44 protein-coding genes, 6 pseudogenes and 1 riboswitch are annotated in these 57,051 nt (G+C 43.8%); of the genes and pseudogenes, 13 read left to right on the forward strand and 37 right to left on the reverse strand.

Annotated features, from left to right (window positions below; all coding sequences use genetic code 11):
* The 4 genes and pseudogenes from ACE3PQ_RS05430 to ACE3PQ_RS05445 form a co-directional block, all read right to left on the reverse strand.
* Positions 1-338 (reverse strand): annotated as a pseudogene (locus tag ACE3PQ_RS05430) (alpha/beta hydrolase); the annotation flags it as partial.
* A gap of 126 nt (positions 339-464) precedes the next feature.
* On the reverse strand, positions 465-1,349 hold the full coding sequence (ubiA, locus tag ACE3PQ_RS05435) for a 4-hydroxybenzoate octaprenyltransferase (RefSeq protein WP_374295912.1): 885 nt from the start codon (positions 1,347-1,349) through the stop codon (positions 465-467).
* A 15-nt stretch (positions 1,350-1,364) separates the two neighbouring features.
* Positions 1,365-1,853 (reverse strand): chorismate lyase, encoded by a 489-nt coding sequence (locus tag ACE3PQ_RS05440; RefSeq protein WP_374295914.1) that lies wholly within the window; start codon positions 1,851-1,853, stop codon positions 1,365-1,367.
* A 151-nt stretch (positions 1,854-2,004) separates the two neighbouring features.
* Complete coding sequence (locus ACE3PQ_RS05445; protein ID WP_374295917.1) at positions 2,005-3,243, reverse strand: alkane 1-monooxygenase; 1,239 nt, start codon at positions 3,241-3,243, stop codon at positions 2,005-2,007.
* A gap of 161 nt (positions 3,244-3,404) precedes the next feature.
* Here ACE3PQ_RS05445 and ACE3PQ_RS05450 point away from each other — a divergent pair, with 161 nt between their 5' ends.
* The 3 genes and pseudogenes from ACE3PQ_RS05450 (at position 3,405) to ACE3PQ_RS05460 (ending at position 4,436) form a co-directional block, all read left to right on the forward strand.
* Complete coding sequence (locus tag ACE3PQ_RS05450; RefSeq protein WP_374295919.1) at positions 3,405-3,641, forward strand: hypothetical protein; 237 nt, start codon at positions 3,405-3,407, stop codon at positions 3,639-3,641.
* Positions 3,642-3,656: 15 nt separating this feature from the next.
* A pseudogene (locus ACE3PQ_RS05455) lies at positions 3,657-3,965 on the forward strand (AraC family transcriptional regulator ligand-binding domain-containing protein); the annotation flags it as partial.
* Between the two features lie 177 nt (positions 3,966-4,142).
* Complete coding sequence (locus ACE3PQ_RS05460) at positions 4,143-4,436, forward strand: helix-turn-helix domain-containing protein (RefSeq protein WP_374295991.1); 294 nt, start codon at positions 4,143-4,145, stop codon at positions 4,434-4,436.
* A 51-nt stretch (positions 4,437-4,487) separates the two neighbouring features.
* On the opposite strand, the gene ACE3PQ_RS05465 is transcribed toward ACE3PQ_RS05460, so the two are convergent.
* The 17 genes from ACE3PQ_RS05465 to ACE3PQ_RS05545 form a co-directional block, all read right to left on the reverse strand.
* Positions 4,488-4,916 (reverse strand): organic hydroperoxide resistance protein, encoded by a 429-nt coding sequence (locus ACE3PQ_RS05465; protein WP_374295921.1) that lies wholly within the window; start codon positions 4,914-4,916, stop codon positions 4,488-4,490.
* Positions 4,917-5,051: 135 nt separating this feature from the next.
* On the reverse strand, positions 5,052-5,483 hold the full coding sequence (locus tag ACE3PQ_RS05470; protein WP_374295923.1) for a MarR family winged helix-turn-helix transcriptional regulator: 432 nt from the start codon (positions 5,481-5,483) through the stop codon (positions 5,052-5,054).
* Positions 5,484-5,647: 164 nt separating this feature from the next.
* Positions 5,648-7,063 carry a type I glutamate--ammonia ligase gene (glnA, locus tag ACE3PQ_RS05475; protein ID WP_374295994.1) on the reverse strand — a complete coding sequence of 472 codons (1,416 nt, stop codon included), beginning with the start codon at positions 7,061-7,063 and terminating at the stop codon, positions 5,648-5,650.
* A 312-nt stretch (positions 7,064-7,375) separates the two neighbouring features.
* Positions 7,376-8,629: a D-amino acid dehydrogenase gene (locus ACE3PQ_RS05480; protein ID WP_374295925.1), complete on the reverse strand. Its 1,254-nt coding sequence runs from the start codon at positions 8,627-8,629 to the stop codon at positions 7,376-7,378.
* A 216-nt stretch (positions 8,630-8,845) separates the two neighbouring features.
* Positions 8,846-8,991: riboswitch (glycine riboswitch) on the reverse strand.
* Positions 8,992-9,147: 156 nt separating this feature from the next.
* Positions 9,148-9,696, reverse strand: a complete 549-nt coding sequence (folE, locus tag ACE3PQ_RS05485; protein WP_374295996.1) for a GTP cyclohydrolase I FolE — start codon at positions 9,694-9,696, stop codon at positions 9,148-9,150.
* A gap of 171 nt (positions 9,697-9,867) precedes the next feature.
* Entirely contained in the window at positions 9,868-10,581 is a 714-nt protein-coding gene (locus ACE3PQ_RS05490) for a Smr/MutS family protein (RefSeq protein ID WP_374295927.1), read from the reverse strand.
* Between the two features lie 44 nt (positions 10,582-10,625).
* On the reverse strand, positions 10,626-10,934 hold the full coding sequence (locus ACE3PQ_RS05495; protein ID WP_374295929.1) for a type II toxin-antitoxin system RelE/ParE family toxin: 309 nt from the start codon (positions 10,932-10,934) through the stop codon (positions 10,626-10,628).
* A 6-nt stretch (positions 10,935-10,940) separates the two neighbouring features.
* Positions 10,941-11,255 (reverse strand): type II toxin-antitoxin system Phd/YefM family antitoxin, encoded by a 315-nt coding sequence (locus ACE3PQ_RS05500; protein WP_374295931.1) that lies wholly within the window; start codon positions 11,253-11,255, stop codon positions 10,941-10,943.
* Positions 11,256-11,482: 227 nt separating this feature from the next.
* Positions 11,483-12,385, reverse strand: coding sequence for a hypothetical protein (locus ACE3PQ_RS05505; protein ID WP_374295932.1), 903 nt, complete (start codon positions 12,383-12,385; stop codon positions 11,483-11,485).
* 52 nt (positions 12,386-12,437) lie between these two features.
* On the reverse strand, positions 12,438-13,247 hold the full coding sequence (gene trpC, locus ACE3PQ_RS05510; RefSeq protein WP_374295934.1) for an indole-3-glycerol phosphate synthase TrpC: 810 nt from the start codon (positions 13,245-13,247) through the stop codon (positions 12,438-12,440).
* Positions 13,248-13,256: 9 nt separating this feature from the next.
* Entirely contained in the window at positions 13,257-14,330 is a 1,074-nt protein-coding gene (gene trpD, locus ACE3PQ_RS05515; RefSeq protein WP_374295936.1) for an anthranilate phosphoribosyltransferase, read from the reverse strand.
* Positions 14,331-14,915 carry an aminodeoxychorismate/anthranilate synthase component II gene (locus ACE3PQ_RS05520; RefSeq protein ID WP_374295938.1) on the reverse strand — a complete coding sequence of 195 codons (585 nt, stop codon included), beginning with the start codon at positions 14,913-14,915 and terminating at the stop codon, positions 14,331-14,333.
* A 232-nt stretch (positions 14,916-15,147) separates the two neighbouring features.
* Positions 15,148-15,786: a Fe-S biogenesis protein NfuA gene (gene nfuA, locus ACE3PQ_RS05525; protein ID WP_241570632.1), complete on the reverse strand. Its 639-nt coding sequence runs from the start codon at positions 15,784-15,786 to the stop codon at positions 15,148-15,150.
* Between the two features lie 210 nt (positions 15,787-15,996).
* Positions 15,997-17,154, reverse strand: coding sequence for a cell division protein ZipA C-terminal FtsZ-binding domain-containing protein (locus ACE3PQ_RS05530; RefSeq protein WP_374295940.1), 1,158 nt, complete (start codon positions 17,152-17,154; stop codon positions 15,997-15,999).
* 3 nt (positions 17,155-17,157) lie between these two features.
* On the reverse strand, positions 17,158-20,625 hold the full coding sequence (gene smc / locus ACE3PQ_RS05535; protein ID WP_374295943.1) for a chromosome segregation protein SMC: 3,468 nt from the start codon (positions 20,623-20,625) through the stop codon (positions 17,158-17,160).
* A 381-nt stretch (positions 20,626-21,006) separates the two neighbouring features.
* Positions 21,007-21,705, reverse strand: coding sequence for a GntR family transcriptional regulator (locus ACE3PQ_RS05540; protein WP_374295945.1), 699 nt, complete (start codon positions 21,703-21,705; stop codon positions 21,007-21,009).
* A 557-nt stretch (positions 21,706-22,262) separates the two neighbouring features.
* Positions 22,263-23,060 carry a sulfite exporter TauE/SafE family protein gene (locus ACE3PQ_RS05545; protein WP_374295947.1) on the reverse strand — a complete coding sequence of 266 codons (798 nt, stop codon included), beginning with the start codon at positions 23,058-23,060 and terminating at the stop codon, positions 22,263-22,265.
* On the opposite strand from ACE3PQ_RS05545, the gene ACE3PQ_RS05550 reads away from it, so the two are divergent.
* Positions 23,059-23,847 carry a biotin--[acetyl-CoA-carboxylase] ligase gene (locus tag ACE3PQ_RS05550; RefSeq protein WP_374295950.1) on the forward strand — a complete coding sequence of 263 codons (789 nt, stop codon included), beginning with the start codon at positions 23,059-23,061 and terminating at the stop codon, positions 23,845-23,847. The genes ACE3PQ_RS05545 and ACE3PQ_RS05550 overlap by 2 nt on opposite strands.
* A 16-nt stretch (positions 23,848-23,863) precedes the next feature.
* Positions 23,864-24,610, forward strand: a complete 747-nt coding sequence (locus tag ACE3PQ_RS05555) for a type III pantothenate kinase (RefSeq protein ID WP_374295952.1) — start codon at positions 23,864-23,866, stop codon at positions 24,608-24,610.
* 64 nt (positions 24,611-24,674) lie between these two features.
* Here the strand turns inward: ACE3PQ_RS05555 and ACE3PQ_RS05560 are convergent, their stop codons facing one another.
* Positions 24,675-25,016 (reverse strand): MmcQ/YjbR family DNA-binding protein, encoded by a 342-nt coding sequence (locus tag ACE3PQ_RS05560; RefSeq protein ID WP_374295954.1) that lies wholly within the window; start codon positions 25,014-25,016, stop codon positions 24,675-24,677.
* Between the two features lie 517 nt (positions 25,017-25,533).
* A complete protein-coding gene (gene ffh / locus ACE3PQ_RS05565) occupies positions 25,534-26,961 on the reverse strand; it encodes a signal recognition particle protein (protein ID WP_374295956.1) in 1,428 nt (475 codons plus the stop codon).
* A 229-nt stretch (positions 26,962-27,190) separates the two neighbouring features.
* On the opposite strand from ffh, the gene ACE3PQ_RS05570 reads away from it, so the two are divergent.
* Positions 27,191-28,003 (forward strand): inner membrane protein YpjD, encoded by an 813-nt coding sequence (locus ACE3PQ_RS05570; RefSeq protein ID WP_374295958.1) that lies wholly within the window; start codon positions 27,191-27,193, stop codon positions 28,001-28,003.
* Between the two features lie 24 nt (positions 28,004-28,027).
* Here ACE3PQ_RS05570 and ACE3PQ_RS05575 read toward each other — a convergent pair whose 3' ends face one another.
* Positions 28,028-29,089, reverse strand: a complete 1,062-nt coding sequence (locus ACE3PQ_RS05575; RefSeq protein WP_374295960.1) for an AraC family transcriptional regulator — start codon at positions 29,087-29,089, stop codon at positions 28,028-28,030.
* A gap of 176 nt (positions 29,090-29,265) precedes the next feature.
* Between ACE3PQ_RS05575 and ACE3PQ_RS05580 the strand changes: the two genes are divergently transcribed.
* The 7 genes and pseudogenes from ACE3PQ_RS05580 (at position 29,266) to ACE3PQ_RS05610 (ending at position 38,291) form a co-directional block, all read left to right on the forward strand.
* On the forward strand, positions 29,266-30,231 hold the full coding sequence (locus ACE3PQ_RS05580) for an NAD(P)H-dependent flavin oxidoreductase (protein WP_374295962.1): 966 nt from the start codon (positions 29,266-29,268) through the stop codon (positions 30,229-30,231).
* A gap of 355 nt (positions 30,232-30,586) precedes the next feature.
* The gene (locus ACE3PQ_RS05585) at positions 30,587-31,318 is read left to right on the forward strand and encodes a Fic family protein (RefSeq protein ID WP_374295964.1); all 732 of its coding nucleotides are present in this window, start codon (positions 30,587-30,589) and stop codon (positions 31,316-31,318) included.
* A 230-nt stretch (positions 31,319-31,548) separates the two neighbouring features.
* Positions 31,549-32,683, forward strand: a protein-coding gene (locus tag ACE3PQ_RS05590) for an IS3 family transposase (RefSeq protein WP_374295998.1) whose coding sequence is annotated in 2 segments (ribosomal slippage) — positions 31,549-31,758 and positions 31,760-32,683 — 1,134 coding nt in all. Because the reading frame shifts where the segments join, the coding sequence is not laid out codon by codon here.
* 376 nt (positions 32,684-33,059) lie between these two features.
* Positions 33,060-34,181: an ABC transporter ATP-binding protein gene (locus ACE3PQ_RS05595; protein WP_374295966.1), complete on the forward strand. Its 1,122-nt coding sequence runs from the start codon at positions 33,060-33,062 to the stop codon at positions 34,179-34,181.
* A gap of 25 nt (positions 34,182-34,206) precedes the next feature.
* Positions 34,207-35,223 carry an extracellular solute-binding protein gene (locus ACE3PQ_RS05600; RefSeq protein WP_374295968.1) on the forward strand — a complete coding sequence of 339 codons (1,017 nt, stop codon included), beginning with the start codon at positions 34,207-34,209 and terminating at the stop codon, positions 35,221-35,223.
* An 83-nt stretch (positions 35,224-35,306) separates the two neighbouring features.
* A complete protein-coding gene (locus ACE3PQ_RS05605) occupies positions 35,307-36,935 on the forward strand; it encodes an iron ABC transporter permease (RefSeq protein ID WP_035268400.1) in 1,629 nt (542 codons plus the stop codon).
* A 405-nt stretch (positions 36,936-37,340) separates the two neighbouring features.
* Positions 37,341-38,291, forward strand: a pseudogene (locus ACE3PQ_RS05610) (IS30 family transposase).
* A 141-nt stretch (positions 38,292-38,432) separates the two neighbouring features.
* On the opposite strand, the gene brxL reads toward ACE3PQ_RS05610, so the two are convergent.
* From brxL to ACE3PQ_RS05675, 13 genes and pseudogenes are all read right to left on the reverse strand, one after another.
* Positions 38,433-40,517, reverse strand: a complete 2,085-nt coding sequence (gene brxL, locus ACE3PQ_RS05615; protein ID WP_374295970.1) for a BREX system Lon protease-like protein BrxL — start codon at positions 40,515-40,517, stop codon at positions 38,433-38,435.
* A gap of 21 nt (positions 40,518-40,538) precedes the next feature.
* Positions 40,539-43,061: a PglZ domain-containing protein gene (locus tag ACE3PQ_RS05620; RefSeq protein ID WP_374295972.1), complete on the reverse strand. Its 2,523-nt coding sequence runs from the start codon at positions 43,059-43,061 to the stop codon at positions 40,539-40,541.
* A complete protein-coding gene (locus ACE3PQ_RS05625; RefSeq protein ID WP_374295974.1) occupies positions 43,058-44,920 on the reverse strand; it encodes a DUF262 domain-containing protein in 1,863 nt (620 codons plus the stop codon). The genes ACE3PQ_RS05620 and ACE3PQ_RS05625 overlap by 4 nt, the downstream gene beginning before the upstream one ends.
* Positions 44,917-46,854: a type II restriction endonuclease subunit M gene (locus ACE3PQ_RS05630; RefSeq protein ID WP_374295976.1), complete on the reverse strand. Its 1,938-nt coding sequence runs from the start codon at positions 46,852-46,854 to the stop codon at positions 44,917-44,919. The genes ACE3PQ_RS05625 and ACE3PQ_RS05630 overlap by 4 nt, the downstream gene beginning before the upstream one ends.
* A complete protein-coding gene (locus ACE3PQ_RS05635) occupies positions 46,851-48,749 on the reverse strand; it encodes an Eco57I restriction-modification methylase domain-containing protein (RefSeq protein ID WP_374295978.1) in 1,899 nt (632 codons plus the stop codon). The genes ACE3PQ_RS05630 and ACE3PQ_RS05635 overlap by 4 nt, the downstream gene beginning before the upstream one ends.
* A complete protein-coding gene (gene brxC / locus ACE3PQ_RS05640; RefSeq protein WP_374295980.1) occupies positions 48,750-52,397 on the reverse strand; it encodes a BREX system P-loop protein BrxC in 3,648 nt (1,215 codons plus the stop codon).
* Between the two features lie 15 nt (positions 52,398-52,412).
* On the reverse strand, positions 52,413-52,985 hold the full coding sequence (locus tag ACE3PQ_RS05645) for a BREX protein BrxB domain-containing protein (RefSeq protein ID WP_374295982.1): 573 nt from the start codon (positions 52,983-52,985) through the stop codon (positions 52,413-52,415).
* Positions 52,966-53,751 (reverse strand): BrxA family protein, encoded by a 786-nt coding sequence (locus tag ACE3PQ_RS05650; protein WP_374295984.1) that lies wholly within the window; start codon positions 53,749-53,751, stop codon positions 52,966-52,968. The genes ACE3PQ_RS05645 and ACE3PQ_RS05650 overlap by 20 nt, the downstream gene beginning before the upstream one ends.
* Entirely contained in the window at positions 53,748-54,251 is a 504-nt protein-coding gene (locus ACE3PQ_RS05655) for a BrxE family protein (RefSeq protein WP_374295986.1), read from the reverse strand. The genes ACE3PQ_RS05650 and ACE3PQ_RS05655 overlap by 4 nt, the downstream gene beginning before the upstream one ends.
* Before the next feature lie 317 nt (positions 54,252-54,568).
* A pseudogene (locus ACE3PQ_RS05660) lies at positions 54,569-55,741 on the reverse strand (IS3 family transposase).
* 39 nt (positions 55,742-55,780) lie between these two features.
* Positions 55,781-56,158: pseudogene (locus tag ACE3PQ_RS05665) on the reverse strand (class I SAM-dependent methyltransferase); the annotation flags it as partial.
* Between the two features lie 72 nt (positions 56,159-56,230).
* Positions 56,231-56,461 carry a helix-turn-helix transcriptional regulator gene (locus tag ACE3PQ_RS05670; protein WP_374295988.1) on the reverse strand — a complete coding sequence of 77 codons (231 nt, stop codon included), beginning with the start codon at positions 56,459-56,461 and terminating at the stop codon, positions 56,231-56,233.
* A gap of 91 nt (positions 56,462-56,552) precedes the next feature.
* Positions 56,553-57,051: pseudogene (locus tag ACE3PQ_RS05675) on the reverse strand (hydrolase or metal-binding protein); the annotation flags it as partial.

A 57,051-nucleotide genomic window follows, 5' to 3' on the forward strand; every position in this document is an offset into this window, starting at 1 on the left:
GCACAACCATCGCCTACGCCTGTCGTACCATGTGTCCATACCACAACTCGCCAACCATCACTTGGTTTTTCAGTTTTTGGATAAATCACCATCGCTGTCGCTTCGTGGGTTTCCCCATTGCTATATGGCATATTATAAGTCATGACATCGACTTTACTGGCATTGGTTGGAATTGTGCCTGCGCTATAACTGGTTTCAGAAACATAACCACTCTCTTCTTGACTTGGCCCACCACTACTTTTGTTGTCATCATCATTACATGCTGTCATTGATATGGCAGTAGCAAGCATGGTCATTCCTGCAAATGCTTTAAGACCGTGTTTTTTAGATATTTTCATTGACGTACTCCTTACATCATTTGGCTGTTTTCCATTTCATTTGAACATAAAAAAAGTAGCGTGTCTACGATACTTTCTGCCATTTTTCATGATGTTGTCATATTGATAATTATCAAAACCCACTCTTTAATTTGAAATAGATAATGCCAAAACGATACCTAGCCATATAATCAAACCAACCCAGCGATTATGCCGAAATGCCCAAAAACACATCGCAGGATCGCGATCTTTAGTTTTCATGCCTTGGTAGATAAAATCAAAGGCAACGATAAGAAGTGCCAAACCTGCCCACGGTAATAATTGCTCACGCCAAAATGCCAATCCAATCAATAACAGGCTCAAGACTTGTAGCAACCCAATGATCTGTAAATCATATTTGCCAAATAAAATCGCTGTAGATTTCACGCCAATTTTTAGATCATATTCACGATCGGTAATCGCATATTGGGTGTCGTATGCTACCGTCCATGCGAGATTGCCAAAATATAATAGCCAACAGGACAAATCAGGCGTTTGCCCGACTGCGCTATATGCCATTGGAATCGACCATGAAAACGCCGCGCCTAAAAACACCTGTGGCAAATGCGTATAACGCTTCATAAATGGATATATAAAAGCGAGAATTAATGCGCCAAATGACCAATAAAACGTTTCAATCGGTAAGAAAAATAATAAACACGCACTCGCCAAAACAAGGACTAGAAACACCCAAATCGCTTCGATCGGCTGAATAATACCTGAAGCCAATGGGCGAGTTTTGGTGCGCTCAACATGACCATCAACTTTACGATCAGCAAAATCATTGATTGCACAGCCTGCTGCACGCATAAAGATCACCCCCAAAATCATCGGTATCAGAATACCGAGTGATGGCATACCTTTCGCTGCAATCCAAAGTGCCCACATGGTCGGCCAAAAGACCAGCTCTGTACCAATCGGCTTATCAAAACGACACAGGTAATAATAGGCTTGGAAACGCTCTTGCCAAGTCGTGGCAACTTGAGTTTGCATAGGCACTGTCCGAATTTATTTTTGGATAAATTGCTCAAAAGTTTTTAAGAAAGTTTCTTGTACAATAAATTGACAACCATGCCAAGTATAGCAACTTTGCCGTGTCCAACCTTCGTCTAATTTTAGAATCCGACGCTGGCATAATGGCGTAGTACGTTTAAACAATAAATGTCCAATTGGCTGACGTCCGATATGTTTAAAAATTCGAGCTTGTTTATTTAGGCTTAAAATCGGAAAAATACTTTTTGCTTTGACCCACGGTGTGACATCACTGCCATATAAATCACTTTCTCGCACCCACGCAATGTGCTGTGCAGGCATATTGAGCCACATTGCATCAATCTGTGAAAGCCGTTGGTAATGTTCATTCATTGGAATGACGTGGAATTGACCATTGGACAACTTAATCAATTGTTGTGTAAGTGAGCCGTCTGCGACTAACCATTGCTGGAGCCCTGTGGGTAATTGCAATTGATGTATTTCTCGCAGTTGGTAAAAACGCATGAATCCGCACCCTAAAAATCAGCGTTTAGTGTAAACTATAATCGTTGATTGCATAGCGTGCGAATCGATGATTTTATTCAATTTTGCGATATAAAAATGTAAGCTCCATAAAAATGTAAGCTCACCAAATCAATCGGTGAGCTTACATTGTTTAGACGACTTCTACTTTTCCAAAATCTTGCGAACTTTCTGCATGATCTTTCTTTTTCCAAAGATGTGCATACTTTTTCAATAATGATTTTTTCGCTTTTTGATAGACGTTCACTTTGTCAATATCGCCACCATAATTCGCAATCACACGCTCATCCATCAGATTAAACCATAATTTTGGAATCATCACAGGTAAGAACAAACTCGCATAACCCATTGGCAACTGTGGTACATCTTCATAATGACGTAGCGATTGGAAACTGCGGGTTGGATAGGCATGATGATCTGAATGGCGTTGCAGCTGATACAGTAAGACATTGCTGAACTTACTATTATTATTCCAACTGTGCTCAGGCATGGTGCGTGCATAACGACCGTTGCCCAAATCTTCACGCTTCAAACCATAATGTTCCATATAATTCACCGCTTCGAACAGCGTAATACCCTGCAAAGCTTGCGCAATCTGCGTTGGCAAAATACGTGTACCAAACATTTTTAAGGTCAACGCATGATAAGCAACACTCATCCCCCAACCTTGTAATAGCTCATTTTCCAATGACCAGAATTTTTTGCCTTTACGTTCTAAACGACGAGTTTCAATCTCAATCGCAGATTTAAAGCTACCAACGACAGTGCGAGGCCAAAATTGCCAAAAAGTTTCTCCCATTTGCGATGACGCAGGATCTTCAGGTGTCGCTACACGGCGATGATGCCCATAAGGATGTTCAATACGGAAATGGTTATAACCTGTCGGCGCAAGTGCAAGATGCGACAGATAATGCTCAAGCTTACCAGGTTTATGGCTCAGCTCATGTGCCGTGTTAATTGCGACGCCATTGACCACACCGAGCATATGACCAATGCCAATTTGATCAGCGAGTGGGGTAGATTTTTTACTCGCAAGGTACAAGCCATAAAAATTCGCAACATACTGAAATGGTATAAATAGTTTCACCACTCGTGCATAGTACGGATCGTCTTCTAAATCTGCGATCGCTTGCTCAGGCGGATTGTCAGGATCGACACCCATCATTTTATCAATACTTGGAATGATCACATGCAAGACGAGAGGACCTGCAAAAGCAAATAATTTTTTCGTCGATTTCGGTCCAAACTGATAACCGAGCAATACGGTATTGGCAATATTGGGTACAACGATACCAAGCATCCAAAGACGACGCTTTTTGTCCACATACGGCTTGACTTGCGATAAAACTTCAAGATCAACTGACTGATTCATTATTGTTACTCCTTCACCGTCACGGTGTAATTCATGACTTTATTATGCAGAGCTGATCATTTTTTAAGTATTCATATTAAGACAGTGGATAATCATAATAAGACAAACGATTTAAATGTATGCTAAAAAGAGCAAATACAAAGGAGTTTGAGAAATAACGTATGGATCGAAATATCCCAATTTTTCCTGCACGCTATTATTTAAAAGTCATTGAACTGCTACAACAGCGTGGCATTGCTGTGGCGGAAATCCTTGTAGAATCAGGCTTGCCAATTCAGAAAATTCTACAGGATGAAGATGCCAAACTGTCTATTTCTCAAATTGAACGCTTTGTCGAACTGTGTTTAAAGTATTCACAAAATGCCGATTTGGCTTTTGAACTTGGTTCAACCCTATAACTTAGCTCACACAGCCTCGTCGGTTATGTGGCAATGACCAGTGAAACTGCACGTCAAGCAATCGAGCTGATCGCACAATATTTCAAACTCATCATTCCAAACTTTCAACTCAAGATCAGAGAAAGCGAAACACAAGTTTTTTTAAGCTTCGAACCTTCCATGCCGATGAGTACTCTCAATGTAAATTTTCATCTTGAAGCGATTGCGATTGCCTTTTATCACAATCTGATTGAGTTACTTGGGCGTAATCATCCACCTTATCACGTGTATCTTTCCATCGCACAACCACGCCATCTGCAAAAATATCAACAACTCGATCGTGTGACTTTTCATTTTCAACATCTGATTCAGACTGGGATTCAGTTTGTCTTACCCATTACCACTTTAGATATTCGCTTGCCGATGGCAGATATTTATAGTTTAAAAATCGTTGAGCAACGCTGCCAAGAGCTTATGAAACAACTCTCTGATAGTGATGAAATGGAAGCTTGGATTCGGATGATGTTGCAAGAAGCCTATCACATTCCAACCCTTGCAGAATGTGCAAAACTACTGAATCTATCGACCAAAACCGTACAGCGCTATCTGAAAAAACACGGACAAGATTTTCATAGCATGCGCATGCAGATCATCATAGAACGTGCTAAAACCGCTTTAATTGATACAGATAAAAGTATCACTGAAATCGCCGATGAACTGGGCTATTCCACCTCAGCAAACTTTATCCGAGCCTTTAAAACAGAAATGCAAATGACACCAACACAATATCGAGAACAGAACACTTTGCATCACTAATAAAAAAAGCTTCCTTATAGGAAGCTATTCATATGAAGTTTAAATAGTTAGTTACACAATCACATTTAAAGTCACGTCAATATTGCCACGTGTTGCATTTGAGTATGGACATACGATATGTGCGGCATCAACCAATTTTTGTGCTTCTGCTTGATCCATACCTTCAAGATGAATATTCAATGTCGCTTCAATCCCAAAACCATTTGGAATAGGACCAATACCGACCTCACCTTCGATATACGCATCTTTTGGAAGTGCAATCTTGTCACGCCCTGCGACGAACTTCATCGCACCCAAGAAACACGCCGAATAACCCGCCGCAAAAAGTTGCTCAGGATTGGTCACCACACCGCCAGCACCGCCCATCTCTTTTGGCACCCCTAGCTGTGCATCCAACGCACCATCGTCAGAACGTATACGACCATCACGACCACCTGTTGCTTTTGCTTTTGCTGTATATACGACTTTTTCTAATGACATGAGAATAACTCCTTAATAACATCGCTCAAAAATATATCGTACACGATATATTTAACATTTCAAGCTTTAAATTTCACTTGAGTGTTAAACAATGTAACGCCTTATGAATTACTAAACTGTTGTTTATTGTTTCGCTTATTTTTGATTGAGCTGATCTCTTAAATCATTCAAAGATTGTTTAAGCTCAATCAATTGCTCCAAATCACACTCAGTTGCGCACATCACCGCTTCGGGAATCTTTTCAGCTTGCTTTTGTAGAGCTTTGCCCTGCTCTGTGAGATGAATCAACACTTGGCGTTCATCTACATTTGATCGACGACGCTGTAAAAGATTTTGTGCTTCAAGTCGCTTGAGTAAAGGCGTCAATGTGGAGGATTCTAAAAAAAGCTTTTTGCCAATATCGGAAACCGTGAGCTGATCTTTTTCCCATAACACTAACATCACAAGATATTGGGGGTAAGTAATATTCAGCGGTGCGAGCAGTTCTCTGTAGCGTTGATTCAGTGCGAGATTTGCCGAATATAAAGCAAAGCACAATTGATTATCGAGTTTAAGTAATTCATTCACAAAAAATACCATACCATGTTCATTGATAAGCACATCATTACATCGCCTATTATAAAGCGTTTACACAAATAAATCGCACACAATTTAATCTTACCTATGGATAGATTTGTCTTGGCATAAAAAAAGCCCGCACATGGCGAGCTTCTTTTATTACAGATAATGTATTACAAGCTGTAGTACATATCAAACTCAACTGGGTGAGTTGTCGTGTTCAAACGACGAACATCTTCAGTTTTCAATTCGATATACGCATCAAGCATTTCTTTAGTGAATACGCCGCCTTTCAACAAGTATTCGTGATCTGCTTGAAGTGCTTCAATAGCCATATCTAGGCTATGCGCAACTGTAGGGATTTTCGCTTCTTCTTCAGGAGGAAGATCATACAAGTTTTTATCAGCAGCTTCACCTGGATGGATTTTGTTTTGAATACCGTCAAGACCAGCCATCAACAATGCCGCAAAACCTAAGTATGGGTTCATCATTGGATCTGGGAAACGTGCTTCAATACGCTTGCCTTTCGGGCTAGAAACGTAAGGAATACGGATTGATGCAGAACGGTTACGTGCTGAGTAAGCCAACATAATCGGTGCTTCGTAGTGTGGTACCAAACGCTTATACGAATTCGTTGATGGATTCGTGATTGCATTCAATGAACGAGCGTGCTTGATCACACCACCGATGAAGTAAAGCGCAAGTTCAGAAAGACCTGCGTATTCATCACCTGCAAACAAGTTCTTGCCATCTTTAGAGATCGACATGTGAACGTGCATACCTGAACCGTTGTCACCTACAAGTGGCTTCGGCATGAAAGTCGCAGTTTTTGCAAACTGGTGCGCTACGTTATGTACAGCATATTTGAACTGTTGTACTTCGTCCGCTTTACGAACCATCGTGTTAAAGCTTACACCGATTTCCATTTGGCATGATGCAACTTCGTGGTGATGTACTTCTACACGACCTGGTCCCATGATGTCTTCGATTTTCGCACACATTTCTGCACGCATATCTTGACCTGAATCCACTGGTGGTACTGGGAAGTAACCGCCTTTCACACGTGGACGGTGTCCTGAGTTACCTGCATCGTATTCTTTACCAGTAGACCAAGCTGCTTCTTCAGCAGAGATCGTGTGACGTGCGCCAGACATGTCGATGTCCCATTTCACGTCATCAAATACGAAGAATTCTGGTTCTGGACCAAAGAATGCTGTATCACCGATACCTGTAGATTTCAAATATTCTTCTGCACGACGTGCGATAGAACGTGGATCACGCTCATAACCTTGACCAGTCGATGGCTCGATCACGTCACAAGTCACAACAACTGTTGCTTCTGCGAAGAATGGATCGAGGAATGCAGTTTCTGCATCAGGACGTAAAATCATGTCAGACGCTTCGATACCTTTCCAACCTGCGATTGAAGAACCATCGAACATTTTACCGTCTTCGAAAGAGTCTTCGTCGATTGTATCAGCAGGGTAAGTAACGTGTTGTTCTTTACCTTTGGTATCTGTGAAACGGAAGTCTACCCACTTCGCGCCACTTTCTTTGATTAGATCAAGTACTTTATTTGACATGTGCATTACGCTCCAGTTGAATTTGTCCGCACCTGTTCGGTGCTTTTCCAGTTGGCAGTTCATTTACTTGGATCTAGTATAGCAAAACCCGTACCAACTTTTATTCCTTTATCTAAAACATTGATATTGTTAGCACTAACACTATTTTAGATGTTTGAACTTGCCCATATTATACTGAGCAAATTTTAAAATGCACTATTTAGAAACATCTAATTAAACAATTCACTTTTGACTCAAAAAGATGCACCACTTTAATGCTAATGTATTTTTTAAAACACAAATTGCATCAAAATGGCGCACCAATTTGTGCCTAAATTTTTATCCAGCAAGTTGTTGATGAATACTTTGGCTAATGATCTCAGCGGTCGCCATTGAAAGTGTCCAACCCAAATGACCATGCCCTGTATTGTAGAAAACTCGTGGATGTTTACCCTGTTCAACACGTGGCATTAGATTCGGTGTCATTGGACGTAATCCACTCCACGGCACACTATTACAGGCATTGAGGTGGAAGTTTGTGCGCACCCATTGCAGTAGTGGGAAAATACGATCCGCACGAATATCACGGTTGTAACCATTAAACTCTGCTGTACCTGCAACACGGAAGCGATTTTCACCCAAGCGACTGGTCACAATTTTGGCACTTTCATCGAGCAAGCTCACCCACGGTGCATTTTCTTTATTCGGTTCTGCTTCAAGATTGACCGTGATCGAATAGCCTTTTACAGGATAAATATTCACTCGATCGCCAAGCTTCTCAGCCAGTTGATAACTATTCACACCACCACAGATCAGCACGGCATCGGCTTCAATCGTGTGTGCTTCAAACTGCTCCAATGATTCTTCACTCGGTTGAATCATTAATGTCACGCCACCGTCTTTGAGATTGGTGCCTTTGAGCTTGACATCGGTCACGTCTGTACCGACTTTAAACGTCACACCTAACTTCTCAGCAGCTTTGGCTAAGCCATTGGTAAATTTATGAATATCACCCGTTGCATCATCTGGTGTGTAAAAACCACCGACATATTCGCCTTTCAATGCAGGTTCGATTTGTTTAATTTCTTCAGGACTCACTGCATAACGATCCAAGCCACCTTTACGCAGTAGCTCATTGACTTTCTTAGCGGTTTGAAAATCTGCATCATTATGGAAAAAATGCAAAATCCCTTTCTTTTCCAAATCAAAATCAATGTCCTCTTGCTCTGCGACATCGAATAGACGATAGCGTGCATCGAGTGCTAGCTTTACCGTTTGAATGGTATTGGCTTCATAGTCTTTGATATGCGATACGAATTGATACAGCCAACTGTATTTGTGCATAGAAAATGATGGATTGAGCAACAATGGTGCGTCAGGCTTGCCCATCCATTTCATGCCTTTACGAATGGTTGCGACTTGGTTCCACACTTCGGCATTACATGCGGAAAGCTGTCCACCATTGGCAAACGAGGTTTCCATTGCAGGTTTGAGATGACGTTCGATGACGGTCACTTGATGACCAAGTTTGGCGAGTGCATACGCAGAGGTGACCCCTGTAATGCCCGCACCGATGATACAAATTTTTGACATGGCTCCCCCATACCTATTTGGTAGGTTATGCGTTCGCCTCATCTGTCATTGGTACCTGAGAGTTTCGATTCGCTTTATTTTCCTAACACACTCAAAAACATAAGAAAAATAAAACCAACCATCCCCTTCGGTGAGTATTTTTAAACACATTGATCAATATATGAAAAAACAAATACTTTGAAAAATATGTTTAAGCTACTTCTCTCCAGATTGTGAGTAATCATCACGGTCCTTTTGCCTGAGAGTTTCCGAGGCTGTTGCTCCTTCGGCGTGCACTGATATACAACTTAAATATAGTTTAGAAATTTCTAAAATACTTCCTAAAATATCCATGTTGCATTGCACTCTCCCGCAATGATCATTTCAGCTTACTTTAACTGATTTTCATTATAAACGGTGCATAAAATATGCCACGACTTTAGTTTTAGAACTTAACTACCTAAATTTTAATCATAAAAAAAACAGAACCTTTAATTCCGCTTTTTTATCCACACCAAATCCAATTTTTAAAAATTGAATCAGAATACCTCAGGCACAGCACTTAAAAATTCCTGACGTGCTTGTTGACTGTTTTTCATCTCGCCCAAATACGATACAGTCCGTGTGGTGGAATGCTGTTTGCCCACGCCACGCATCACCATACACATATGTGCAGAGTCGATCATCACCGCAACTCCACGCGCACCAGTTGCTTCTTGAATCGCTTCGGCAATTTGCTTGGTGAGATTTTCTTGAATCTGTAAACGTCGAGCAAACATCTCGGTAATTCGGGCAAATTTCGATAATCCCAAAACCTGACCTTCAGGCAAATAGGCAATATGCACACGCCCATAAAATGGCAATAAATGATGCTCACACAGTGAATAAAATTCGATATTTTTTACCAAGACCATCTCACGGTTATCCGAAGGGAACACCGCTTTATTGATGACATCTTCGATTTTTTGTTGATAACCTGAGGTCAAAAATGAGAATGCTTTTGCCGCACGCATCGGCGTATCTTGCAGTCCTGGACGTGCCAAATCTTCACCAATTTCCGTTAAAATTTTTGCGTAATATTGTTGCATACTCATGGGCTTACACTAGGTTCGACAAACAAGGAGCGCATTGTAGCAGAAAGCCATGCAGAATTCAGGTCAATGGATTGATTCATGCGCAATTTCCTATGTGCAAACCATGATAATTATTTGGAAAAACTGATTCATTAAAACAATGAATGTTCATAAATAAATAAGCAGCTATTTCTGTGCATCGTATTTAGGATTTTTCTCAGCACGTTTTAATAGCACCAACACAGCACCTGTTCCGCCTTGATTCTCAGGTGCACTGACAAATGCTAACACTTCTCGATGTTGACGAAGCCAGCCATTGACACAGGTTTTGAGTACGCCATCTTTGCCTTTGCCATGCACGATTTTCACCACATTTTGATTATTTTCTTTGGCAATGTGCAGTAGCTCAAGCACAGCGCTACGAGCTTGCTCAATGCTACAACCATGCAAATCGACCGCTTCAAACCAACGCATCTTCCCTGCTTTTAAATCTTCAAAAATACGATGTTGCAAGGTGGCGATGCGATAGCTGAGAAAGGCTTGATTCGCTACAGGATTGAGCAAGGCCTGCATATCAGAAAGTGCCTCACCCTTTGCGATTTCACTGCCCTCTGCAGCCATACGTTTCGCTAAAGTTTGCGCATCGACTTTCTTTTGTTTAGTGGTCTTTTCAGTCTGAGCAATATTATGATCTTTAAACTTTTCCACGCCTTGCATTGCTTTGGAGAATAGTAGTGATTCGTCCTCTATAGTCTGAGTATTTGCGACATTATTTTTTTGTGCTTTGCTTTTTGTTTGGGCGTGATTGTCCCTGCGATCACCGTCGTTGTGAATTTGCTTTTTAAATTGTTTGAGTAGGTCGAGTTGCGATTTTGAAAGTGAAGTATCGTGTTTGCTCATAGTTTGAAATGGCTGATCAAGTAAGGTTTCAAATTATACCGCAATCAGTCTTTAAAAATCCGCTCTGTTCTTAATATGCGTAGGATGATGACTTGTTGCTTCTTTTGGTCAATGATAAATGGCGCACGATATGGCGTGTCAAGTAACATAAAATCTCGAACTTTTCTACCGTTGCTGAGTTGCTTTTCGCAAACACGATGCGGTTGTGTTTTTAAAGTTTCGATCTTGGACTGCATATCTAGGTAAAAAGACTCTGCTTGTACTTCACCCCATGTCTGTATGCCGTAAACCAATATTTCAACTAAATCTTGTTCTGCCTCGATAGAATATACAACTTGATAGGTGTCATTCATGTCAGATCATTTGCGCTTAGCTAAAATTTCTCGTGCTTTTTGCATTGCACGGGCATGGACAACTTCAGCAGGCGTCACACTATTTGGCTGAGCTTCAACAAAATCAAGTGCTTCTTGAATTTTTTCATCTTCCCAACTTTCAAATACGTCTTGCGGATTTTGATCAAAAAGATGTTCAAGATGTGTACCTTTGACATCATTTAGTGATACGAATACGCCGACTGGTCGGTTATTCTTGGTCACAAGAACAGGCTCTCGTTGCATGGTATCGAGTAATTCACCAAAACGTAGTTTGGCATCTTTTGCTGTAATGACTTGCATGGGTTACACTCAAAAAAAGTAGCTACTTTAGCCATTATAACCTTTATAAAAATTCAATCAATGTTTCTATTTTATGTATTCTTTGCTGACAAACTGATCATCGTTTTAAATTAATGCTAGCAGGATTCCAAGTACAAAATAGAGCAACAAATTTAAATCCCCTCCGCTCCACTAATTATTTTGAGATATTATTTAGTCTAAGTGAATGACGCATTCGACTTTCAACACTAGTTTGAACATAAGTAGCATTGGGTTTTCCCAAAATTGCTACTATAAAGGCGACAAACCATATTTTGCATTTGTAAAATGATATTTGCACTATCTCTAGCTGACTGATTTCCACCATAAATTGAAAAGCCTAAAGGTTCATCAAAGAATAGTGCTTCATGAATTGTATCATTTCGCACAAGTGAAATATCAGACGTCCCCTCTACAGTAATAGCCCAACTAGGTACAGGCATATCAAAGTTCTTACACATCCATTGCACCCTTTCGGCATGATTTAATCTTTTGCGAGGATTTGACTTAGTCGCAATAAGTTTAAAACAAGTGTCTAAAGCCATATAAATATATTGAAATCTCTCAAATGGGAGGCTTTGAGGGAATTGAGATAAAAACAGTGCATGTATCGCAGCAATCACTCGCTTAGTGGCACGAAAATTATTATGTTCTGTTTTTAAGTAATCAAGTGCTAAATTAATGACTTCTTCAAGTGCGCAACAACTAAATATAAAATCTACAAGTTTTCCTTGCTTTATCGGCGTTGCATCAAGGTAATCTGCCTCTGTTATCGTTAATCTCATTCCTGTAAAAAATGATATACACCACACTACAAAATCGAGATCAGCCTTGTTTTGACTCTCGTGGAGTGTTAATACATGTGTTTTGGGTAAGCTAAAAATACGAGTTGTGAAGGGTAAAGTGCGTACTTGTCCTGATCCGATTTCGTGTTGCAATGCAACATTCGGATATATCCAATCATTATGAATATTAGGGTCATTTTCGATTATATTCACATCTCTATTCAGACTAGATAATGTGTAAACAGAAAAGCGCTCAGTAGTTATGTTACAAACTGCAGGATAATAGCCGAACTTTGCGGAAACCCCATTGGCAACCTGCGTTTCCATAATATTAACTACCTCACATAGTACGAATTAATGATTTAAAATTAACTCCTACTCAATTGAGCTGAATCGGCTTCCCAAACAACGCCTCCAACGCCTGCCCCGCATGCGCCTGCTTCATAAAGCCCTCACCCACCAAGAAGCGATCCACCGCATGATCACGCATATACTGCACATGCTCAGGTGTGCTGATACCGCTTTCGGTGATGATCACACGATCATTTGCCATATCTTTTAAACGTACTGTGGTCGCCAAATCCACCTCAAAGGTCTTGAGATTGCGGTTATTGACGCCGAGTAGACATTGCTCAGGGAGCTTGAGCGCACGTTCCATTTCCGCTTCGTCATGCACTTCGACCAATACATCCATGCCCTGTTCAAAAGCCAAACTCGACAATTCATCGAGCTGTGTATCGCTCAAACATGCCACGATCAACAAGATACAATCCGCATGCAGTGCACGACTTTCCACGATGTGATACGGCTCTACCATGAAATCTTTACGCAGAGCAGGCAAAGCACAGGCTTCCCGAGCGATACGCAAATAATCATGATGCCCTTGGAAAAAATCCACATCAGTCAACACAGACAGACACGCCGCCCCCGCTTGCTCATATTCTTTGGCGATTTGCGCAGGCTGAAAGTCCGCACGAATCACGCCTTTTGACGGCGAGGCTTTTTTCACCTCAGCGATGATCGCAGGTGATTTGCGGTTTAGTGCATTGGCAAAGCCACGAGTAAGCGTGGCTTGCTGTGCTAATTCTTCCAGATCAGCAAAGCTATATTGCTTTTTCTTTTCAGCAATTTCTTCAAACTTGCGTGCAACGATTTTGCCCAAGATGGTATTTTGAATATCTGCGTGCATGACCTGACCTTAATTTGCGTTTGGCGATTGTTGAGTAACTTGAGCCTGTTGTTTCAGATTCTGGGTAAATTCAGCAACGATGCTCATTTTCTCTAAGGCTTGACCGCCATAGATAATATCTTGCGCCAAAGCAACTGCTTGCTTCATATCTTTGCATAGACCTGATACATACAGCCCTGCTGCCGCATTTAACGTAATCATGTCTGCGGCTTTCTCACCAATATCTGATTTATTTTTACCCAAGGCATCTTTGATCAGTTTTAGACTTTCTGCCGAATCTGCGACGGACAAACCTGTGAGCGTTTGTGAAGTGATGCCAAAGTCTTCAGGCTTGATCGTCCACTCGGTGATTTCACCATTTTTCAGCTCGGCAACGGCGGTTTCGGCAGCCAGGCTGATTTCATCCAAACCATCTTTGGAATGCACCACCATCACATGCACTGCGCCAAGTTGTTTTAGTACTTCAGCCATCGGCACACACAGCTCATCAGAAAACACACCGATGACGAAACGCTTTACACCCGCAGGATTGGTCAGTGGTCCAAGTAGATTGAAAAAGCTCCGAATGCCCAATTCACGACGAGGGGCTGCGGCATATTTCATGGCTTGGTGATGATTCGGTGCAAACAGGAATCCGACGCCCATCTCACGAATGACACGTTCAGTCTGCGCCATATCGAGGTCAAGGCGAATACCTGCTTGCTCTAGTAAATCCGATGAACCCGATTTACTCGATACCCCACGACCGCCATGTTTGGCTATGGTCGCTCCTGCTGCCGAAATGACAAAGCTTGATGCGGTAGAGACATTAAATAGGTTTTGCCCATCGCCACCTGTACCCACGATATCGACTAAATACTCAATATCGCTGACGTCGATTTTAATGGCGAACTCACGCATGATCCGAGCCGCAGCGGTGATTTCATCAATGCTTTCACCTTTGAGGCGCAAGCCCATCATCAACGCACCGATCTGCGCATCGGTCGCCTCACCTTGCATAATACTGCGCATCACATCTTCCATCTGCGCTTGAGTCAGATGGATATTTTTAGTAATGTGATTGAGTGCTTGTTGGATATTCATTTATTTATAAATCTCTAAAAAATTCTGAAACACTTGATGCCCATGTTGGCTCAAAATCGACTCAGGGTGGAACTGCACCCCTTCGATCGGCAAAGTTTTATGTTTTACGCCCATGATTTCTTCAATCGAACCATCAGCTTCTTGCGTCCAGCAGGTCACATCAAAACAATCGGGAATGGTCGCCTGCTCAATCACCAAAGAGTGATAACGTGTCGCAGAAAATGGCGACGGCAGATTGCTAAAAATCCCTTGATCAGAATGATACATATCCGACAGACGCCCGTGCATCACTGTTTTGGCACGGATAATGTTGCCACCAAAAGCCTGACCAATTGCCTGATGACCAAGACATACGCCAAGTAGCGGAATTTTCCCTGCAAAATGCTGAATCGCAGGCACAGAAATCCCCGCCTCAGTCGGTGAACAAGGTCCCGGTCCGATCACAAGATATTTCGGTTGCCAACGCTCGATGTCTTCTAAAGTCACTTGATCATGGCGAACGACTTTTACCTCTTGTGCCAACTCACCAAAGTATTGCACGATGTTATAAGTAAAAGAGTCATAATTATCAATCATAAGAAGCATAGCGTACGCACCTGTAAGCAAAGAGATTGAATGCAAATTACATTAAAAAATTTATGGTTTAACTGCTTTTTCAACAGCATGTTATCTTTGAAAAAGCGTAGGCTACTTTAGCAGAATTTTTAAGGCTTGTGCGGATTGCATCATTGGAAATTAAAATGTGAAATTTCATCTTTCAAAGGTACAAATAAAAAAGACCACCGTAGTGATCTTTCATTTTCAAAAAACAACCCGCTTATTTCATATAAGCGCCATCATTTTGCGTATGGTCGGTTTTATCAATCACACGAGCAAGCTCTGGAATGTGCGATTGTAATGTGGTTTCTACGCCTTGCTTAAGTGTAAGGTCGATCGCTGAACAACCCTGACAACCACCACCAAACTGCAATACCGCTGTTAAGCCGTGCTCTTTATCCTCGAAAACTTCGAGCAGACTACAGTTACCACCATGACTTGCAAGCCCTGGATTGATTTCCGCCTGCAAAACATAGGCAATACGCTCCTCAATTGACGCATCAGGACCAACACGTGGCACTTTTGAGTTTGGTGCTTTAAATGTTAATTGACCACCAAAGCGATCTTTGTTGTAGTCGATCACTGCATCTTTTAAATACGGAATAGATGGCGTGTCGATAAATGCAGGAAAATCAGGATAATCCTGTTTGTAATCTGTTGGCACCACATCTTCTGGCGCACTATATGCCATACAGCATTCCGCACGTGCAGTTCCTGGGCTTTCGACAAAGATACGCACGCCAATCCCAGGAGTATTTTGCTTCGCCAATAAATCTTTCAAATACTCCTGTGCCGTTGGTGTAATGATCATATTTGGAATTTGATCGGCATCAGTTGAATTTGTGGCTTGGTTAGACATACATCTTACTCCTAAAATTACTGCGTATATGATACAACATTTCGTATTTGAAGTTGAGCAAAACAGTCAGATTTAGGCATGTGAATTAAACGATGGTCGTGCTAGGGAAAGCCTGCTACTCACATTTTAGATTGTCCCAAAAGCTTTAATTTAAATTTTGAGTATAAAAAAAGCGCATCTTGATGATGCGCTTTTAAGTGTTAGGCTTATTTACTTCGATGATTTATATTCAATCACATAATGTCGCCAATGATCACGGAGTTGCGGTGTCAGCTCCAATGATTGCTCATCAAAGACTAAACCACCAATATCACGTGCCATCAAACCTGCAAGACTAACCATCATGTCATAGCCTTGCACCGCATGGCTATTTGGTAATGCTAAGAAGAAAGCTAAACCTTTGACCTCTTCACTTGGTAAAGTTTCAAGATCAAAACCTGTCGGTGCACCGTCATCATTAATTCGAAGTACACTAAACATCAGTGGACTCGCCGTTTCAGGATTTTCATAGCGATGGAAACACGACATTTCACCAAAGCGTAGACCATATTTTAATAAAGTTTTCAGCGCACGATCACCAGACAAGACACGTGTCGGATTTGGGTAAAGATACAGTGCGATGAGTTGCTCTGCTTTTGCCAAAGCACTTTCTTCATCATTGCGATATTGCTCGCTCAAGTGTGCGTCTAACACATCACTTTCGCCCTGCCACTCTTCGATTTTTACCGTTTCTAACTGATTGTCTGGTGTTGTATCTGTTTCCGCATTTTCTTCAATGAAGTCATTTTCAACATTTTCTTTTTGCTGTGATTGCTCTACTTCGTCTTGATCTAGTTGTTCTATAAAGCGTTCAATTTCATCGGCTTTATCATGTGCAACAGATGGATTTGTTGTAACGATTTCATCTGTAGTTTCTGTTTGAACTGTTTCAATTTCTACAGATTTATCCGTACTTGATTCATGTTCCACATCAACAGGATCAGCAGAGAATAAATCTTGTTGGGTATTTGCACGCAGTGAACTCTGTTCTTGAGTAGTTTCCACTTGCGATTTTTCACTGTCTAATTCAAAACCATCCGCTTCTACAGTTTGCTTTGTATCTGCATGATTATCAGTATCTTGGGCATCGAAGACTTGTTCAAGGCTTTGCTTACGTTCTGCATGGTTTAATGAATGTATATGATCCACATTCACTTGATCATTTCGAAGATGACGTGGTATCACAGGCTGTTGGCTCTGCGCCTCAATAAACACTTCTGACGGTGTGTCATCTGCTTGCACTTTGGGCTTTTTCAGGATTAAACGCAATCCGATCACCACCATCACCACAGCCACGATGATACCAACGATTTCCCAAAGTTGATCCATACTTTACTCCGTTATTCCGTATGCTTCTGCCTGCGCAAGGCTCACCGCCACAAGTTTTGAGCTTCCTGCCTCAGGCATGGTCACTCCCAAAAGATCAGTTGCCATCGTCATGGCAAGCTTATTATGTGTAATGTAAATGAATTGTACCTGTTGTGATAGTTCTTTTACCAAATTACAAAAACGATTTACATTGGCATCATCTAGTGGCGCATCGACTTCATCCAATACGCAAAATGGCGCAGGATTGAGACGAAAAATCGCAAACACCAGTGCCAAAGCCGTCAAAGCTTTTTCACCACCAGAAAGCAATGCCAATGTGCTATTTCGTTTCCCAGGCGGTCGTGCCATCAGACGTACACCTGACTGCCAATCATCCTCTAAGCTCAGACTCGCTTCACCACCTGAAAAGACTTTTGGGAATAAACCCTGTAGCTCTCGATTGATCTGATCAAAAGTCTTCATAAACAATTGTTTAGTTTCTTGATCAATGCTCTGCATGGCATCTTGCAGTTGCGCTACGGTCTGCTCCAAATCTTGGATTTGATGATCGAGCTCATCGAAACGGGCTTGTTTTTCTTGCAGTTCTTCAAAGGCAACTAGATTGACCGCACCCATTTTTTGTAATTGTTGTTCGAGCTGTTCCAATTGTGCTTTGACTTGGGAAGTTTGCACAGTTTCATACAATTGCGAGCTATCTAATTTGGAAACATCAATCGCCTGTGCGCCAAGCTCTTCCAGTTGTGACTTGGCATGGTGCTGTTCAGTTTTATGTTGTTGCCATTGCAAGCGTGTATTTTCCAATTGATCACGTAAGGCTTGATCGTCTTGCTGTTGTTGTTGACGCAGATCGCTCAATTGTTGCTGTTCAGTTTGTAAAGTTGCAATCCCTTGTTGCCATGTCTGCCATGCTTTTTCCGATTGGTCTGCATCCGCTTGAGCTGTTGCAACATTGGCTTGGTATTTTTCTAAACCTGTTTGCAGGCGTGTGATTTGCTGTCTTGCACCCAGTTGTTGTTCATCGAGCTGTGCCAAACGTTCTTGATGAAAATCTTGATCTTTATCCATCAACGCCAGTTTCGACTGCAACTGCTGAATGCTTTGCGTGTTGTCTTGCAATTGTTTTTGATCGGCAGTGGACTGTGCTTGTAAATCGTGTAATTGTTGTTGATGTGTTGTCGCAAGCTCCTGCCCTGCATCGACTTTCGGTTGCATCTCATTAATTTTTAGTTCAAGCGCCACTTTGTCATATTGAATCTGCTCAAGCTCTGCAACATCATCTTCAAGTTGTAATTGCAAGACATGCAACTGCTCTTGATATTGTGCGGTATTTTGCGCTTGATGTTCGATTTTGGCTTGTAGCTTGGTTTGCGTGGTGTGCAATTGTTGTTGTGTGTTTTGCCAAGATTTGAGTTGTTGCTGACGTTCAAATTGCCTAGTTTGAACAGTTTTTAACTCATTAATGACTTGATCGAGTTGCTGCTGAATCGGTTCGATCTGCTGTTGATTGTCCTGAAATTGCGTCTGCAAACTTTGCAAATGTTGATGATAGTGCAGTAGCCCTGCTTGATCTTGATTATCCAAATTCAGATTGATCCACCAATCTTGTGCAAGCCAATAACCATCTTCTGTGATGATACTGGCATGAGTTGATAAGCGATTTAAATTTACCTGCGCATCGGTCAAGTTTTTTGCAACATAAATCCCTTGCCACAATGGATGAATCGTTGAAGAAATCCATGTGTTAATGGATTCTAAACCGTCAATTTTTGAAAAATCTAAATCTTTACTCAAAATAAGCTGACGTTGCCCTTGATATGACCAATCTAAATCATCGACCACATTGGCTTGTAACCATTTTGCCAAGACTTTTTCGATCAGTTCACTGTGCTGTTTGCCGTGTTCAGTGAGTTGTAATTGGCTGAGTAATGGATGCTCGGCAGAATGTGCCGTATTTTGATTCAGTCCACTCAATAATTTTTCAGTTTGTCGAATATCCGCTTCGAGATTTTTATGGAGTAATTTGACATGCTGCTGCTGTTGTTCCAGTTGATTCTTTTGCTGTTGCAACTGTTCAAGCTGATCGTGTTGTTCACTGTGCTTTTGCTGTTCATCGTCAATTTTAATCTGCACACTTGCCAATTCGATCTGTACATCATCGAGTTCAAGTTGAATCTCTTGATCTTGCGCTAAGTCCAATTGACTTTGCAGGTGTTGCGCTTGCTGTTCGGCACGTTGACGATTTTTTTGCACTTGCTCATATTGATAGTGCAATTGATTACGCTGTTGTTGTAGGTGATTTAACGATTGTTTGAGTTGATTGAATTCCTCGCCATGTTGCGTCATGCGCACTTGCAATGCCGATAAATCAAAATGGCTGTCTTCGCTCAACTGCTGATATTCAGCCAATGAATCTTGCGCTTTCGCCAATTGCGTTTGCAGATTTTCACGCTCAGATTGTTGTTGATTATATTGTAGTAAGGCACTTTGCTGTTGTGATTCCGCTTTGCTGATATTGTGCTGTAATCTCTCGATATGCTGTTGATCTTGTTCAAGTTGCCAACGACTTTGTTGCAGTTTTTCTTTGGCAGATTGCCATGCTTTTTGCAGTTGTTCTGACTGTGGGAGTTGCTGTTGCAGTTTTTGTTGCAGTAAATGCGCTTCGATTTCCGTCTGTTCTAAGGCTTTGTGCTGTGTTTGATAGTTTTGATTCAGTGTCGCAAGTTGCTGTGCGAGCTTGGCAACCTGTTCACCATGTTGATGAAACTGGCTTGACCACAGTTGTACTTTCAGTTGATGTGCATCGGTTTTTAATTTTTGATACTTTTCTGCTTGTTCAGCCTGACGATTCAATGTCCTGATTTGTGATTTTAATTCTGAGGCAATATCGTGCAATCGTGACAAATTATCTTGCGTATGTTCAAGATGTTGCAAGGTTTCTTTGCGACGTGCTTGGTAGCGTGAAATTCCCGCTGCCTCTTCGATAAAGACCCGCATTTCTTCAGGTTTGGCATCGACCAGTCGATTGATCATGCCCTGCTCAATCACCGCATAAGAGCGCGGCCCAAGCCCTGTACCGAGGAAAATATCGGTAATATCTTTACGACGACAACGGGTGCCATTCAAGAAATATTCAGATTTACCTTCACGGTTGACCTGGCGTTTTACACTAAGCTCGGTGTAGGCATTATATGCACCGCCCAATTTCCCCAAGGTATTTTCAAAACGTAGTTCGACACTTGCCACGCTATTCGGCTTACGAGATGAGCTCCCTGCAAAGATCACGTCTTGCATATTGCCACCACGAAGTTGCTTGGCACTGGACTCGCCCATCACCCAGCGAATGGCATCAATGACATTGGATTTGCCACAGCCATTCGGTCCGACGATGGCGGAGCGGCTATCCTTAAAATGCAAGGTGGTGCTTTCGGAGAAAGACTTAAAACCTGCGAGTTTTAGACTACTTAAACGCATCGCTTATATAACCTCAATTCGACATAAGAGATGAGTAAAAGTGATCTGATTCCTGGAAGTGTCAGGCGCATTGTTCGAGGTCAGCACACAAATTGTAACGTACTGTTTTTCAAGATATTGAATAACTAAACAATACCTGACCGAGTTTGCGCCTGACAAATGGTTTTGCTTACTTTTCCCGAAAGAAAAGTAAGTCGAACCGAAGGTTAATCCCGACATATCAACATAAACCACAAGACCTTGAAAAAATTGCTTTTACTTTTCAGTATCATGCACCAAATATTTTATAAAAACCTATCTAAATAGATAAAATATATCACTTCAACACATTGGACTTAACCACAGCGATCTTAACTATAGCGAACTTGACCGTACTAACAGCTAACGACGTGAACGCCTTGCCCATGCCAATTCGACCTGTTTCATTCGTGCCAAAGATTCGAGCACGAGATTGCGTAAGTGTCGGCAAAAATCATCCACAAATAAAGTGGCTTGTTGTGCATTTCTGCGCAAAATCGCATCAATCACCAATTGAAACAGTGCATACGCCTCTTGAAGCTCACGCTTGGCACTATTCGAAGTCAGGTAATATGCCCGACGAATCGAGGGTAGGATACTCTGATAAATATTACTCAGATAAAAATTATCCATTTTTTGATTATATGCGGTGAGGAATTCAAAAATCGCCTCATAAAACCCTTCAAAGTCGCCACCGCGTACAAGGACTGACAATTGATCAAGGAGCTTCTGCATCTCTGCTTGTTCAGCACTTTGCCACGCATCACTAATCTGCTGTACCAAATAACCCAGCACCAATAAACTGGTTTCAAACAGATAATGGATTTGTCCGCTCGACATCTCAGACACGATCGCTCCACGACGTGGGAAAATCTCAATCAAATAGGTGCGTTGTAATAATAGCAAAGCCTCTCGCACCGAGCCTCGACTGACATCAAGCTCAGTCGCAATACGCACTTCCTGAATACGCTCACCCTCGACCAACTCGCCAAGGATGATCTGCTCAGCAATATGTTTTGCGATTTGTTCAGAAAGACCTTCCGAGGATTGACCGAGTTCCATAGCACCTCATTGATTACTTTTTTTGAATTGCGCTGTGTCATCATGACTTTGACATTACTAGACAAAGCAATATTTTTTTCGTCTAAGATTGTTCCTTAACCTTTGATGAAATTCCAATCTTCGACATTTTGCACAACATATGCTTTATATTTAACCTACTCTCGCATGACAATAGCACAACTTTTTCTAACAATCTTTAGTGATCAAGACCGTTTATCACTTTTTAAATTCCTCTCATTATGATGCCTAATTCAATTTTTGAATTTAATTTTACTTTAAATATTTAACATTACTCAGATTATTTATGAAAAACATCACATTGAGTATCGAATTTTGTTATCCGTATGATGATAAAATACAATTGTACATTTCGTTCAAATCATTAGATAATAATTGTAGTAAGGCACTGGTCAATACGATTTATTTGATCACCCCTAGAGTGTATTGATTATTTTGAAAACTTTTCGTTTTTCAACCTAGCCTCCCCAATGGCTAGGTTTTTTTTGCCTATTTTTAGAATCTAAGAAATATAAATCTAAAATTTGCTTGGCCGATAATTAGAAAAACCCTTTATACACAAAGAATATTCCAACCAATGTAAGTAAGCCTGCAAAACACTTTTTCAACATTGCAGGTGAGAGTTGATGCGCCACTTTCGCACCCAATTTTGCAGTGATAAAACTCATCACACTGATGCCGATAAAGGCATAAATATGCACATAGCCCACTGCACCTTTGATTGGTTGGGTTTGCACACCAAACCACATAAAACCGAGTGCCCCTGCGATCGCAATTGGCAAACCGCACGCCGCCGATGTTGCAACTGCATTTTGCATTACCACACCATGACGATTGAGATAGGGTACAGTTAAACTGCCACCACCGATACCAAAGATCGCTGATGCCACTCCAATGCCTGCACCTGCACCGACTTGTGCCACTTTAGAGGGTAATTTTGAATTTGGATCAATCTGTACTTGCGCTGTACGAAACATGCGCCATGCAACCCAAAGTGCAAAAAGTCCGATGATCAATTGCAAACCATGTGTCGGTAATAAATCGGCAATCCCTGCACCAAGAAATGCACCGATGACCAGACCCGGTGCTAGATTAAGAAAGACTTGCCAGAGTACCGCACCTTTTTTATGATGTGCAGACAAAGAGCTGATTGACGTGACCATAATCGTCGCTAACGATGTACCGAGTGCCATGTGCATCACGATCGACGGATCATAACCTTGTTGTAAAAAGACCAGATACAATATCGGCACAATGGTCAATCCACCGCCCACACCAAATAAGCCCGCAGTAAAGCCTGCCGCCGCACCAATCAATAAATATATGAGTAAAGTCATGGATCGAACCTTTTGCATCGAAAGTCCAGAAACGGAGCAACACTTGCTCTGCGCACTACTGGAACGACACCATGCTACGCCACAACGGATAATTTGCAAGTCTAAAACACGCTCAACCAACGATGATGTGCGAGAGCTGTATGAACAAGGTGTGCAATCGGCACTAGTAATTAGTCATCAACAAAGTCATGGTCGTGGGCAACATCAACGAGAATGGCTCTCTCCACAAGGTAATATTTTTTTGAGTGCGCTATTTACCCTTGAACGTCCTGTCGATGGACGTTTTGCTTTGGAATGTGGCTTAAATATTTTGCATACTGAAACTTTAGAAAAATTAGATAATTTACAAATTAAATGGGCAAATGATCTCTACAGCCCACAAGGCAAATGCGGAGGCATTTTGGTTGAACCCCTCAATGCACATCAGGTCATTGTTGGTATCGGTATCAATGTCGTGCCTTTTGAGCAAAGCAAAGAAATTCAGCAGGCGACTACCAGCCTTAGCGAGCTTGGCTTAACTCACTTTGATCGAATTCAGTTTTTAACAGAGATTTATTTGGCGCTGACGCAAGCCGTGCAATGGTTTAATTTCGGTAGTCAAAATCTCGCACAACGTTTCAATGCTGTTGCTGCGTTTAAAGATCAATGGGTCAATATTCAACGTCAACATCAAGCCGATCTGGTTGGTTATTTTCAAGGCATTCAAGATGATGGCGCAATGCTGATTCGCCAAGATGCAGACGCTACAAATACAGTCTGCTATGATGGGCGCTTAATGATTCCATAAATATCTGCTGAAACACATGAATCAACTTTGGCTCGACTTGGGTAATACGCGTTTAAAATATTGGCTTTGTGATGCACAAGGTCAGGTCATTGAACATGCAGCGGAATTGCACCTACAATCCCCTGCCGATTTATTACTGGGTTTAAGCGCACATTTCCAACACAAGAACATCAGCTTAATTGGCATCTCATCCGTACTCGATCAAACGACTAATCAACGGATTGAAAAAACTTTAAAACGACTCAAAGCACCGATTTATTTTGCCAAAGTACATGCCGAATATGCAGGTTTAACTACAGGTTATGATGTGCCAAATCAGCTTGGTATCGACCGTTGGCTACAAGTCTTAGCCATGACACAAGATACGGGCAATTACTGCATCATCGGATGTGGTACAGCATTGACCATTGATTTACTCGAAGCAAAAACGCATTTAGGCGGTTATATTCTGCCAAGTTTGTATCTGCAACGTGACTCACTCACACAAGGCACCAAAGGCATCAAAATCCCAGATCAAGCCTTTGAAAGTCTTGCCGTTGGACGCAATACCAGTGATGCAGTACATCACGGCATCTTACTTGGCTTACTGGGCGCAATTCATCAGAGTTTAAAAACTCATCCTGATGTTCAATTGATTTTAACAGGTGGCGATGCACCATTTTTTGCTAAACATTTGAGCCGATATCAACCCATTGTCGAGTCAGATTTATTGTTAAAAGGTTTACAGCATTATGTGTTTTATCAGCTGAATAAAAACGCTTAATGGTTGTCCTACTCAGTCGTATTACTTAAATGTTGTCTTCAACGAAATCGTAATTTGTATTAGGTCAAACCTGTTCGGACAATTCCTTATGTACTTTCTTTGGCAACTTTCCCACAACTAATTCGTATGAATGAATAATCCATTCTTGCAACAGATCTTCTGAAACTAAGCCGTGCATATTGACGCTATTCCAATTGCGTTTGTTCGTATGATAGCCCGCAGTGACTTCAGGATAAATCTCCCTAAAAATCATAGTCTCATCAGGATCACTTTTCATATTGATAAACTGATAATCCACACTATCTGTCAGGCAAAACATTTTCCCAAGTACTGTAAACACTAACCATTGGCAATCAAAAGGCTTTTTTTGTTCAACACATTTAAGCGAGTGGCAAAACTGTTTCAATTGTTCGAGGGTCGTTTTGATTTAACCTTTAATCATTCAATCTTATTTCCACTTTTGATCTGATGAATGGATTAAATCAAAAAATTCTATTTCAGGTTTACCATTCAGTCCATGCTCATCTCTTTATCTTTGGAACTCAAGAAATGATAGGATATTTAACAGCTTCTTTTGAATGACCTCATCTTGATACATCGAATGATGAACAAAAGTTAAGCCATCTTGTTTGCAAAATATATGTTATTGAAATTTTGAAGCATCTAATGCTTTAAGATCTTTGATGAAATTTGCAATGTTTGCTTTATTTTATCAACGAATCCTTGTTAAAGTTTGTAAGAAACCATCACTGAAATCATGCTAATTTACGCCTCGAAATTCACATTATTCTTGAATCTGATTTAACATAGATAGGTGTTAGCTCACATCTCACTACTTGTCTGAAATTATCTTTACGCAATTAAAAACCGCTCTAAGTTTCCCTAAAGCGGTTTTCATCATTCAAAAATGGAATCAGAAAAGATTATTTCTTATTTTGATCCGAGCCACCAAACAGTGGTCCCATACCACCACCTGAGCCACCCATATTTCCGCCCATTTTACCCTGCATGGTCTGAATGCCTCGTAGCATCTTGCCAATGCCCGATGGCGATGAGAATTTCTTCATCATTTTTGCCATCTGTGCATGTTGCTTGAGTAGACGGTTGATGTCTTGAATGTCCATACCACAGCCTGCTGCGATACGCTTTTTACGGCTTGGGTTGATAATGTCAGGGTTGCGACGCTCTTTGACCGTCATCGACTGGATGATCGCTTGCATCTTTTTGACTTGCTTTTCAGGTTGTGCTTGCTCTACAGCTTGCTGAATGCCTGAACCGCTCATACCAGGGAGCTTGTCCAAGAAGCCCATCATTCCGCCCATTTTGTGCATTTGCTCAAACTGGGTCAGCATATCTTCAAGGTTAAATGTACCGCCCTTTTGCAGTTTTTTCGCCATTTTTTCGGCTTTGTCTTTGTCGATTTTGCGTTCCACTTCTTCGACTAAAGACAGCACGTCACCCATACCTAAGATACGCTGTGCAATACGCTCAGGATGGAATGGCTCTAGGGCATCGAGCTTCTCGCCCATACCCAAGAATTTAATTGGCTTACCTGTGATTGCACGTACAGATAGCGCCGCACCACCACGTGCATCACCATCAGTTTTGGTCAGAATCACACCTGTGAGTGGCAAAGCATCATTAAAGGCTTTGGCGGTATTCGCCGCATCCTGACCTGTCATCGCATCGACCACAAATAAGGTTTCTGTCGGCTTGATCGCAGCGTGCAGTTCTTTGATCTCGTCCATCATGTCATCATCGACATGCAGACGACCTGCGGTATCGACGATTAACACATCAGCGAATTTAATTTTGGCTTGTTCAATCGCACGATTCACAATGGTAATTGGGCTTTCAGAGGCTTCTGATGCAATCCAATCCACGCCAACTTCTTGCGAAACTGTTTGAAGCTGTTTGATCGCCGCAGGACGATAGACATCGGCTGATACCGTCGCGACTTTTTTCTTCTGGCGCTCTTTGAGGAAACGTGCCAATTTCGCAGCAGTTGTCGTTTTACCCGCACCTTGCAGACCTGCAAGTAGAATCACCACAGGAGGTTTGGCTGCTAAATCCAATGATTCATTGGCATCACCCATCATGCTGACGAGTTCATCATGAACGATCTTGACGAAAGCCTGTCCCGGTGAAAGCTGTTTTAAAACTTCTTGTCCTAAAGCTTGCTCTTTGACTTTGGCAATGAAGTCACGTGTCACAGGCAATGCGACATCCGCTTCAAGCAATGCCATGCGCACTTCACGCAATGTATCTTTAATATTGTCTTCTGTCAGTTGCCCTGTACCAGCAACATTTCTTAAACTCTGTGTGAGTCGGTCGGTTAATGTATCAAACATTGAAAATTCCGCTTAAACTACCCATTGAAAAAAACCTTTCCAACAGGGATAAATATGCATAAGATGCTATAGGATACTTGAGTTTGCAAAGAATTTATATCTCAATTGATGAATATTCAAGTATGGACGCATTTTGCAACTTAGTTTAAGCAGATTGACAATGAGTTGTCACCTCACTGATTGTTAACTTCTATATTGATTTAAAAATAATTTGGATAATGCACAGCGCATGTTGAGCCTACATACCATTTTCACGCTTTTAGCATTGATTGCTTATTTAACGAGCTTTCTGTATTTGCTTCATCATTTTGTTAAGCAAAGTACAGCCAATCCGTTTTTTGTCTGGTCAACTTTGTCGATCGGACTCATTTTGCACGCTTTGACCTTAAGCTTGGATATGATGACCGCACAAGGCATCAATTATGAACTGTTTAATCTGATTTCCTTTACCTCTGGATTGATGCTCCTTTTAAGCTTGATTTTTAGTATCTATCGACCTGTACTTATTCTCAATCTCATTTCTACACCTGTTGCTATGCTCGGCTTGGTGATAGGAAGTCTGCTCAGCACCTCAGGTCATGTGATCCGTCAGCAAGGTGTGGGCATGGATATTCATATTATCCTGTCGCTATCTGCTTATGCTGTTTTATTCATGGCAACATTACATGCGATTCTAATTTGGCTTCAAAACCGTGAACTGAAACGCAAACAAAAACAACGCATTTGGGTCAATATTCTGCCGTCACTGCAAACCATGGAATCATTACTCTTTGATTTGATTTTGATTGGTTTTGTTTTACTGACGGCTGCGCTTAGTTTTGGTTTCTTTACCATCCAAGATTTCTTTGCGCAACATCTCGTACATAAAACCGTATTTAGTATCATTTCATGGCTTATTTATGGCGGCCTATTACTCGGACATTGGCGATTTGGTTGGCGTGGTCAAAAAGCCATTCGCTTTACCCTGCTTGGTTTTGTATTGTTAGCCATAGGTTTTATTGGTAGTAAATTTGTCCTTGAAATTCTATTGATGCGTAGCTAATTCAATATTTTCCACATCGTAATTTTAACTTTTCTTATGCTTTCGATAAGCACTTGGCGCAACCCCAGTCCACAACTTAAAACTTCGAGTAAATGGACTGGTTTCGGCAAAGCCAAGCTGTAGACTGATCTCTTCGATACTCATCGTGCTATTCACCAACAGCTCAATTGCTATATCTCGTTTCACTTGATTTTTAATTGCTAAAAAGCTCTGCCCTTCATCTTGCAAACGACGTTGCAAGGTATACGTTGCAAGTTGCAAAATTTCAGCAACCTCGGCAAGCGTTGCCATATGATTCACTTCTTGATTCACTTTGGCATGATCAACATAAAGACGATCTGCATTTTGCAAACACTCTGCCACCTTCGCCGACCAACTACTATTCTGAAAATTTAAAATCAATAATTGGGTAAATGGATCTTTGACTAACTGTTGCAATTGCGCCATTGATTGACTCACAGGTAATGTTAAATCTGATTTTGAGAAAGTCATCTGCGCCACATTCTGCTCAAATCGAATCGGTGCGCCATAAAACATTAAACGATAATCCAAAGCATAGGACGGTGTACGGAAAGGAAAATCAATGGACGTAATCGGCAAAATATCCCGACTGAGCCAACACAAAATCCGATGAATAAAAAAACAGCCAAAGGCATAAATAAATGCATCATCGGATTTGGTTTGAAACCCACCAACAAGCTCAGCTCGAATCAACTCGCCATCATGCTGTAATGAAATATCAAAACCCTTACCCATCATTTGATAATATTTGGTGATACGCTGTAGGGCTTGCATCATGTCTTTGGCAGAGATCAACCAATGCATCAGCACTGCCAAACTACCTAATGGTGAAATAGTTTGACTATGCCCAAGTAGCTCATCACGAGTAGCCAAAGTCAGCTCCGTAATGAGCTGTGCATATTGCCTTAAACTCACCCGAGCTTGCTGATGTTTTAACAAAGCTTGGGAAATCCGACATTGTTGTAATATCTGATCAATTTCATCTTGCGCTAAAGTCAATTTCTCCAGTGCTGTATGCACGAAATCTATACTGATTGAAATACTATGAATCGACTGGTTTTGCATGATGCTTTATCAATTTATATTGACTATTTTATGAATTATTGATCATTCCAATTTTGTTGTAAACTATCAATTTTATTGTGATCGATTGTCATTTAATTTAAAGCATATTTTTCCCATAATAACTTCATTAAATTTACCCAATGTTATTTACAGCATTACCAGCAAGGACTATTCACATGGCTCTTCCAGAATTATTGAGAAATCGTTTACGTTTGCCTGCGGTTGCAGCGCCACTTTTTATTATTTCCAATCCTGATTTGGTGATAGCTTTATGTAAAGCAGGCATCGTTGGCTCATTCCCTGCGCTGAATGCACGTGGTGAAGGTGAATTTGAAAAATGGCTAATCCGCATCACCGAAGAGTTAGACGCTTATAACCAAGCAAATCCTGATCAGCCTGCTGCACCGTTTGCAGTCAACCAAATCGTGCATAAATCGAATAATCGTTTAGAAGAAGATTTGGCACTTTGCGTAAAATATAAAGTGCCTGTGGTGATCACCTCTCTCGGCGCACGTGTCGAGGTGAATGAAGCGATTCACAGCTATGGGGGACTCGTATTGCATGACATCATCAATAATAAATTCGCCAAAAAAGCCATCGAAAAAGGCGCAGATGGTTTAATCGCCGTTGCAGCAGGTGCAGGCGGTCATGCAGGGACACAGTCGCCATTTGCCTTGATCCAGGAAATTCGTCAGTGGTTCGATGGTCCATTATTGCTTTCTGGCGCAATCAGTCGTGGCGACTCGATCCTTGCAGCGCAAGCAATGGGTGCAGATTTAGCGTATCTTGGTTCAACATTTATTGCAACAACAGAAGCAAATGCAGCGCAAGACTATAAGCAGTGTTTGGTCGATTCGAGTGCAGAAGATATTGTGTATAGCAACCTATTCACAGGTGTGCACGGCAATTATTTGAAACCATCTATTATTGCCGCAGGGCTTGATCCAAATGACTTACCTGAAAGCGATCCATCAAAAATGGATTTTGGCTCAGGTGGCAATTCAGACAAAAAAGCATGGAAAGATATTTGGGGCTGTGGTCAAGGTATTGGCGCAATTACAGCGATCGAACCAGCATCAGATGTTGTTGCACGTTTAAGCCGTGAATATAAAGCGGCGAAAGAGCGCTTACTGAATACTTAGTACAATACATGAAAATGATGGTGCGCTCAGCGCGCACCATAAACAGAACATATGATATTGATTTTTATAAATAAAAAATTAAACCAAAATAGCTGTTACCGTAAAAAATACCGTATAAATACTATTCATTTTTTCAAATTGATAATTTGAAATTTAGTAACGTAATTCGGACCTACATCAAATTCAGTCTATTGAATCAGTTGGAGATATCATTCAAATCCGCAATGAACTTTTGAAATGGTATATAGGTTCTCACGTCCTTACAATCCCATAAAAACGTCATGATATAACATCACTTTTTTGTAATCGCTTTTTTTCATGTATCATTCAAGAGTACAACTTCAGGGGGTAGGTTATGTTTGAAAATATTGATGCTTTAAAGAAAAAATTAGATGAGCATCGTCCTCTTTCTCCTGCTATTGTAAAAAACCTTCAAGAAGATCTTATTCTACGTTGGACATATCACTCAAATGCAATTGAAGGCAATACGCTTACATTGCTAGAAACAAAAGTAGTTTTGGAAGGCATAACTGTTGGTGGAAAAGCTTTACGAGAACATTTCGAAGCAATCAACCATAGAAATGCTATCTACTATGTTGAAGATATTATCCGCAAAGAAGAACCGTTTTCTGAATGGCAGATTCGCAATATCCATCAACTCATTCTAAAAAACATCGATGATGAAAATGCAGGTCGCTATCGCCAGCAAAATGTATTGATTTCAGGTGCAACGACTACTCCACCCGACTATACATTATTGAATGACAAGATGGCTCAGCTCGTGGATTGGTATAATTCGGAAGCACATACGCTACATCCTATTGAACGTGCTGCTAAAGTACATGCGGATTTTGTAGGTATTCATCCATTTATTGATGGCAATGGGCGTACATCGCGTCTTTTGATGAACCTTGAGTTACTCAAAGCTGGATATCCGCCTTGCGTTATTACAGTCGAAAATCGCCTAGCCTACTATGAAGCTCTAGATCAGTGGATGGCTTATGGAAAAACTGAGCCTTTCATTCAGTTGGTTGCTGAAGCTGTGCTAGAGGGGTTTAAACCATATCAATTAATTTTAGGAATCTAAAAATTCCCTATTATTTTTTCAGAATGATGATAGGGAAAATATTAGGTTATTAGCAACTCTGATATTTTAAACAATCACACTAGTCTATTAATTGCATTAACTCTTTGCTCAAATCCATTTTCGGTTGAAGCATTGAATAGCCACCGATTTTGTAGACACCTTTTAGTTAGATAAAATGGCTAATTAACGAGGTGCTTATGAGCAGTAAACGATACCCTGAATAATTCAAAATTGAAGCAGTAAAGCAAGTTACTGAGAAAGGTCATAGTGTAGCTGAAGTTGCTGCACGTTTAGGGACCACCACCCATAGTCTGTATACCTGGATTAAACGTTATGATCCACAGCAACCCAGGACAACAGAGTTTAATGACCCAAGTTCAGAGTTAGCAAAGTTAAAAAAAGAGCTTCAAAGGGTTACAGAAGAAAGAGACATCTTAAAGTGAAAGCACTGCTTTCACGCCGCTTCGCAAGCCAGTCCAAATGAGGTACGCCTTTATTCAGGACAACCAGCATATATGGCCTGTTCGTCGTTTATGTTCAACTTTAGATGTTCATCACAGTGGTTATTACGGATGGTTAAAGCAACCCACCAGTAAAACTGCAAGGAAACGGCAACAGCTTTCAGGACTGATTAAACAGTTCTGGCTGGAATCTGGCGGAGTCTATGGCTATCGCAAGATTCACTGTGATTTGAAAGATGTTGGTGAAAGTTGCGGGATCAATCGGGTACATCGCCTCATGAAGGCGAATGGTCTCAAATCACAGCGTGGCTATCGTAAACCTAGAACTTACGCTGGTACTCCAACTGTCATTGCCGCAAACACGTTAGACCGACAGTTTAACCCAACTCATCCTAATCAGCTGTGGGTGACTGACATGAGAAGCACTGCTTCGCAAGATATCCGTACTCATGAAGGGTGGCTATATCTAGCAGTTGTGATTGACCTATTTTCACGCCTTGTTATTGGCTGGTCTATGAAGTCGAGAATCACAACAGATCTGGTGTTAGATGCATTACTGATGGCCTTGTGGCGAAGGAATCCAAAGAACAAGGTACTGATCCATTCTCTTGCGAAGCAATGCTTCTCAGGCAGCCAATACACCAGCCATGAATGGCAGACATTTCTCAAGCATCATAATCTTGAAAGCAGTATGAGCAGACGAGGCAACTGCCATGATAATGCTGTTGCTGAAAGCTTCTTTCAGTTGTTAAAGAGAGAACGTATCAAGAAGAAGATTTATTCAAACAGATCCGAGGCTAGAACCGATATCTTTGAATATATTGAGATGTTTTATAATCGAATCAGGCGCCATTCGCATCTTGATGGGATGAGTCCAGAAGCATTCGAGGCAGCTTCAAAATGAGGCTACTTCAATGTCTAGGATACTGGGAGCAGTCCAGTAATGATCACACATCTTTGCGAGGAAAACTCTAAAAAATGTAACCACAGATTTTATTAACGCCTCTCTCTTGGAGATCTTAAATCTATTGAAATTTATACCAACGCGTGGAGATGCCATCAGTTACATATTCCAAATTAGATTTTTTCAAGTTAAAGATAGTTGCCAAAAGCGTCAAGTGCCATAACCGTAACACTTTTGAGAATAAAAATATTAGTTACATTTATTTCATTTGGTCGTAAAAATTGCGTAAATTTTTAAATGGGTTTACAAACATTCAATGATATTCAAAACAATTATCAGTTATCATTTAGATAAGAATTAATACTTCGAGCTCAGTATGAACATGTATGCAGGATCTTCTGCCAGTATTTTAACAATTAAAGGTCTAAGCAAAAAATTTGGCCAACGCTTTGCTGTCAGTCAGGCAACATGGTCTGCGGATCAAGGGCAGATCATCTGCTTACTTGGACATTCAGGTTGTGGTAAAACGACAATGCTACGTTTAATTGCTGGATTAGAAACACCGACAAATGGCTCGATTCAACTTGAACAAAATATTTTATGGAATGAAGAGCAACAGATTCCAGCAGAATCTCGAAATATTGGTCTAGTATTTCAGGATTATGCCCTGTTCCCCCATTTAAGCGTGCTCGAAAATGTGATGTTTGGGTTAAAAAAATTTCCTAAAGGCCAGCAACAAGAAATGGCAGAACAAGCTTTAAAACATGTTTCAATGCACCATCATATGCGTAGTTATCCACACACCTTATCAGGCGGTGAACAACAGCGTGTTGCATTAGCACGTGCTTTAGCTCCAAAGCCGCATGTACTTCTTATGGATGAACCATTTTCCAATTTGGATCATCGCCTACGTGATCAAATCCGACAAAATACCATCCAGCTTTTAAAAAATACCCAGACTACCACCGTGATCGTCACACATGATCCTGAAGAAGCATTACAGATTGCAGATCAAATTATCTTGATGCATCAGGGAAAAATCATTCAAATTGGATCACCTAAACAACTTTATTTGGAGCCATCTACACTATTTGCTGCACGATATTTCTCGGTATTGAATGAGACCCTAGCATATTACGAAAATCAACAAATTCAAACGCTCTTTGGGCGTCATCCTTTACCAAAACATTTAACTGGCAAAGAAAAATCATTTTCATGTTGTTTCCGTCCTAAACAGGTTCAGGTCCATCATCAACCTGTTGTAGGAGCAGTTGCTGCTCGAGTCATCTCATCTAGTTATTTAGGTCAAGCCTATCAGTTGCGCTTAGAAATCATCTCTGAATCGATGATTATTTTTGCCCATGTCGATGATCAATACGAATATTCAGCAAATGATCAGGTATATATCTCGGTAAACCTGTCTGCTTGTTATTTCTTCGAATCTGAAGATGAGTTAGATGTGAATAAAAGTTTTGTACAGCTTGAATACTCTATTTAAATTTGTATTAACTAGGAAATAAGTCATGAAATCAATTTCAAAAATTCCTCTCATTTTGACTGGCTTGACTGCGTTGTGTGGAAGCTGGGTGAATGCAGCTGAAGTCAACCTTTATACCACGCGTGAACCTGCACTGATTCAACCGCTCTTAAAAGAATTTACCCAAAAAACTGGGGTAAAGGTCAATACGGTTTTTATCAAAGATGGTTTACTTGAACGTGTTAAAGTTGAAGGTCGACGCTCCCCTGCAGATGTGATGCTTACAGTCGACTTCGGTAATCTGGTAGATTTGGTTTCAAATGGTTTAACACAACGTGTTGATTCTAAAGTCCTTAACTCCTCAATACCGGCAAATTTACGCGCAGCAAATGGACATTGGTATGCATTATCCATGCGTGCACGTGCAGTATACGTGTCTAAAGATCGTGCGCCTTTGACTGCAATCTCATATGAAGATTTAGCTCATCCTAAGTGGAACGGTAAAATCTGTATCCGCTCTGGCAACCATCCTTATAACACTGGTCTAATTGCAGCCTATATCGCGCATTATGGTGAAAAAGAGGCTGAAAAATGGCTACGTGGTATCAAAGCCAACTTAGCTCGTCCTGCAAGTGGTGGGGATCGTGATGTTGCTCGAGATATTCTTGGCAAGATTTGTGATATTGGTGTAGCAAATACCTATTATGTCGGCAATATGCGTGAAGGCGACCCAGAGCAACAACGTTGGGGTAATGCGATTAACGTTGTCCTGCCGAAATTTAAAAATAGCGGTACGCATGTGAATGTTTCAGGTGCCGTTGTTTCTAAATATGCACCTAATCGCAAAGAAGCAGTTCAACTATTAGAGTTCTTAGCCTCGGATCATGCTCAAGCCATCTATGCAAAAAGTGGATTTGAGTATCCAGTTAAACCTGGAGTTAGAGTTGACCCGATTATTGCAAGCTTTGGCAAACTACAAGTGGATTCTATACGCTTAAGTGATATTGCTCGACACCGCAAAACAGCCAATATGCTGGTGGATAAAGTCCAGTTTAATCGTTAATTTCCGATAAACTTACAGGGAGGCTTTCTCCTTCCTGTAAGTCCTAATTTCAATTTAATATTGCATCAGACCTATACACTTTAATGTCAAAAACAAAATCTGCATTTCGTTCTTTAATATCGCTCAGTGGACTATTGACGCTTCTCGCCTGTTTACCTGTTTTCGCATTAGTTTGGACAGCCTTACAGGGCAATAATGAGATTTGGGATCATCTGATTCGCTTTGTAATTCCAGCGACCTTAATCGATACGTTTATGCTTCTTTTTGGGGTAGGTTTTCTAACGATATTGATTGGCACAGGCAGTGCCTGGATTGTTACAGCCTATCAATTTCGTGGACGTTCAATTCTCGATTGGGCGTTGCTTTTACCACTTGCAGTACCGACTTATATTATCGCTTATAGCTATATCGACATTCTCCACCCTATCGGACCAGTTCAAAGTCTGTTAAGGGATGGTCTCGGCTTAGATATGCAACAATTATGGTTCCCAAACATTCGATCAGTTTGGGGAGGCATTTTTTTACTAAGCTTCGTACTTTATCCGTATGTGTATTTAAGCACTCGTGCCATGTTTTTAATGCAATCGGCTAGTCTAATCGAGGTCGCTCGAAGTCTAGGTCTTAATCCTAATAAGGTCTTATTAAAAGTTGCCATCCCCCTTGCTCGACCAGCAATTGCTGTAGGTACAAGCTTGGTATTAATGGAAACAATTAATGATATTGGTGCAACTGAATTTCTTGGTATTAACACGCTCACATTATCCATTTATTCAACATGGATAAATCAGTCTGATCTTGCTAGTGCCGCACAAATTGCTATTTTCATGCTGATGTTCATTACCTTCTTAGTTTTAATAGAAAGGTTAGGACGTCAGAAACAGCGTTATATGAACTCAGCTCAACGTAGTCGACTCATGCCTGCCCGACATATTACTGGCCGTAAAGCTCTACTATTATTTGGACTTGGAATGATTCCCGTAGTCATTGGATTCGTTATTCCATTTTGCCATTTAATTGTAGAGTCTTATAAGCGCATACAATATGCGGGCTTCTCGGATTCCCTATTAGAAGCTTCGGTAAATACACTGAGCCTAGCGAGTGTAGCAACCTTCTTTACGATCCTCATCGGCTTTTTGATCGTCAGCTCAGCACGATTTAGCCAAAATATATGGTTTAGCCGTATTGCTAGCCTCGGTTATGCAATTCCAGGAACAGTACTCGCAATTGGTCTGATGCTGTCCTTAGGCGCTATTGATCATGCAATCGCAGATTTTCTCGAATTCAAGCTTGGTATATCGACGGGTTTACTATTATTGGGCACGAGTGGCATCTTAATTTACGCCTACACGGTTCGTTTTTTGGCTATTTCAATTGGTAGTATAGAGTCTGGGTATAATCGTATTCATGGAGTACTTGATGATGCTGCTCGTAATTTAGGACAAAATAAACGAGGCATTTTGTGGCGCGTTCATTTCCCTTTATTGGCTCCGGCCATCCTCTCTGCTGCCTTATTAGTCTTCGTAGATGCGATGAAAGAGTTACCTGCAACACTTCTACTTAGACCGATTAATATGGAAACACTCGCGACTCAACTCTATGCAGAAGCATCAAGAGGAGCCTATGAAGATGGTGCAATAGCCGCTCTACTCATTGTATTAGTCGGCTTAATTCCTGTTATTTTACTTGCTCGAATGGGTAAAACGAATAGATAAATGAATCGAAATTCACATAAATAATCGAAGTGAAAAGGTGGCGTCAATCGAGCTCAAATCCTAACCCATTCATTCTAAATATATTTTATTGAATAAAAAAATTCATTGACCCAATTTTGACCTAAATTAGATTTCGTGCATTGAATACCAAAACTAATTTTATTCAAATCTTCGGCCAAGATTTGATCTTGGTTACTGATTTTAACACATGTTAATTCAATATAAAAAGAAATGTTATAACATTACTTTTTTATATTTCTTTTTTTCATGGGCTTTGTTGCACAAAGATTTCATAACTATATGATTTTAAATGTTTTGATTATTTTTTGCTCCAAAATTAAATTTATTAAAATCAGATGCTTACATATTTATGCAACAAAGCCACTCGCAATTGGACAGCACACAATGAAGCAATACATCCAACTTTCTCAAGAAGAAAGATACGAAGTTTATGCAGCTTTGAAAAGCAAAACTTCACAAGCTGAAATTTCTAGAAAATTAAACCGTTCTAAATCAACCATATCAAGAGAAATAAGACGTAATCAGGGACAGCGTGGTTATCGAGCAAAACAGGCTCATGTGTTATCACAACAGCGTTGCTATCGAAAAACCCCATCATTCACAGATTTCGCCTATTGTTATATTGCCCATCTCATCAGAAGTGGTTGGTCACCTGAGCAAGTTGCTCATGGATTGCTTGAACGTGGTTGGCTAGATGTCCCATCTCACGAATAGATTTATCAGGATAAAGCCAAAGGGGGAGATTTGTACAAGTCACTACGTCATCAAAAAACTTATAGAAAACGTGGCTATAAGAACAATGATAGACGTGGACAGCTTTCAAATAGACGCAGTATTCATGAACGTGAAGCGATAAATGAGCAAAGGCAAAGGCTTGGGGATTTTGAGGGGGATACGGTGATTGGTAAGCATCATAAGGGAGCTATTTTAACACTGGTAGAGCGTAAGAGTTTATATGTACATATTGTTCATCTTGGTACAACAAGGGTTTCATCAAATACGATTAATCACTGCATAGAGCGATTGAAACAGAGCCATGCGTATAGTGTGACATTTGACAATGGCAAAGAGCTCTCAGAACATCAACGTATTACAAATCAAGGGATTGATACATATTTTGCTGATGCGTACCATTCAAATCAACGTGCAAGGAGTGAAAATACCAATGGTCTAATTCGTCAATATCTGCCAAAATCATCATCATTCGAGCATGTCACACAAGAGCAGGTTCAAACCATTCAGGATGCTTTAAACAACCGTCCTAGAAAGAGTTTAGGATGGCGAACGCCTAGCAAAGTGATGGCGAATTTTTATACCGTTGCACTTGCTGCTTGAATCCGCCATCTTAATATTTGATTTTTATTATTTTTAACCCAATGTTACCCACCAACACAATAAGAGCAATCTAATGATGACGTCTGAATAGCCTTCTTTTAAGCAAAAGTCAGCCATTCTTTCAAATAAAAAATATTAAAATTAACCAACACGAAAAATATCTACTTTAGTTTCAAGGCATTTCCTAAGGCTTAAGTCATTTGAACCTATTTCGAACCACCCTCCTGGTTTCTGATAAAAATCTAGCCCTCGCCCTATTTTGATGATCCAGCCATTATCTAAACGAATTTCACGATCATGAATGTTAGGATTCAACTCAATCTCAAGCTCAACATCCATCTCAAGCAAACTTTGCTTCAATTCACCTAATTTCTCTGCAATATCGGCTAACTGCGTATTATCATCATACCCTGTGATTAAATTGATTTTCTTAACAGTTCCAGCCTTTAAAGCACATTCACAAAAGCGCACGAAATTTTGGATTTGATGTGGAAGACGAATGTATGGATCCTCAATAACGAGTGTCTTCACTCCTTTTAGATAAGGACTCATAATTGACTCATAGCTATGCCCAACATCTCCATACATAATTGTAAAATGCTGCTCAATTAACTTATCTTGAGTAACAACTATATCTGAAGTTGGAACTATGGATTCAACTTCTATATCAGCAGGTATCGATGTAAATTGCTCTGATCTTGTCTTTATTTCTTGATCGCGTTCAGACGCAAATTTTTCATTGAGCTGTCGTCTAAATGGCTGCTGTGTTGCCGCTGCATCCTTTGACTCAGGGCAATACACAATGATTTCTTGTCCCATAGCATTAATGAATGAAAGATTAATATTCGCAAACTCGTCATCTGGTTTGCGTTTGTTCATTTGCTCTTTCACGCGTCGACGACACTCAACAGCATAAGCTACATATTCTTCAAACTCTTCATCAGTGGGAATTCCAGTTGGATGAAGGATTTTCAAAAAGGCACATACCGTCTTTTTAATACCCTTTTCATCACGCCCCTCAACAGCCTTGCCCAGTTGGATACGTTTACTAACTTCCTCATATCGATTGGTATGTTTAAACTGATAGTGAAATGCTTCTGCTAAGTAATCCGTGATAAATCCATAGTTATTCGTGAGAAAATCACTGCTATTTTTTGGCATTTCCCAGCCAGGAATATAGGCAGCAAATCGATCCATAATAGCCAAATCGAACTCAGCCGGTAATGGTTGAAAAAGATCGTACTCTACAGAGTTAACTACCTGACTAATAGAAAGATCAAAGTTACCGACAAAGCTTAAACTAGCATCAGCAATGACTTCAGCTCCCCGTGAGAAGCGACCATTTGCCATAAAATCCTTCATAATTTGAATGGTATCTGGATCCTTGACTTTTATGCCACCCACTTCATCAAAGGCCACCGTATCCCAAAAACCAACCAAGCCAACCTTACGACGTGCGTTATTGTAAAACAGCGCAGACTTGGTTGCTTGTCCCCCTGAAATCAAAGTGGCATACGGTGAAAACTCACTAAAGAAATATGATTTTCCGGTACCGCGCGGACCAAGTTCAATGTAGTTGAAATTGGGTTCAACGAGGGCGGCTAAGCGCGCAATAAAGTGCATCTGCACGCGCTTGGACAACTTTGTCGGTTCCAAGCCAACGGTGCGCAGAATCGCCGCAATCCACTCGTCACGGGTGAATTGGGTACGACCTTCACAGTAGCGGTCAAAATCAAAGCGGCTGATCTGGATAGGGCGCAGATCTTCAATGTAAAACGCGTAGTCGTCTTCTTCGATAGCGTTGTGTGCCAGCGTCACTTCAGCCCAAATGCCGCCTTCCAATAGGCGGTCATTGTCTCGATAGAATTTCTCGCCGATAGCAATTCGCTGTGAGTTGAAGTTCTCCAACGATGCCCAGTGGCGTTTCTCCTTCTCGACATACCGAACATGGACCTTATCGATAAAACGATGCTTGCCTTTGGTTGCCACCTTTGACTGTGCGGCATTAGCCTCATCAGGTTTTACATAGTTGTCCTGCAGGCTGGCAAGCACAGCTTCCATGCCTGAATCCATTTCGGCCTGATCATCACTCGCACAAAAGCGCGCAAGTAAAAATTCCAGCACGAACGTCGGGACATTGGTTCCTTTCTTAATCCGATGAAGTAAATCTTTGCGTAATACCTTGCCTTCAAAGGTGGCTATCAGCTTTTGGTCGAGTTCATTCATCGCTTTGCATTCCATATTTTTTTAAACTGCATAGTCAGTTGCTAGGTCAAGTTGGCAGTACACCGTATAGGTCGTTGGATGCAAAGCCTTTATCTTAAATTTGCCCTCAAAATCCATCTGCATCTTAATCGTGACTTGAATTTTGTCGCCCGGCTTCAACGATAATGTTCCAGTTGCTGGATTCACTGCGCCACCGGCCTTCGCTTCGCCCACAACTTCGCCCTTACTGTCGTGTGCCTCCAGCAAAATCTCGAACTCATTTTCCGTTGAGAACATGTCTGCCGTCTCAACCGCAAGGTCAATCACCGGCATACGTGTGGTGATGAACTTAGCACCGTTCTTGTAGCTCATCACCACAGACGCTTTATGCAGTGTCGGTTGGCTGGCAGTTTTCAACTGCATAGTGATTACCGGCACCACGCACTCCTGCAATGAAACGCCGCCGTGGTAATAGAGCAAGCCACTGCGATAAGCCGCCAGCGAATGGGGTCCAGCAAACTTGGCAAAGTCACCGCGAATGCCCATCTTCTCTGCTGAGGCGACCAGGTGATTGCCATCACCAGCACCATCGCCCAGCGCGCAGCGGTCATGGATGCCAATCCAGTTGCCAGCAGGTTTACTGCAGACATCGCCCGCACCCGCGTGGGTGTTCATGAAGAAGCCATGATCAGTTGCGATCACCACCTCGTGAAAACCACGCTCTTTCAGCTTATGGATCGCGACGCGAATGCGTTTGAGTGCATTGGTAATCTCTGTAGGGGCAGTGTCGGGGTGATTTTCAAAGTGGCTATCAATCTCTACCGCGCGCAGTACCAATAGGTCTGTTTCAGGCGAGAAGTCGAAACGGCCTCGAACAAAGTCTTCCAAACGCCCCTCTTCAAAACGCTGGCCGTACTTCTTCCGAAACACTTCCATACGCTGAGCGACCGTGTTAACCACCTGGTCGCCCAATATCGGCACCAGGCTTTGCTCATCCTTCTTGATGCGAAGCTGCGTGCCTGCCCCAGGTAGCAAGCTAGCCATTCCAACTGGCGTAATGCTGGGTAGCTGCGCCATGGCAGCTTGCACCTCAACCTGCCCGTCCTCAGTAAGCTGCCGCTCCAGTGCCACACCCAATTCATAACGAAGCGCATCGATCATGAAGTACGCCACCTTATGACCGTTCTTTTGCAGCTTGGGCGCGACGATTCGGTCAAACACATCAGCATTGGATAGCTGGCCAGCCAGTGGCCAGCCACTCTGCTCAACATGGCGAGTAAAGATCAACTGCACCTTCTCGACCAACTTGCCATACTGCTTGCGGACTTGCTGCTTAACCGGCGCCATGACTCCTTGCGCGTCTTGCCAGTCGTAATCGCTAACGGCCTGTTCGAACTCGCGATGCAAGCGATCAGATTCACGCAGGCTGCTCACGTAAAAGGCCAGCAGCGCATCTAGGTTGCGTACGTTGTCTGAGAGTTGTCGCTCCATATCGTCGCAGGTTTGCAGCAGCTCTGTGGCCGATCGAATCAAATCCCACTGGGCGCGGCTTTCGCCTTTTCCTGTCCACACCGATTGCTGATGGCGATCCAAAATATGACGAACTCGATCAATGTCATCCCGCAATATGCCCTCGATAGCACGACTCAAGAACGTACGCTCTTCAAACGGGAAGGTGTCGCGGTCGCCTAAATCCTGCCAGCCACCAAACAGACTAATAAGATTCAGCTCCTTCTCTATCTCATCAGCTCGGTCGATATAGGTACTCTGGGTGCGGCGGTCATTGCGCAGGCGATCACACAAGTCCTCGATCAGCGGCTTGGTCGGTGGCTCGGATCGCGGTACATCAGCCAAGCTCGCAGGTAATGAACCTGGCAGATCAAACACAAACTCGCTGAACAAGACAAATCGCCATAGCTCATTGGCAACTGAATCCCATGTCTTACCCCTGGTCTTTAATGACAGGCTCATGCTGTTGCGGAGCAAATCACGCGCTTCTGTCACCCAGCTATCGCTGCCTTTCAAAGCTGCCTGCTGCGCATCGCTTGGCACAAGCAGAGCGAACAGAATATCCCTGGCAGATTCGACTGCCAGTAGCGCACGCAAGTTAGGCCAGCCCAAGCCGCCACCAATCGCATCCACCACCGCAAAACTTGGCGACGCATCTTGCTCGAAGATGGCTCTTATGGCTGTGGCATGATCTGGCTTTGCCTTCAGGCACAGGCTCTCAAAGCTATCGCCATCCCCTTCGGGAAAAATCGCTCCCGCTGCTGCAATCGGCGCGAACGGATCAGCCTGCCGCTCTTCATCGCTCTCGGGCGCTTGGGCGGGCACATAAACCAATATTCCGGTGAGCTGCCGATCGATCACATCACGCAAGCCCTGCATCGCAGCAACCCGACTCTCGATACTGCTCTTTGACGCATCAACAACCAGCAGCTTTTCGTCGGCCAAACCGTTGCAGACATCTTGGTAATGGCCAGCCGGGTCATACACCACGAGACTCCCTGTCTTTTGCAAACGGGGACGAAGGATCTTGTCCTGGATGAAAGCTGCAATGCTCATACCGCTACCTCAGCAAACTCTTGCTTCTTGGCGAGATGTTTAGCCCACAAAGTCTCTAGCGCAGGGCTATTTCCTTCGGTAAGGGATTCCATGGCAACAACGACCAAATTTGCCCGATCACGCAGGAACTCATTAAAGTCGGCCTCTAGTTTCTGCTTGAACTCTACGCCATCTATGCCCGAGTAGTGAGCTTTTGAAAGTAAGTCGTATGAAATCAAGTGAGATTTCAAACGCTCGCGCACGTCACTTTCATCGGCCCATTGCACACGCTCTTCGAGATATTCCAGCGGGTCCTTACGGCCAATTATGCGGTTAGTCTTCCAAGTGATGAGTGCGCAATTCAAGGCCCGGTAACTGGGTATGTCCGCCTCGGAGAGAAGCGCATCTGGGAATACATGGTGGTACTCGCGTTTCTGAATGCTGTCGTAGGTGGCAGTCTTGTGGTCGGCGAAATCGATCGCACCAAGGTATGTGGTTACAGCCAAAATTGCGCGAGCTTCGATGCCCGCCGCCTTTGGCCAGCGGGCAGCCATTAATGAATCCACATCAGCTAAAGGGAATTCTAAACGATTGAGTACAGGCACTGCAGAGAGATCTGTTTCAGAAAATCCAGGTTTTTTTAATAATTCCTTGATGGCTTTAAAATCAGCAAATGCACGAGATGCAGCAGAATTTTCATAGCGATCAGTGAAAAAAGCTGACCACAGGTAGCGACGCAACAACTTCTCGGCCTTCGCGAGAAAGTCGCCATTATCCGGAATCAACTCATACGACGCTGCTATCACCGCCAGCACAGCATTTGTAGGAAGCCTGGCATGATCAAAAACGCGCTGAGATTCGAGAAAAGCAGCCATGCGCTGAAGCCCCCTTTCCAACTCAGGCCATTTCTCCAGTAATAACCTCTTGTCCATTTCAATCATGCCACGATTGTTGGGTAGTTTTTCCTGCAAAAGCGCAGATGTGGAAAGAATCAGCTCGGAAACGCTGCCATAGCGGGAAATTTCAGGATGTCTCTCGCTAAGTGCTGCTTCCATATCATGCAAAGATTGACCCGCAACGCTTTCCACTTCAGCCACTATGATGTCATACAGAGACAAAGGCTTGCTGTTGGTATTCATGTTGATGAACACCTGTAGAGCTACATCTTTGCTGGTATCTGCTGGCAGAGACAAATATGGCAAATTGAAATGAGTGACGCGTTCTCTGAGCACCACAATTTCAGACTTTAACTTATCTTTTAATTCAGTATATTTTTTGTATTTTGCAAACGCATTTGGTTCGTTTTCAGATGGCTCATAACGTTTAGTAGCCTGAACTATCCAGCTATCTACTGTCGCCATCTTGTCACCAGGACAAAGCAAGTCTATGGGAAAAAGGCCACGCTCAAGGCATTTAACTGGGTCATCCGCCCACAATGGCATAAGTGAGTTTCTTTTATTGATCCAACGACCTTGCCAATAGACCTCTATCTCTTCACTAAACTTCTCATCGCGGGTATCAAACTCAGGCAGATATACATAGTAAGTTTCATAGTCATAGTTGTTATGCAGCGATCGCCAAAATGCAGTCAATCGTTGCTGTCCATCTAACAAATGCTGTGTAACCGTACTGGATGCTGCAGGGTTGGATGTTGCCAGGTAACGAGATTCGAACTTTTCTGCACCCGCAACTTCCAGTACGAGCGTAACACCCACCGGTAGGTTATTAATAATTGTGTTCAGGTAGCTAGCAATTCGGTTTCTATCCCATGCCTCAAAGCGTTGAAATCGTGGCAACTTAACCATGCCTTGTTGGATGTTTTGAAACCAGACTCCCAGTGTGCGATCCTGGGCCTTACTCGATTGCTGCATGATGCTCATTCTTCACTCCCTTTATTCTTTTTCCCACGCGTTTTCTTCGGTGCCACCTCTGGCTCCACGTACAGATCTTCTAGCCCATGCGCGATGGCGAGGGATTTGTCGGTTTTGCATTTCTCGCTCACGCGTTCTGGCCAGTAGGCCATGGCCAGGTGCGCCCAGTCGTAGTCGCCTTTTTCCAGCTTGGTCCAGGTGTCTTTCAATACCTTCTGCCAGGGCTTGTGACGGAATAGGGGCCAGAGCGGTGCGGCGGTGATTTGCACGCCGTCGTCGTGATTGGGCTGGTAGGTCGGCGCGATCTTGAGCAAGGTATCGCGCAGGTCGGTGAGCTCTTGCTCGAAGGCTTGCAGCGTTTCGTACTGTTTTTCCTCATCGCGAGAACGGCTGCTGCCCTTGATGCGCAACTCTGCGCACTCACGGCTGACTTGCGTCAGTTTCCCGTTGGGGCCATCGAGGAAATCATTCACTGCGGTGAACAGTGTTTGATTATTAAGCGAAGGGTAATAGACCCAGAGTGTGTAGCTTCCCGATGCCGTGGAAAGCGGCCAGTAAATGGGCGCTTTGCGGCGACTCTTGGAATAGCGTTGGAAATGGAAGGCAAAGAAGTCCCGCTGCAGCCAACGACGGACGTCATCCGGAACGGACACATCAACCCGGCCCAGCACTTCTTCAACTAAGCGAGCGAGATCGTGGGGATGTCCCTGGTCGTCTACCAGGATTCCACCGTGAGCATGGAACGGCTCAGCGCCATCCGGCAACATACCTGGGCTTTTGGCGGGTAGCGGGTCGAAGGGGCCCGGCTCAGGAGGTACCGCGCGCTCTCCAGTTGCTAGCCGCCAGTCGAAGCGAGAAAATCCGACACCTACTGCCCAGGACAGCAAAGCAAAAAGATCATTGGCTGGTACTTCAGCATCGTCATCATCAATATCTACGTCTTGAAGGTCGCTAGCCAAATTGTTTGTCAGAGCCTGTTGTGTAAGCGCATTGCGATCTGGCTCGGAAAATCCATATACATCGAAGACTATGCTGTCGATTCTTGACTGAATACTTTCAAATTCAAGCTCAATGGCGCCAGGGTCCAAAACACCAATCCGGCTCCGTAGCGCCATCGGCAACAAGAACGCGTGAGAGTTTTCTTCTGTAGTATCCAAGCTACGCTTTAGAGACCACGCACGCAGAGCAAGATCTGACAGTTCCTGATTTGAATCACCAAATTCAGCAAATGGAACTGTGCTAATTATTCCAACTTGATAAGAGCGTGATACTGCGCTCCCGGCATTAACCAGCATTTCCAAAAAAATGTTGAATGCGGTTGAGTTCATGAGCGCAAGAGATAACAGCTCAGACCCGTCGTCAAAAAATCCAGCTGAACCTTTTACAGAAAAAACACCTCCAGCCGGCCAAGGACGGACAGAAAGGCGACTGCTTGTCCGGTCGCTCCATGTAAGCCCTGGTTTGAAGAAAAATCGCGATGGAGTTTCACCCATCATCCAGATGTTGGACCTTATTGCGCCGGAGCTATTGAGATTATTTCTAACTTCAGCACCATCTTCTTCCCAGTTAACCAGCAAATGTATATCCGCGTAAAAAGGGGAAAAAGAACCACCTTTGGCAAAAGGAAACCATTTGACAAAATATGACTCGTCTTCAATCGAGCTTTCCCACCATGATCTGACAAACCTAAAATCATCAGCAGTTGCTAGACCCTGGCGGATTACACGCTGATCGGATCCAAATGACTGAAGTTTTTGAAAGATGTTACGAAGAGGCTGAGTGACCCAATAAGAAAAAGGCTTTCCTGGCACAGGGTCAAACGCATCCTCTTCCAACGAAAACGTCCTCGAATCGGCTTCCCCTGTTCGAAAGCGCGAAATTACTTCTGATAAAGCATTAGCCTTGTCATCCTCACTAAGCAATCTCAAGAAGTAGCTCATCATTGTTTCTCCAAGACGTATGCCGCCGCTTCCACCATTGCGTCATCCATTACACCGTGTCCCAAGTCAGCCATGACCTCAGGTTGAGCAATGCCAAGCACAATCTCTTCACGCCACTTCTGAAAACTGGACAGAAAAAAACAAGTGCGAGAGGTGATTGCGCCAATGCGACCACCTGTACGTAGCAATTGCAGCCCCCTTTCAACCATGATGGCCAATAGATCGCTCTTGCTGCGCGGATAGGTTTTGGCAAGCTGATCTTTTGTACCTGATGCCAGCGCCCCAAATGGCGGATTCATCACTACAACGTCGAATACCTCTCGGCACAGATCGATTAGACGCAGTCCTTGCAGAGCGTCCTGTGCAAACAGGCGCCCTTGGTAGGTGGATTTTGCAGCCGTAGCAAAATCGTTGAGCGCCGTACGTAAATCCGATTCAATATGAGCCCAGGTCTTAGCTCTTTGTCGATCGTTGAATAAGTCGGTATTCTTCCCGTAGATTTTTTCAACCAGGTTTGGCAACTCCCGTTCAACCTGAAGCAGCACGCCCATTTCGGGCAGCCCTTTGAGCAATTCCAGGGTCTTCTCGAACAATTCGGCATCGCGCTGATCCAGGTTGGCCGCAAACTGCTGGCGCAGTTCTCGTTCGCCTGGCGGAGCGACTGCCGCCACTACGTGGCCCTGCCCAATACGTGGACGATCTTTAGCTTTTACGCTGGCATCGTGCCAAGCACGCTGTGCCCGCAGCCACAACGCTAAGGTGGCGATCTGCGCGGCGCGCGGGTCGATGTCTACACCGTAGATGTTGTGTTCGATGATCAGGCGTGGCACGTCGCGCGCAAAAGCCGCTTCATCGTCATAGGTCTGGCTCAGCGGTTTGAGCTCAGCCTGGGGCAGCGTGGAAATATCCAAGGTACCGGGGCCATGCTGTTGCTCCCAGGCCCAGGCTTCCCTATAGATCTCCGCAAACAGATCGAATGCATACAGGCCGAAGTGCATTGAACCGCAGGCCGGGTCCAGCAGCTTCAGGGTGCGCGGATCGCGAAGTTTGATGGCTGCCTGCGGCTGCTCGTCGGGCTTGACCAGCAGGTATTGGCAACGGTCGCGCAGATCCGTTTGCCCGCCCGTGGCGTTAAACCAAAGACGCCCCAGCGTGTTATCGACTAAAAACTCCACCACGTAGCGCGGCGTAAAGAACTGGTTGCGCACCGCGAGCTCGCGGCTATTGCGTGGCGCCTGGCTGGCATCACGCATGGCCTTTCGCTCTTCTTTGGAATTGAAATATTGGTAGATCCAACCGATGGTTTCGTCTGCGGCCCAGAGCGGTTCAATCTCAAAGTGGTTGAGCTCCTCCAGCAGCGCGCGCAGGGCTGTCTCGCGCGGGAACAGCAAGCCATTGGCCGCATAGCGATCAAACAGAGCAGGCAGTTCTTGTGCCAGTTCATCAAACACGCTGAACAGATACACCTGGTAAGCCTGACCGGTTTCACCCAAGGCGGTGCCGGCGATCTTGCTGTAGAGCTGGTAGCCACGCGATTGGTAGCCTTTGCTGACCGACTCGAAGAGTTGCCCGCGCGCTTCCATCATCAGCAGTGCTGCCAAACGGTTGAGCACGGTAAAAGCTTGCTCGCGCACCATACGGTCGAGCACCGCGATGCGGTGATCGGTGTCGTCGGCATCTGCGCCCAGGTAGTGGGCCAGAGTTTGGCGTAGGACTTCAGCCGTGTGCCGCTGCCGGTCGTCCAGATGGGTGAGTCGGGCCATGGGCGTGACTTCACCGGTCTTGGGGTCCAGGCCGTAGGTTTGTTGAAGCTGGATGCTGAATTCGTCAGACAGCAGGCCGCGACAACTGTTGACCAGCTTTTGCAGGCGGCCGCGAGTGGATTGATCGAAGGCCATTTATTCGTCCTGCAATTCGAGTTTGAGGGCAAAGGCGTGGGCGTATTTCAGCTCGCCGCGCAGTTGTTGCAGTTGCGTGATCAGCGCATCCAGGTCATCCATTGTGGTGATCTTGGTGCGTGCTTTGATGCTGCGCGCGACGGGCTGCTTGATCTCTGGTGTCTCACCGGGCGGCACTTCTGCCTGAGCACGTTCCAGCTCTTCCTTGATGCGCTGCTGTCCCAAGCGCTCAATGCGGTGCTTGAGCGATTGCACCTGCGACTGCAGTTCGTAGTCCTTGTTGAGCATGGTGGTGAGGCCCGCCAGATCGGGTGCTGTATCCACAATCAGGCGCTCAAGGTTGCCCAATAGCTCGGTTTGCTCTTGCTGGGTAAGTTTGATCCACTCCGGTACGCGCTTGAGGTCAACCTCGGCCTCTTTGATGCGCGTTTTGAGCAGGTCTTGCATCGCAATCACGGTATCGCGAATGCGGGCGCGAATGGTGGTGAGGCTGGTGCTGAAATCCGCCGCAAAGCGATAGAAGTCGGCCTGCTGCAGGCGCTCCTCGATGAGGCCGAGCGCCTCAGCCAACTCTTCTTTCAGCGTGGCCAGCAAGGCCACGTTCGGCAGGTTGGCAATGGCCGTGCAGTGCTGACGCAGATCGCGCAGCGTTTGCTCCAGGCCTTGCTCCAACTTAAGTTTGACTTCGGCGGCCCATTTGAGGCTTTCGAATAGCTCGGATTGCTCGTTGCCCAAGCGGCGCGGCGCATCCGACGCATCGGTGAGCAGCACGTCGTTAATCTCGCGCGTGAGGTTTTGCAGTCGATCTACACCTGGTAGTTTGAGGCCGCGCAATTTCTCTGTGAGCGGGCCGTATTGGTGCTGCAGTTGCGGAAAGAGCTTGGTGGTGACCTTGCTGATGTCGTCTTCCAGCGGCACGACGGTGTCGCCAGTGAGTTCGGTCAACCGAGTTGCAGCGCGTGCCAGTACGTCGTTGGACGGACGATCGCCACCACGCAACGAAATACCGATGCTCTTGAAGGTGTTGTTGGTCTTGATGGCGTCGATGGCTTGCTGGCCGTTGACGGTGACTTCGCGTCCCGCCACCTTGAGCTTGATCTCACCCGCCAGCAGCATGGCTGCCACCAGATAGCGCAGGGTGTCTGCCGACCAACCAAAGGGCGCATCGGCAAAGACGTCGGTCAGACGCTTGCCATCCACGGTGCCATTGCGGTCAATGTAGTCACGGATGCTCACCATAGCCAGGTGGTCGGTACGAATGCTGTGCCGCCCGCTTTGGGTTTGCACAAGGTTCAGCGGATCGAGCGCGCTGGTGATGCCCGACAAATTGCCGACCCGAAGGAATTTCTCAGCAAGTTCGGTTCCGGCGCGCACTGGGGCTTCTGCGTAGCGATCGAACACTTGTTCGGCGACTTCGCTCAGGTGCTTGCGTGCGGCATCCAGTAATTCTGTGGCCAGCGTATCGACCGCAACAACTTGACCTCGGAAGATGAACGAGCCTTGCAACAGGCTGCGTTGAATCTGCGCCCGCAGTTTGGTGCTGAGGTGCTCGGCGCGGTCGGCTTGGCCGTTGCAGTATTCACGGATTTCTTGGTCTGGATCGCTGCGGTAGCGGTTGGCGATCTCACGGCAGCGGTGGATGTCGGCCGTCAGTTCGTCCATTTCCGGCGTGGTGCGGCCCACCAGGTAGATGTTGAACTTGGACGAGTTGTGACGCGACTCGTCAGTGAGGCGAGTACGTGCGTTGTCGATTTCTTTGGGATCGACCAGCTCCACAATAGTTTGGATCTGGTTGCGCTCACCCGCCAACGATGCGGGCACGTTGCCTGCCGATTGCGCCTTGAGTCCGGTAGATACGGTGTAGGAGCCGTGCAATTGTGTTGCGGGCAATGGTGCGTAGACACTGGTCAATGCTTCGTTAACAATGCGACGCAGCTCGACGCCGCGCAGTGCGACCTGGCTACGTTCCTGCTCAATGTCGTTGAGCTTCTCGCTGAAGAAGCAAAGGTTGCCGTCTTGTTCTCCAAATGGAACGATGGGGTCGTTGATCAGGTCCTCGACCGCCTTGGCCACAGCGTCCGCTTGAGACGCCCCGGCGATGCTGGCGTGCATCAGGCTGGTGACGTTTTGGCGGGTGATGGGCAGGTTGCCCAGGATTTGCAGAACGGCGACCGTCTTGGCGATGTTTTGATGCAGCTCGGAATGCGAGAAGCGGATCTTAGTGGCTTTCTCCACTGAGGCGTGCAACGAGGCGAAGGCGCGCTTGATGTCTTTGTCCAGCGCATCGAACAGCGTGACCGTGGTGGCCAGCCAGCCAACATCTTGCTCTGCCACAGCAGGCTTGCCTTCAGAGCCGTCAATCAGAATGTCTTGCACCACCTTGATCGCCGAGCGCAGACCGATGCCTCCAGTGGATTTGGCCAGTGCGCCGAGCAAGTGAAGCAGGATGTCGAAGTGCGCAGGCAGGAACGGGTAGAGATCGACAAAGGTCTTGCGATCGAAATCGACGCCATAGACACGCGCATCGACCAGCTTGGTGTTCTGGCGCAGCTGCTGGCCATACTGATCAAACAACCCGCCCAATTCGGCTTCTGCGCCTGACGACTTGCCCAACAGACGCGTGTAGCAAATTTCCTTGATGTCGTTGGATTCAAGGGCGATTTGAATCGGAAAGCGGTCATTGAGCTTGAAGAGCTCCGGCGAGTTGAGAGCGGCCTTCGCGTCATCAGCGGTAAGTGTTTGCTGTGCTGTACCGACGATCCAGACCTTGCCATCGCCGATGTTTTTTAGGTTCTTCGCCAGTCCATCGAGGTTCAGGATCAGGTTGGGCCGTGGGCCGACGTACTGACCCACTTCATCGATGATGAAGATGATGTATTCCTTGCCCGATGCCTCGCGGGCAATCTCCAGCATTTCACGCACACGGTCATTTTCGAAAACGACGATCTCACTGGATTCGGTGGTGAATGAGGTGGGCGTCTTGAAAAGCGTGGGGTACAGCTTATGTGCGATCTCAGGGATGAGGCTGTCGACCACCAACTCGTCATTGCGGTAGTTGTTCCAGTCTTCACCGCCCGCCGCTTCTTTGAATGCGTCCAGGAATTCGTTGTAGCGGCCTTCCTTCTTAAGCCTGCGTTCCAGCGCAGCAACCTTTAGATTGCGCGAGTAGCCCGCCCATTGCAGGACCTTGTAGAACAGGACCGTCGACACCTCTTCCATGGTCGCACCGGCGACCTGTTCGCTGGCCAGGTCCAACATCAGCACTGCAGCTGGAAAGCGCTTGGCTACGTTCGACAGCAATGATTTGGTTTGCTGGCGCTTGAGACGATCTTGAAGGTGCTGGATGAATGGGACGCCATCAATGGTGATGCGATCGTCAAATGCCAAGCCCAGATATTTGGTGAACGAGCTCTTACCTGAGCCATAGAAGCCTGACACCCAGACGCCGACTTCATTTTCACCACCAATATCCATGGCGGCTTCCATCTTGAGCAGGAGATTCTCGAACTGCTGGTCGATGCTGTCGGTGACCACATATTCGGAGATTTCCGATTTCAGGCGCGCCTCTTGTGACACGCCATAGGTGATGACCTTTTCAATGCTGCGATTGATGTTCTTGCTGGGGTCGAAGAGTTTTTTGATCGTCATGTGTTGCCTCAATGATTAGCCGCCGACGTGGACAGAGCGGTAGTTGCCATCGTCAGGGTAGAACCCCAGGAATTTGAGTCGGGTCTTGCCGGTGCGTACGCCAGGGTAGAAGAACACCGTGGGCACATGAAATTTGCCTTGCAACTTGCCTTCGATGACACCGATGCGTGTGTAGGGATGCAGGGCCTCAAGGTCGGTGACCAGCAAAATAGCTTTGGGCTTGCCCTCTAGCTCGGCCAGCTTGGTTTCGATGCGTGCCTGCAGTGCGCCGTTGCTAATAGCATTAGCGAGCGAGGCATTGGTTTTATCCCATGCCAAGGGCGCTTTCTGATCGGCTGCGAGCCAGATCTTGCGAAGCGGTGCCTTCTCGATAATGTCTGCAACATGCTCTGCGATCGAAAAAGTTTCGACTTCCCAGCCTTCGTTTTGCAGCCGGTGAATCCAGGCTGGGGTTTCGCGCTTAACGTTGAGGATCTGATTTGGTGGGAAAACCAAGTAGAAAATGGGCTCGAAACTGGCATGGCCAAACTTGCGCCCCTGCTTGATTCGCTCCATCAACTCGTTGAAGTCAGCTTTGAGCGATGACATCGATTAACTCCTCCATGGTTTTATAAGTCCATCCGATATGAACGACATCGGAGGCGCCCTGAAATATGAGTAGACCTTGTAAGGACAAACGTTTCAGTTGGTCACGGACATCTGCTTGCTCTAATCCAAAAAGACCCCAGTCGGAACTTGAAACAATTTGATTGTCACCAAGACCACTGAGCTTTAAGTCGTAGGCCAAGTAGGCGGCGACCTTTGGCAAGATGCGATACGCAGCAATCGATCGCTGATTGCGGCCTGTGGTGGTAAGCAATCCATAGTCGGCGCAGCAGCCCATCAAATACGATGAGATGCGCTTGATCGTAGTCTCAGACCATGGTTTTTGCGTTTTTCCTTCGCGCACGCTGTTAACAATAAAGGTGCGTGCGTCTTCCAGTTGAAGGTCATTTCGCCCGGCTGAATAGCGCGCCCAGTAAACTTCTCGGACGAAGTCCGCCAACACAAGATTGGCGCGCGCCGTATAGATAAAGAGCAGCTGATTGAGCTCGGCGGTCGTGAAACGATCAACCAGGGACTTGAGGCGCGCGGCAACGTGCGGGTCGCGCATGTAGCGTGGGGCAAAGCACTCGGCAACAATATTGCGTAGGCGTCTTGCCGTAACTAAGGGGAATCGACCAGATGCTAAAGCAGCTTCATAAAGCTGTACAGTAGTCATACCTGGTTGATAAAATTGAAGTAACTGTCTGGTTTCTTCTATAAGGCCCAATCCTGCTTGCAATTGAGTCGTGTAGTAGCGCTGCTGGATCATGAAACTTCTCGCATATAAGGATATGTCTGAATATCAGCATTAAATGCAGCATGATACATACCTGCAGCACGCCTTAAGTCAGCTAAAATATCCTGATTCAGCTGACCTACTAATATAGGGCCTGATGATAAGGATTCTTGTTTTTCAGCCAACTCCGCTAAACGTACCAATGCCGCCTCAGGATTTACCAATCGAGTTTGTACGGTTTGCACAAATCTAATGTCGTTAAGCATTTCTGCCGATGCCTGTTCTAAACTGATAGGTAAACGAAAAAGATGGTAAATACGACCAACACCAATAGTACTATCATGAATTATTGCCGCTGCCGCAGTTACCCCTTGATATTGAGCACGAAACAGAGAACGGTTAAAAATTGGTGTTAAAAATGCAGTGGCCGTCAGACTAAAAAAATCACTACTCCACCAATTAGCTTGGCTTTTTTCTCCAAGATAACCAATTAAAATACGGAGTTCCGCAATTGTCGCTGCGATTGTCTTCATTCAGACTCCTAAACATTTCTTCGATAATATTGTCTAAAGTATTCTCTAAGAACTTGTAATTTTTCCTAATTATGCGCTCAGTATAATCGATAAGCAGCTTGAACTACTGACAGCGTATCCTCATGCATGATAAGGAGCTAAAAATAGCGGATTAATAAGCTCAGACTGATAAATAATTATTAAATACGCTTCTCTCTCCCCCTATAATTTCCCCCTAGCATTTTTACCAACTGTCTAAAAATTAAATTTTTTTAAGGATATCATCTTCTAAATTTAAAAAAAGCCCTTAACATTAAGTATCTATTTATTATTTGATCCTAGACAGTATTGTGGACAGCATTTCCCTCTAAATTCTTAAAGTATTTCTGCTCAAATGCTTCAGGGCTCAACCAACCATTTGCAGAATGCCTTCTGACTCGATTGTAGTAAACTTCAATATATTCAAACAAGACCGAATTTGCCTCTTTTCTTGTAGAAAATACACTGTCATGTACTACATGTCCTTTCGGTGTGTGGAAAAAGCTTTCTGTTACTGCATTATCCCAACAATTCGCTCGTCTTGACATTCTTTGAATTGCTTTATTGGTCAGTAATACAGCTCTAAAAGCACGACTACAATACTGAGAACCTGAGAAGCACTGCTTCGCAAGGGAATGCACCATCAAGCCTGTTGGATAGCCCTGACGTGCAAGTGCGTAGTTAAACGCATCACAGACCAATTGACGATCTATACGTGTGCTTATCTGCCAACCGACGATACGTCGACTAAATAGATCTAGCATGACGCATAGATATAGCCAGCCTTCTTTCGTTCGAATATACGTAATATCAGTCGTCCAGACCTTATCAGGTGCAGTCACTGTAAATTGTCGATCCAACAAATTCGGTGCTGTTGGCAAGCGATGATTTGAATCTGTCGTATGCTTGTATTTACGGGCGATTTTACTGCGTAAGTCTAGCTTTTGGAGCATTCGGCATACAATACGCTCACTCATGCTGTAACCTAGATCATGCATGTCATGAACGAGTGAAGGTGCACCTAAAGGTGCATGATGCTGCCAATATACAACTTTTAAATCACTATACTGCTTTGCTATACGCACTTGACGTTTTTCCATGCGTAGAAGCCTGAAGTACTAACACCAAATTGTTTGCATAGTACAGTAACTTTAAGTTGTTTCACGGCAAGGTCTTTAATTACCGTGTACTTCTCTTGCCTTGATCGGTGAGGAAGTACACATGCACTTTTTTAGCATGTCATTTGCCTCTTTGAGCTGTTTGACTTCTTTTTCTAGATCTAATATTCGCTGTTGCTCAGGGGTAAGCTGACGTTTGCTTGAACCATCTGGATTAGGCATGCGAATCCATTTATCTAAGGTCGAATACCCGACACCAAGTTTTACAGCAATTGATGCTAATGGTTCATGTGAATTTGCAAGTGCATAATCAATAGCTTGTTGTTTAAATTCTAGACTAAAGCGTTTAGCCATGTGTACATCTCCAAATTTAACGTTACGTTATCTTCAGATGGGTGAGGAGCACTGCTCCGCAAGGTCCATTATTTTGACTAGGATCATACGCTCACAATGCAACAACGATGCACACGCCCAAATTCCATCATAAGCTTGATCAGCATCAATCTCATAAAAGCTCTGTAACCTAACAGGAATACCTGTAAGCTGAGTTGCTTTTTTGACGAGTTCTTCTGAATAGTCTATTGCATCTACCTGATAGCCTTTATTTTTAAAAGCCAAGGTATCACGACCTGAACCACAGCCAACGTCAAGAATCCGAGCACCTTCAGGCAACTCAGTTAAAAATGGCTGATATAGGCTTTTCATATCAACTTCAAACGTTGAAGTTGTAAATTTTTCTGCATGCTTATTGTAGTAGTCTATTGTTTTCATTACGGACACTTAGGCTAAAAGACACTTTCAGTCTACATGAAAACAAAAAAATAAGGGAGCTAAGAGCGTCCCTTACTCTCGATTCGCCAACTTACTTTCAATCCATTGATGGATCTCATAAGCTGACCAGCCGATACGATTTTGAGTAATTTTAACTTTCTTTGGAAAAGTTGGATCATAGTAGGGCGAGTCCTGATCCATCATCTCGTAGATGGTGGAACGACACAGCCCTGTGATAGAGATGACTTGTTTAATATTGATCAATTGATGCATCTGAAAAGTCTGACCTTGAAACGCATTCATTGTGATTACTCCTAAGAAATGATGCGAGCAGGAATTGCTCAAATGATCAGGGAGTCCGATAAAAATTTACTGCGTCCGATACGATCCATTGCTACACCATAGCCTTCACCGACTGTGCCAATCCAGCCTTGATCGCTTTAACAGTGTCTGTCTTTGCACTTGCTGTCTTAGTAGTATTCGCTTTTGGCTGTTCCGCATGCCCTCCTTGCTGATCTTGATTGTTAGATTGGTTTTGAGTTTCCGCTTCAAGTGCTGTACTGCTCTCCACTTCATCTTCAATCTCCACATCAAAGCCCGCATTGGCATAGCCTTGTCTTGCCATATAGTCCACAGCCTCTTGAATGTAGCCTGCATCTTTACACTGTTGATCGAGTTGCTGAGCTTGTTGAATCGCATCATTTAAGCTCATGCCATCTTGCAACGTGATATCCACGTAATACACAGGAGTGCGATAGCTTTGTGTGGTAGATTTTCCTCGCAAGGTCAGTTGCAAAGGTAGACACGACAGTCGATCACTGGAAGCCGCATGATAATAAGCCAATCGAGCGGCTAAGGTGCGGATGCTGTTATAGCCTGTGGTACGAAATACA

Origin of the sequence: Acinetobacter sp. (assembly GCF_041911495.1) — a bacterium.
In the GTDB taxonomy this organism is placed as follows: Bacteria; Pseudomonadota; Gammaproteobacteria; order Pseudomonadales; family Moraxellaceae; genus Acinetobacter.

Bases quoted from the DNA above. Each gene is read 5' to 3' on its own strand.
- ubiA (WP_374295912.1), bottom strand. From the start codon at position 1,349: ATGCAAACTCAAGTTGCCACGACTTGGCAAGAGCGTTTCCAAGCCTAT.
- ACE3PQ_RS05440 (WP_374295914.1), bottom strand. From the start codon at position 1,853: ATGCGTTTTTACCAACTGCGAGAAATACATCAATTGCAATTACCCACA.
- ACE3PQ_RS05445 (WP_374295917.1), bottom strand. From the start codon at position 3,243: ATGAATCAGTCAGTTGATCTTGAAGTTTTATCGCAAGTCAAGCCGTAT.
- ACE3PQ_RS05450 (WP_374295919.1), top strand. From the start codon at position 3,405: ATGGATCGAAATATCCCAATTTTTCCTGCACGCTATTATTTAAAAGTC.
- ACE3PQ_RS05460 (WP_374295991.1), top strand. From the start codon at position 4,143: ATGTTGCAAGAAGCCTATCACATTCCAACCCTTGCAGAATGTGCAAAA.
- ACE3PQ_RS05465 (WP_374295921.1), bottom strand. From the start codon at position 4,916: ATGTCATTAGAAAAAGTCGTATATACAGCAAAAGCAAAAGCAACAGGT.
- glnA (WP_374295994.1), bottom strand. From the start codon at position 7,063: ATGCACATGTCAAATAAAGTACTTGATCTAATCAAAGAAAGTGGCGCG.
- ACE3PQ_RS05480 (WP_374295925.1), bottom strand. From the start codon at position 8,629: ATGTCAAAAATTTGTATCATCGGTGCGGGCATTACAGGGGTCACCTCT.
- folE (WP_374295996.1), bottom strand. From the start codon at position 9,696: ATGCAACAATATTACGCAAAAATTTTAACGGAAATTGGTGAAGATTTG.
- ACE3PQ_RS05490 (WP_374295927.1), bottom strand. From the start codon at position 10,581: ATGAGCAAACACGATACTTCACTTTCAAAATCGCAACTCGACCTACTC.
- ACE3PQ_RS05495 (WP_374295929.1), bottom strand. From the start codon at position 10,934: ATGAATGACACCTATCAAGTTGTATATTCTATCGAGGCAGAACAAGAT.
- ACE3PQ_RS05500 (WP_374295931.1), bottom strand. From the start codon at position 11,255: ATGCAAGTCATTACAGCAAAAGATGCCAAACTACGTTTTGGTGAATTA.
- ACE3PQ_RS05505 (WP_374295932.1), bottom strand. From the start codon at position 12,385: ATGGAAACGCAGGTTGCCAATGGGGTTTCCGCAAAGTTCGGCTATTAT.
- trpC (WP_374295934.1), bottom strand. From the start codon at position 13,247: ATGCACGCAGATATTCAAAATACCATCTTGGGCAAAATCGTTGCACGC.
- trpD (WP_374295936.1), bottom strand. From the start codon at position 14,330: ATGAATATCCAACAAGCACTCAATCACATTACTAAAAATATCCATCTG.
- ACE3PQ_RS05520 (WP_374295938.1), bottom strand. From the start codon at position 14,915: ATGCTTCTTATGATTGATAATTATGACTCTTTTACTTATAACATCGTG.
- nfuA (WP_241570632.1), bottom strand. From the start codon at position 15,786: ATGTCTAACCAAGCCACAAATTCAACTGATGCCGATCAAATTCCAAAT.
- ACE3PQ_RS05530 (WP_374295940.1), bottom strand. From the start codon at position 17,154: ATGGATCAACTTTGGGAAATCGTTGGTATCATCGTGGCTGTGGTGATG.
- smc (WP_374295943.1), bottom strand. From the start codon at position 20,625: ATGCGTTTAAGTAGTCTAAAACTCGCAGGTTTTAAGTCTTTCTCCGAA.
- ACE3PQ_RS05540 (WP_374295945.1), bottom strand. From the start codon at position 21,705: ATGGAACTCGGTCAATCCTCGGAAGGTCTTTCTGAACAAATCGCAAAA.
- ACE3PQ_RS05550 (WP_374295950.1), top strand. From the start codon at position 23,059: ATGGATCGAACCTTTTGCATCGAAAGTCCAGAAACGGAGCAACACTTG.
- ACE3PQ_RS05545 (WP_374295947.1), bottom strand. From the start codon at position 23,060: ATGACTTTACTCATATATTTATTGATTGGTGCGGCGGCAGGCTTTACT.
- ACE3PQ_RS05555 (WP_374295952.1), top strand. From the start codon at position 23,864: ATGAATCAACTTTGGCTCGACTTGGGTAATACGCGTTTAAAATATTGG.
- ffh (WP_374295956.1), bottom strand. From the start codon at position 26,961: ATGTTTGATACATTAACCGACCGACTCACACAGAGTTTAAGAAATGTT.
- ACE3PQ_RS05570 (WP_374295958.1), top strand. From the start codon at position 27,191: ATGTTGAGCCTACATACCATTTTCACGCTTTTAGCATTGATTGCTTAT.
- ACE3PQ_RS05575 (WP_374295960.1), bottom strand. From the start codon at position 29,089: ATGCAAAACCAGTCGATTCATAGTATTTCAATCAGTATAGATTTCGTG.
- ACE3PQ_RS05580 (WP_374295962.1), top strand. From the start codon at position 29,266: ATGGCTCTTCCAGAATTATTGAGAAATCGTTTACGTTTGCCTGCGGTT.
- ACE3PQ_RS05585 (WP_374295964.1), top strand. From the start codon at position 30,587: ATGTTTGAAAATATTGATGCTTTAAAGAAAAAATTAGATGAGCATCGT.
- ACE3PQ_RS05595 (WP_374295966.1), top strand. From the start codon at position 33,060: ATGAACATGTATGCAGGATCTTCTGCCAGTATTTTAACAATTAAAGGT.
- ACE3PQ_RS05600 (WP_374295968.1), top strand. From the start codon at position 34,207: ATGAAATCAATTTCAAAAATTCCTCTCATTTTGACTGGCTTGACTGCG.
- ACE3PQ_RS05605 (WP_035268400.1), top strand. From the start codon at position 35,307: ATGTCAAAAACAAAATCTGCATTTCGTTCTTTAATATCGCTCAGTGGA.
- brxL (WP_374295970.1), bottom strand. From the start codon at position 40,517: ATGAATGAACTCGACCAAAAGCTGATAGCCACCTTTGAAGGCAAGGTA.
- ACE3PQ_RS05620 (WP_374295972.1), bottom strand. From the start codon at position 43,061: ATGAGCATTGCAGCTTTCATCCAGGACAAGATCCTTCGTCCCCGTTTG.
- ACE3PQ_RS05625 (WP_374295974.1), bottom strand. From the start codon at position 44,920: ATGAGCATCATGCAGCAATCGAGTAAGGCCCAGGATCGCACACTGGGA.
- ACE3PQ_RS05630 (WP_374295976.1), bottom strand. From the start codon at position 46,854: ATGATGAGCTACTTCTTGAGATTGCTTAGTGAGGATGACAAGGCTAAT.
- ACE3PQ_RS05635 (WP_374295978.1), bottom strand. From the start codon at position 48,749: ATGGCCTTCGATCAATCCACTCGCGGCCGCCTGCAAAAGCTGGTCAAC.
- brxC (WP_374295980.1), bottom strand. From the start codon at position 52,397: ATGACGATCAAAAAACTCTTCGACCCCAGCAAGAACATCAATCGCAGC.
- ACE3PQ_RS05645 (WP_374295982.1), bottom strand. From the start codon at position 52,985: ATGTCATCGCTCAAAGCTGACTTCAACGAGTTGATGGAGCGAATCAAG.
- ACE3PQ_RS05650 (WP_374295984.1), bottom strand. From the start codon at position 53,751: ATGATCCAGCAGCGCTACTACACGACTCAATTGCAAGCAGGATTGGGC.
- ACE3PQ_RS05655 (WP_374295986.1), bottom strand. From the start codon at position 54,251: ATGAAGACAATCGCAGCGACAATTGCGGAACTCCGTATTTTAATTGGT.
- ACE3PQ_RS05670 (WP_374295988.1), bottom strand. From the start codon at position 56,461: ATGAATGCGTTTCAAGGTCAGACTTTTCAGATGCATCAATTGATCAAT.